This is a genomic window from Ruminococcus sp. AM42-11, assembly GCF_003480145.1.
Taxonomy (GTDB): domain Bacteria; phylum Bacillota; class Clostridia; order Lachnospirales; family Lachnospiraceae; genus Blautia_A; species Blautia_A faecis.
In genome coordinates this window covers 1-57,671 of record NZ_QUIO01000025.1, presented here as the reverse complement: position 1 = coordinate 57,671, position 57,671 = coordinate 1, and the positions used below count along the sequence as shown (strand labels likewise).

Below are 57,671 nucleotides of genomic sequence, written 5' to 3'. Positions count from 1 at the left end.
GGAGACCGTGGCTTTTCTGGAAATCCGAATTCAGCAGGCAGCGACAGAACCTATTCTCTGGATGCATTGCCACAGGAATATCCATCACTTGGCACAGGAGATTTCCGAAATTATGCGTTAAATATAGAGAATGCAGATGGTTCCCAGTGCTGCAATCCAGTTTACATAACACATGAAATTGCGGCTGGAAAATACACTCTGAAAGGTCTTCCATTCGTTCGTGCAGAAGAAAATGAAGCGGAAACTTTGAAGATTATACTGGAAGATCCTGTTACAAAAGTAGAGCTTCATCTGCTCTACGGAGTACTGGAAAAAGAAGATATTATCACCAGAAGTGTGATAATTAAGAATGCTGGAAAAGCCCCTGTAACAGTAAAAAAAGCCCAGTCTGCATGCCTGGATTTCCTTCACGGAGACTATGATCTAATCAAATTTTATGGCAGACATGCTATGGAAAGAAACATGGAAAGAATGCCGGTTTCCCATGAAAGCACCCGAATTGGCAGCCGCCGTGGAACCTCCAGCCACCAGTATAATCCAGGGGTAATCCTTGCAGGAAAAAACACAAATGAAGACAGCGGAAGCTGCTACGGAATGCTGTTTGTATACAGTGGAAACTTCCTTGTAGAAGCAGAAAAGGACCAGTATGATCAGACCAGAATCCAGATGGGTCTGACTGATGAACTGTTTGCATATCCCCTGGAAGCCGGAGCTGAATTTACCGCGCCAGAGCTTATTTTATCCTACACAAACAAAGGTCTTTCCAGGCTTTCCCAGCAGTACCATCACTGCATTATGAATCATATCTGCCAGGGAAAATACGTCCATGCAAATCGTCCTGTCCTGATCAACAGCTGGGAAGCCGCATATTTTGATTTCACCGGAGACACCATCGTAGAGCTTGCAAAGGAGGCAAAAGCGCTTGGAATCGATATGGTGGTTATGGATGATGGATGGTTCGGAAAGCGAAATGACGACAATTCTTCTCTCGGCGACTGGTATGTGAACGAGGAAAAATTAGGCGGAACTCTGACGAAATTAATCGAAAGAGTAAACGCAGAAGGCGTGAAATTCGGTATCTGGATTGAGCCTGAAATGGTCAGTGAGGACAGTGATCTTTACAGGGAACATCCGGACTGGGCAATCACAATTCCAGGCCGCAAGCCTGTCCGTTCCAGAAACCAGCTGGTCCTTGATTTTTCCAGAAAAGAAGTACGTGATGAGATATTTAAACGCATCTGCGCAGTTCTGGATCAGGGGAATGTGGAGTACATTAAATGGGATATGAACCGCAGCCTGGCAGATATTTATGCACCAAACGTGACCTATGATTATGTTCTTGGGGTGTACGATTTCCTGGAAAAACTTACGAACCGTTATCCGGATATTCTTATTGAAGGCTGCAGCGGAGGCGGCGGAAGATTTGATGCCGGAATGTTGTATTATACGCCTCAGATCTGGTGCAGTGACAACACAGATGCTATTAATCGTACACGGATTCAATATGGAACCTCCTTCTTTTATCCGGTAGCAGCAATGGGTTCACATGTGTCAGCAGTGCCAAACCATCAGACCGGAAGAGTGACCAGTATGCATACAAGAGGCGTTGCAGCTATGTCTGGAACCTTTGGCTATGAACTGAATCCCGCACTTTTAAATGCAAAGGAAAAAGCAGAAATCCGTGCCCAGCTTGCCCAATACAGGGAGTATCAGGAATTGATCCGTGAAGGAGATTATTACCGTCTTTCCAATCCTTTCCAGGATAATTTTGCGGCCTGGATGGTGGTATCAGATGACAGATCCAAGGCACTGGTAAGTGTGATAAGACTTACAGCAGAAGCCAATCCGCCGGCAGCATACGTTACCTTAAAAGGAATGGAAGAGGATGCTTTTTATCGGGAAAAAACTACCGGAAAAGTATATCCGGGAGCTGCACTTATGGAGGCTGGAATACTGCTTCCTGCTGCGGTGAGCGAATATGAAGCATACCAGATAGAACTAGAGCGTGTTTGAAAAATCATTCCCGCAATCTGCACCCCCCACTTTGCGGTATATTTTACCCGAACCTTTTCATAGTCGTTAAGTTAATTTTACCATTCTTTTGTGAAGAAAAAAGGAGAAAAGGTTTATAAACTGGAAAGATTGTTTTTTTATATATTCTGAGATATACTTGCAGTATTCGTAGACGGAACAGGGTGTGATTGCAATGGTTTCAATGATTCCTTTCGGGCTTCTTGCCGGGGTTGTGGGGGGACGGGAGGTTCGGATTACAGAGATTGATGAGAGTGGATTTTGTTTTCGGACAATAGAAGAAAATATCTCTGATTCAGAAGCTTTGAAGGTGTGCTTTTATGACATAAAGAATGGGCGTTATCGTGAATTGGAAATTCCAGAATACGATATACAAAGGTTTGATATGGTGGACGCAGAACTCTCCGGATTTTATGTGAAATATAAGGTGACGGTGAAGCAGAAAGCGTATGCGGAGGCGGTTCAGAGGCTTCTTTATCAGTATAATCACTACATTCATCTGAAGCTGGAAGAGGACGACAGCGCGTTGGCGAAAAGCCTGACAGGGTATCCGGGGGAACTGGATGAGGTCAAGCGTGGCAGTCTGGAAGAGCAGGTGGGAATATGGCGGAGAGAGCTTACGCCAGATGGATTGGAGTCCGCTTATAATGGGAAACGTATAGATTTAACTGATAATTGTTCTCAGTACGGAACTGGCTTTAAGCCTGGGTATAAGTGCCAGGTACCGCTTGAATCAGGTGTTACGGAGCTAGCGCTGGAGATAGATCGCCCGGAATTGTATCAGGAATATTTGAATAGTTCCCTGACAGAATTTTCCAAAAAGTATGCCGGAAAATGTATCGGTATCTGCGGCAGCATTATTCTGGAACATAGAGTACCGGATCACCTTTATATTGGAAATCAGTTCTGTCATCTTCTGTTTCCGGAACGTAAATTGTTGTTTGAAATAATAGAAAAAGCAGCGGCAGAACAGGTGGAAATCACACTTGTTTTTTCTTATATCCGGGAATATATGCTGGATTATATAACAGAATTGCTTGATGAAATTAACCGGTGGTGTGAAGAAAAAAGGCAGTCTGTAGAGATTGTTGTAAATGACTGGGGAATGGCTTCTTTAGTAAAAAAAAGCAGAAGGAATCTGATTCCCAGCCTTGGAATTTTGTTAAATAAACGCAGAAAAGACCCTCGGATTCCGTTCAAAAAAGGAGAACAGAAATGGTTTGAGAGGAACAGCCTGAATGCTGGATTTTACCGTGATTTTCTGGAAAGAGAATATGGAATCCAACGCTTTGAATGGGAATCCTGCGGTTACGAACAGCAGATTCCACCTGGAAAAAACAGCCTGCATATTCCGTTCTATCAGACCAATACATCACAGTATTGTCCTCTTGGTGCAGTATGTGAAACAGGCGAGAGAGGACGACAAAAGCTTGCAAAAAAATGCCCGGGATATTGTACGGAATATGCACTTTTGTATCCGGAACATTTGCATATGATAGGGCGGTATAATTCGTTGTTTGGGATTGATATGAGGATATTGAAAGAGGAAGAAATACTGAAGAATTATATCCAAAACGGTGTGGACCGGGTTGTAATAAGAGCATGGTAATGCCGCCGGCAGGTGACATACCCGTGTTGAGGCAGAAGCGATAGTTTATTCAGGATGAAGTACATGGCTGCTCAAGGCTGGAATTTATGGAGATAAGTGATGAAAATAGTAGCAGGATTAGGCTCAATAGATGAATATATAAAGTTCGCGGAGGCTGGTGCAGATGAATTATTCTGTGGTTATGTTCCTTATTCCTGGTCCCAAAAATACGGAACGGTACTGCCCTTAAACCGCAGGGAAGTACTTTGTTATAACGTACAGCTTGGTGCATTCAGTGAGCTGGAAATCCTGTCTGGGATGATGAAAAAGTACGAAAAACCAGTCCATCTTACCTTCAATTCCCTGTATTATATCCCGGAACAATATCCAGAAATTGCCGGGATTATAAGCCAGTGTATGAAAATCGGTTTTCACAGTTATATTATTGCAGACCCGGCGTTGATGGTATATTTACGTGAAAATGGCATAAACTGCGAAATCCATCTCAGTGGAGAATGTGGAGAAATTAATAGCCAGATGGTGGCTTCATTAGCAAAAATGAGATTGAAACGTGTGATTTTTCACAGGAAAAATACATTCGAAGATATGAAAGCGGTTGTTGATAAATGTGGAAAAAAGGATGGGACAGAAGGAATTCCGGAATTTGAGGCTTTTGTATTGAATGAAATGTGCCAGTTTACAGGTGCATTTTGTAATTCTTTGCATTGCGATGAGATGGGGTATCTTTGTAAAGTGCCCTATCAGATCGGAACCTTAAAAACAGGGAATGCCGGTTCTGAAATCTTCAATCAGGAAATAAACGGAGGGCATTTGCTGCCAGACGGCTTTGTTCCTGATGATTTTCACAGTTTACATGATTTTTCCTATGATTCTGCAGGTTATCTTTGCGGTGAAACTGGCTGTGGTCTATGTGCACTTTATCAGTTAAAGCAAGCCGGAATTACGCACTTGAAGCTGGTTGGCCGTGGAAATTATACGGATTACATGGAAAAAGATATTCGAAATCTTCGAATGGCGTTGAATATATTGAAAGAATCCGCTGACGAAATGGAGTTTCGGCGAAAATTGAAATTGCAGATTTTTCCCAGCGGGTGCAGCAGGAATTGCTATTACCGGTGATTAGGCAGCACGGGCTCCGGAGTGTGTCTGAAAAATCATTCCCACAAATTGTGGCGCACATCTTGCAGAAAGCCTTTTTCAGACACGCTCTGGATCCTGCGCTGCCTTGAGAAATTTACCTGGTTGTTTTTTATCCGATGGGCTCGAAATCTGCAGCTCCATGTTTGCACAGCGGGCAGATGAAGTCATCCGGGAGCTCGTCACCTTCGTAGATGTAGCCGCATACTTTGCAGACGAAGCCTTTTTTGCCATCGGTTTCTGGCTTCGGTTTTACATTTTTCTGATAGTAGGTGTAAGTCATGGTGTCAAGATCGTTCATGACGCGGGCTTCGGTGACGCTGCAGATGAACATTCCATGGGTACCAAGGTCTACATATTGTTCAACCTTCAGAGACATAAATGCATTAATATATTTGTCCAGGAATACCAGTCCATTATCGGAACGGTAGACCTTCTGACCTGCAAATTTATCTACGCTGCGTCCGGTCTGGAAACCAAACTGCTGGAATACAGAGAACGGTGCATCTACAGACAGGCAGTTTACGTTGAGAACTCCAGTCTGTTTGATCACATGGTGGGAGTAATTTGCCTTATTGATATTTACCGCAATACGGTTTGGAGTATCAGTGAGCTGGGTCACAGTGTTGACGATCAGTCCGTTGTCTTTTTTGCCGTCATTGGAGGTAACTACATAAAGACCGTATCCGATTCTGAAAAGGGCTGTCATGTCATTTTTGTTTGCCAGCTCATCATTCTGGGCAATGTATTCTTTGCAGAGCTCGCTTGCCATAGCTTCCAGCTGATCCTTGTTTTCCTGGTTTACTGCGGAAAGCACTTTTACAGTAGTGTCCAGCCAGTTGATCTTCTTGCAGCCAGAAAGCATTTCTTTCATAATTTTTGCTGCCAGAGGTGCCCAGGAACCATTTTCGATGATGCCCACGGTGCGGTTCTGGAAGTTGTGCTCGGTCAGACGGGTGATATAGTCGTGCATGAACGGATAAATGCTTGCATTATAGGTTGTGGTAGCAAGAACCAGCTTACTGTAGCGGAATGCGTCGGACAGAGCCTGTGACATGTCATCTCTTGCAAGATCATATACAACAACTTTGGGACATCCCTTGCTGCGAAGTTTGTCAGCCAGCAGCTCTACAGCCGCTTTTGTATGACCGTATACAGATGTGTAGGCGATGACAATTCCTTCTGTCTCTGGTGTGTAAGAGGACCATGTATCGTAAAGACCAATGTAATGTCCAAGGTTTTCTGTAAGAACAGGTCCGTGGAGAGGGCAAATGATCTGGATATCCAGGCCTGCGGCAACTTTCAGTAATTTCTGAACCTGTGGTCCGTATTTTCCAACGATGCCAATAAAGTATCTGCGAGCTTCATCGTCCCAATCTTCTTCTACATCCAGTGCGCCGAATTTTCCGAAGCCATCTGCAGAGAAAAGTACTTTATCGGTGCTGTCATAGGTTACCATAACTTCCGGCCAGTGCACCATGGGAGCGAAAACAAAGGTCAGGTTGTGGTTTCCAAGGTTGAGGGTGCTGCCATTTGTAACCTCCAGCTTCTGTCCTTCCAGGTCGAGACCGAAGAAGTTCTGGATCATAGTGAAGGTTTTCGCGTTGGCTACGATGGTGGTTTCCGGATAAACTTTCAGGAAGTTTGCCACATTTGCTGCGTGGTCCGGCTCCATGTGCTGTACGATCAGGTAGTCCGGCTTGCGGCCTTCCAGGATGCGGTCCAGATTATCCAGCCATTCGTGAGTGAAATTTGCATCTACAGTATCCATGACTGCGATTTTTTCATCCAGGATCACATAGGAATTATATGCCATACCGTTCGGTACTTTGTACTGACCTTCGAAAAGGTCTATCTGATGGTCGTTTACGCCTGCGTAGCGGATGGTGTCTGTAATTTTCATAGAGGTTCGTCTCCTTTTTATGAGATATTGTTATTGATGTAATTGTTTGTGATTTTTGAGGGAACTATGTATTTTTTACTGCCTTGTTATTTCTTTAACATGGCTTTAGTATAACCAAATTTTGAAATAAAGTCTGTTGCAAATACAACAAAATGGTGTAAGATATAAGAAATTATTTTTTGAACATGTTCTGGATAAATTGATAGAAAGGGATTGTAGAAATGACACCAGTGACACTTTTTTCATACATAACTCCTGAAGAACAGGAACGTATGCGCATCTGTTTCGATATGCATGAAGCAGTCTATCGGAATAATGAGACTGTGATGGAATATTCCAGTTCCATGAAAAAAATAGGTTTGATCCTGGAAGGTCAGGCAGTTCTTTATTGCATTGATGAAGATGGAAATCAATATATGATAGATAACCTGAAAAAGGATAGTGTTTTCGGTGAACCATTCCTTTTACCTGAAGAATCCCAGCACTATTATGTCTGTGCAAAATCCGAAACAAGAGTGCTGTTTATCGCCTATGAGCATGTGATTAAACGCTGCGAAAATGCCTGTAAATTCCATAGTCAGCTGGTAAGCAACCTGCTTCAGATGATTGCCCTGCGTGCCAGCCAGCAGGCCAGTCGGATTTATGTGCTGTCAAGAAACAGCATCCGAAAGAAGATCATGACCTATTTAAATTCCATTGCCGCAGAAAAACAGACGAAAACTGTTATTTTGCCCATGTCCTACACCACTCTTGCCGAATACCTTAGTGTAGACCGCAGTGCCATGATGCGGGAGATGAAGAACCTGGCAGATGAGGGGATTATAGAACGGGATGGGAAGAAATTGCGGATTTTGGATTGAAAATAGAGTGGGATATATAATTTTTACCAGTAAACGGTAACATTCTGATGGAAAATGTAGTTGACGAGAAGAAGTTTGTACAACATAATAATAGAAGTATAGATGCTGTCATCTGAAAAGGTTTGTGGGTGGCGGCATGAGGGAGAACAAACAAATTGGAGGTTTTTACATGAAAGTACTAAATTACGGTTCATTAAACGTAGACTACGTGTATTCCGTAGATCACATCATTGTAGGCGGTGAAACCCAGCATTCTTCCAAGCTGGAAGTTTTCAGCGGGGGAAAAGGCTTGAACCAGTCTATTGCACTGGCGAAGGCTGGGGTGCCGGTTTATCATGCGGGAATCGTGGGAACAGATGGAGATATTCTGTTGGATGCTTGTAAGGAAGCTGGTGTAAACACCAAATATATCCGCAGACTTCCGGTAAAGGGTGGTCATACCATGATCCAGGTGGACAAAAATGCCCAGAACTGCATCATTTTATACGGTGGAACCAACCAGATGCAGACAAAGGAATTTGTAGATGAGGTTCTTGCTGATTTTGGAGAGGGAGACTATCTGATCCTGCAGAATGAGATCAATATGCTGGACTACATTATTGACCAGGCTTATGAGAAAAAGATGAAGATTGTTATGAATCCGTCACCTTTTGATGACAAGCTGAGCACCTGTGATCTCAGTAAGGTTTATCTGTTTCTCGTAAACGAAATTGAAGGTGAACAGATCACTGGCTGCAAGGATAAAGATCAGATCCTGGATGCCATGGCTGCGAAATTTCCTAATGCACGTTTCGTGCTTACACTTGGAAGTGACGGCGCTGTTTATTACGATGGAAAAGAAAAAGTTTTCCAGGACATTTTCAAGGTAAAAGCCGTGGATACCACAGCGGCGGGTGATACATTTACAGGATATTTCATTGCTGCAGTCATCGAGGGCAGATCCATCCAGGAGGCGCTGAGAATGGCTGCAAAGGCCTCCTCCATTGCTGTTTCAAGACCAGGCGCTACACCGTCCATTCCGAGAGCGGATGAAGTGAAGAAAGAGCTGGGAATGTTGTAGATTTCAAATTACATAAGCGTGTATCTGTGTGTGGCAGTCACCAAAGTCCATGTTTGCATGAGACCTTGGTGACTGCCTTATTTTTGCAGAGAACAGGTCTTATTCACCAGAGCTGTTGCCTGGCTCTGGATAGTCTTGGCAACCGTCTCCATAACGCGCAAAATTTATATTATGTTTTACATACTGCTTATAAATGTTTATATAAACGTTTACATAAACGCACTAATGGATGGTTGGGAATACATAGATTTTATAGTAAAAACTTACTAAAATCACAACAAAAACCTTGTGCATTCATACAAAATAACACATAAAACTAAAAAGATTATTGAAATATTTATGCAAACGTTTATAATCAAATTATCAACAGTTCGGAGAGAAAACCGAACAAAAACAGATCTTAATTATATTTCAAGGAGGACGTATTTATGAAAGCAAGAAAAGCAATGGCATTGGCTATGACAGCAGCGATGGTTGGAGGTTTAATGACAGTTCCGGTAATGGCTGAAGAGAATGCAGAATTACTTCCAGGCGGCGGAAGCAAGATCATTTACTGTATCACACCTTCCACATCTAACCCATTCTTCAACACAGAGCAGGTAATTGCGAAAGAAAAAGCTGAAGAACTTGGATACGAAGTAAAATGTGCTTCCCACGATGACGACGCTGCTACACAGCTTGAGCTTTTCGAAGCAGCTATCAACGATGGCGCAGCAGCAATCATTTGCGATAACGCTGGTGCAGATGCTTCCATCGAAGCAGTTCAGAAAGCATATGACGCTGGAATCCCGACTTTCCTTATCGACCGTGAGATCAACCAGTCCGGACTTGCAGTAGCACAGATCGTTGCAGATAACGCACAGGGTGCAGCAGCAATCGCAGAAGTATGGGTTGAGGCTATGAACTACGAAGGCAAATACGCAGAGCTCCTTGGACTTGAATCCGATACAAACTGCCAGGTTCGTTCTGATAACTACCATTCTGTAATTGATGAGTATGAGGATCTTGAGATGGTAGCTCAGCAGTCCGCTAACTGGGATCAGACAGAAGCTTATGAGAAGACAGAAGCAATCCTTCAGTCCAATCCAGAGATCACCGGTATTATCTGCGGTAATGACACAATGGCATGTGGTGCTGTTCAGGCTTGCCTGGATGCAGGACGTAACGACATTAAGATCATCGGTCTTGACGGATCTGACGAAGCAAACGCTTACATCAAATCTGGTGACATGGTTGGTACCGCTCTTCAGCAGATCGCTCTGATCACTGAGATGGCAGTTGAGCAGGCAGACGCTTACCTTAACGGTACAGCTCCGGAAGAAGAGAAACAGCTTGTTCCTTGTGTAGCAATCACAGCTGACAACACAGATTGCCTGAACGCATTTGTTTACACAGAACCAGAAGCTAAATAATCTGGCTGCCAGGAAACAGATTTTATAAAAATGAACGAGTGTTTGAAAAATTATTCGCACAATCTGCATGCCCCGCTTTGTGGTATATTTTGCAGAAAGTCTTTTTAAACACGCTTTGGAAGGCGGTGCGCCAGCGCCGCCTTTTATAATAGAAAGCAGGGAGAGATGATTATGAAAAGCAGAAGAATTTTGGCAGTTCTGGCCGCATGTACAGCAGTAACCTTTACCGGCTGTGGTGTTGTAACTGTAGTACCCATTGGCGAAGAAGCTTCTTATACAGGAAAACAGGAATTTGATTCCGCAGCAGAGTCCCAGGGTGACTGGGGAGCCGTTGTAGCGGACATTTCCGACAAGGCACAGGATCTTTCTGAATTATTAAATGGTGATGGCATTACAGAAACAATTGCAGTAAAAGGCACAGGAAAAATCAAAGAATACAATACAGACACCCCGAAACATTATCTGATAGTAGAACTGGATGGATATACCGGAACTACAGAGGTTCAGGTCCGGACAGATGGACCGAACTCCAGTACCGCCATCCGTGACCTTCAGTCTCTGAAGAATTTTGAAAGCTTTACCAACCAGACGGAATGGTCAAGCTATGGAAAAGAACTGAACAAGCAGGCGCTTGCACAGGTAATTGACCCACTTGGAATCGACGAAAATGTAGTTGGCAAGACTGTTACATTTACAGGCGGCGCAGAAGCCGGTACAGATGCAGTATCTGTTACAGCAGTTGAGCTGACGATTGAATAAAAGGAGGAAGCATTATGTTTGATGATCCGAATGTTGTTCTCCATTGTGAAAAAATTGATAAAATTTATCCCGGAACCAAAGCTCTGGATCAGGTTTCCTTCGATCTTCTGAAAGGAAAGGTAAACGTTCTGATCGGTGAGAACGGTGCCGGAAAATCCACCCTGATGAAGATGATTGCCGGAATCGAGCAGCCTTCAGCAGGTAAGATGTACATGGACGGCCAGGAGGTTTACTTCAAGGATACCAATGCAGCCCGTGCAAAAGGTATCGGAATCATCCACCAGGAACTTTCTCTTTTCCCGAATATGACAGTTTACCAGAATATTTTTATGGGACATGAGAAAAAGAAAGGCTTTTTCCTGGATGACAAGGCCCATTCAGAGGGTGCGAAAAAAATCCTGCAGCGTCTGGAACATGAAATTCCACCGGAAACCATGGTCGGAGATCTTCGTGTAGGACAGCAGCAGATGGTGGAAATTGCACGAAACCTGAACCAGGATGACTTACGTGTCCTGATCATGGATGAGCCTACGTCTTCTCTTTCTGCCGCAGAGGTTAAGGTACTTTTCAAGATTATGAGAGAGCTTCTGGAAGCCGGAATTTCCATTGTATATATTTCCCATCGTCTGGAAGAAATCATGGAGATTGGCGATCACGTTACCATTCTTCGTGATGGAAAATACGTTGCAGATGCTGATGTAAAGGACATTGAGCTCAGCTGGATCGTAGAGAATATGGTTGGAAAGAACACCCAGTATCACCGGTTTGAGAGAAGCATTGACCTTTCCAAACAGCCGAAGGTGCTGGAAATTAGGGATATGTGCCTTCCGAAAAAAGGCGGCGGCTGGACTCTTGACCATGTAAGCCTGGATCTGAAAAAAGGCGAGGTCCTTGGTGTTTACGGACTTCTGGGAGCTGGACGAAGCGAGCTGTTTGAGTGCCTGATGGGACTTCATCCGGAGCACACCGGTGATGTACTCTATGAGGGCAAAAAGCTAAATATCAAAGATGTTGCCGCCCAGATCAAAAACGGTTTTGCTCTTGTACCTGAGGATCGTCAGAGCCAGGGTCTGATCCAGACTCTTGACATCGGCAAGAATACCGCTATTTCTTCTATGAAAGATTATGTAAAAGGTCTGTTCCTTGACGAGAAAGCAGAGAATGCGGCAGTTGACGAGCAGATCAAGGATATCCATATTAAAGTGGCGGACAAGAGACTTCCAATCCTGTCACTGTCCGGTGGAAACCAGCAGAAGGTTGTAATCGGCAAAGGACTTTTGACCAAGCCGAAGATCTTACTTCTGGATGAGCCTTCCCGTGGTATTGATATCGGTGCGAAGACTGAGGTCTTTGAGATCATTCACGACCTTGCGGAAAAAGGACTTTCCATTATCGTTATCTCATCTGAGCTGAAAGAGATCATGGCAATCGCAGACAGGATCGTTGTATTGTCAAATGGCAAAAAGACCGGCGAGCTGACCGGAGATGAGATCACAGAAGACACACTTGTACGTACATCTTATGCCGGACTTGGAACCGGAAGAAATGCGTAAGCCGGGGAGGAGCAGAACAATGAATAACAAAAAATCAAATAATAATCAGTTGTTAATGACACTGTTAAAAGGACGTACCTTTATTGTACTGGTACTCCTGGTCATCTTTTTTACCATTGTAAAAGGAACCACATTCCTGTCAGCATCTACACTGACCATGGTTGCCAAGCACGTAGCCCTGTATGGAATCCTTGCACTTGGTATGACCTTCGTAATCATTACCGGCGGTATTGACCTTTCCGTTGGTTCTGTAGTCGGACTTGTTGGTATGCTTGCCGGTGGTATGATCCAGGAAGGTATTACACTGAAATTTGCAGGTGTAACCCTTTACTTCAGCGTTCCGGTAATCATTATTACCATGCTGGTTGTTGGATGCATCATCGGTGCAGTCAACGGCCTTATTGTAACAAAATTAGGTGTAGCACCATTTATCGCTACCCTTGGTACCATGTATATCTGCCGTGGTTTTGCAAACCTTCGTTCCAACGGTGCAACATTCTCTGATATCAAGGGCTATGACGGACTTGGCAACACAGGCTTCAAGATCCTTGGAAGCAATATTGCCGGCATTCCTACCGGTGTTTATATTTTCGCAGTGCTTGCAATTATTTCCGTTATCATCCTGAAGAAGCTTCCATTTGGATGGTATGTACTTGCAGTCGGCGGCAACGAGAAATCTGCCCGTCTTTCTGGTATCAAAGCAGACAAGATCAAAATTATCGTTTACATGATCTCCGGCTTCTGTGCAGCTTGGGTTGGTATGATCAACACCGCACAGCTTTCCGCAGCACATCCTGCATCTGGTGATGGCTGGGAAATGAACGCCATCGCAGCTACCGTACTTGGTGGTACTTCCATGAGCGGTGGTTCCGGAACCATTATCGGAACTGTAGTCGGTGCATTTGTTATCGGTGTTATCAATGATGGTATGACAATGTGTGGTGTATCCGAGTTCTGGCAGAAGGTTATCCGTGGTCTGGTTATCATCCTTGCAGTCGTAATCGACCAGACACAGAGAAATCTTCAGGCGAAGATGGCACTTCAGGCAAGAAACGAGAACAAATAATTAGGTAACCAACAAAATCTTTCTTAATGTTAAAATAATTTGAAAAGTTGAAAAAAATCCGAAAAAGATTTATAGTAATAATCAGAGATGCAGGAGGAATAGCATGAAAAAATCAGGGATTTTAAATGCCCAGCTGATCCGTTGTATCGCAGAGCTGGGACATAAAGATCTGTTTATGATCGGTGATGCAGGAATGCCCATTCCAAAGGGCGTGGAGATTGTAGACCTGGTTGTATGCGGAGGGGTTCCCATCTTTAAACAGGTGATGGATGCAGTGCTGGCGGAGACAGAAGTGGAAGCCTACACCATTGCAAATGAGATTGAGGAAAAAAATCCGGAGCTTCTTGCATATATTCAGCAGAGCCTTCCTGAGGCAGAGGAGAGCAGAATTGATCATGTAGATCTGAAAAAGATGTCTGCACAGTGCAAATTTGCAATCCGTACAGGTGAGTTTACACCTTATCCGAACATAATTTTAAGAGCGGGAGTTGCGTTCCCGGCATAAAATGATCAGAGAAGACGCTGCGAATAACAGGTGATAGCTTGTTTTTGCAGCGTCTTTTTTTCGCAGATGTATGGCATTATTTTACCGACAGAGGAGGAACTAAAATGAAAGTGAGTGTGAGAAAAATCAGTGAGATCACAGGATTTTCTCCGGCAACTGTTTCAAATGCACTAAACTACAAAAAAGGCGTGAATGCTGAGACATCTGCGAAGATTTTTAAAGTGGCGCAGGATCTTGGGTATTTTGAGGAAAATCATATCCGTAAAATAAAATTTGTCATGTTTAAGCGGGATGGTGCTGTGGTTGAGGATTCTCCCTTTTTTATCCAGCTGATTTCCGGGGTGGAACAGGAATGCCGCGCCTGTGGAATGGAAATGCAGATGTGTAATCTGGACAAAAGAGATCCTGGATATCAGGAACAGGCGAAGTGGATCATGAATGACAAGGCGTCGGCCGTGATCCTTCTGGGAACAGAGATGGTGGATGCGGACATTGACCTGATCCGCGGAATGACCTGTCCGTTTATTGTGATTGATTACTGGAAAGAGGATATGAGCTTTGATGCCATGCTGATCAATAATGCAGATTCTGCGCGTATGGCTACAGAGTATCTCATTGCCAATGGGCATAAAGAGATTGGTTATCTGCGGGGAGATTTCAGGATCAAACCTTTCCGGTCTCGTTTTGCAGGATATCAGACAGCACTGCAAAAGGCGGGACTTCCCCTGAATAAGGACTATATTTTTACAATGGCAACTACCATCGACGGTGCTTACGAAAATATGAAGCGGTACTTGTCTGAGAAGGTGAAGCTGCCTACAGCTTTCTTCGCAGACAACGATATGATCGCGCTGGGGGCTATGAAGGCTATGGCAGAGTTTGGAATCCGGATTCCGGAGGACATATCTATTGTGGGATTTGACGACCTTACTTTTTCCTCAATTTCTTATCCGCCTCTGACCACACTCCGGGTGCCGAAGCAGGAGATGGGAAGAGCTGTTGTAAGGCGGTTGCGGGATATTCTGAAAGATAATGACGGGATTAAGATCAAGATGCAGATGTGTACGCAGTTTATTGAGCGGGAAAGCGTGAAGAAGATATAAGAGGTACACAGTTGGGCAACTTATATTCCACACAGGTCGGTGCCGCGCTCCGGTGAACTAACGGTCAACTCTGGCTAAGACGTTCGGGAAAGCCCTCACGCCTAAGTCTATGCAGGTTGTGGATTTTACCTTCGCTAAGAGCGCACCTGAAATGACATGCTTAGGAATAGCAGTTGCCCAACTGCTATGTATTGGCGGAAACTGGATGGAATCCAAGTTTTACTTTACATTAATTTTTAATTGCCTTCATAATTGCGTCATACAGCTCGTCATATGTTTCATAAGCCGGAATCTCCGGATATTCAGCCTTGATCGCATCCGTGCTCTTGAACAGGAATCCTGCTTTACTTGCCTGGATCATGCCAAGGTCGTTGTGGCTGTCACCGCTGGCAATGGTGTCGTAGCCGATGGACTGCAGGGCTTTCACAGTGGTATATTTGGACTTTTCGCAGCGCATTTTGAAATCAGTAATTTCGCCATTTTCGCCCACTACCAGTGTGTTGCAGAAGATGGTAGGATAGCCCAGCTTTTTCATAAGAGGACCTGCGAACTGGGAAAAGGTGTCACTGAGTATGATAACCTGAGTCTGTGCTCTTAATTTGTCCAGAAATTCCCTGGCGCCTGGAAGCGGGGCGATCTTGGCGATGGTCTCCTGGATTTCTTTCAGACCAAGACCATGCTCTTTCAGAATGTTCAGGCGGTATTTCATTAATTTATCGTAATCAGGCTCGTCTCTTGTGGTTCGTTTCAGCTCCGGAATGCCGGTTTCTTCGGCAAATGCGATCCAGATCTCCGGGACAAGCACACCTTCTAAGTCTAAGCAGACAATTTCCATAATCTCCTCCGTTCCGCAGCTGTAAAGATTGCTGCAATTGAATTTTATAGTGTTTTTCAAATCTCAATGACAGATAAAGGGAAAGCAGTTAGGATGGTTGCTTTCACACACTATCTTATTATAGCGTAAAAAAGCCGAGAACGCTATACCTAAATTGACAATGTGAGAATGGAATGTTCCCTGTGGTTACTGTTCACTCCGTGACCAGTAACTCGCTTCGCGATGCACAGAAAAACGAACCTTCTTGTGACAAGCACAAGAAGTAGCGTTTGCTGCGCAAACTTAATTCTCGGGTTTTCTGTGAACTTTGTTCACAAAAAACACCTCGCGGAATGTTACCAGTGAACAGTAACTCCCTGTGAACTGCGGCTGAAATGTATAATTGTCGGAAATTAGTGGAAAACAGAGAAAAAATGTCTGGTAGAAATTTGTTGCTTATATTGCCGTTTCGTGAAAAATGTGGTATATTATTAATATCTGTAGTAATATTCGACAAAATAAATAGAATAATAATGGCAGGAGTGGTTAAAATGTATAACGAAGAGTACAAGCGCTGGATGGCAGCGGATCTCGAGGATGCAGATCTGAAACCAGAATTATCTAAGATTGAAGGAAACGACGAAGAAATTAAAGATCGTTTTGCAGTAGCTCTGAAATTTGGTACAGCAGGACTCCGTGGAGTTCTTGGAGCAGGTACCAACCGTATGAATATCTATGTAGTGCGTCAGGCTACACAGGGGCTTGCTAACTGGGTGAAGACTCAGGGCGGCACTCAGACCGTTGCAATCAGCTACGACAGCCGTCTGAAGAGTGATATATTTGCGAAAACAGCAGCAGGAGTTCTGGCTGCCAATGACATTAAGGTCAGAATTTATGATGCATTAATGCCTGTACCGGCCCTTTCCTTTGCGACACGCTACTATGAGTGCAACGCGGGTATTATGGTTACCGCATCTCATAACCCTGCTAAATATAATGGATACAAGGCTTACGGCCCGGATGGCTGCCAGATGACAGATGATGCTGCAGCTATCGTTTATGATGAGATCCAGAAGACAGACATTCTGACAGGCGCGAAATACATGTCCTTTGCAGAGGGCGTTGAGGAAGGTCTGATCCGCTTTGTTGGTGATGACTGCAAACGTGCTCTTTACGATGCAATCGAGTCCCGCCAGGTTCGTCCAGGCCTTTGTAAGACAGCAGGACTGAAGCTGGTTTACAGCCCGCTGAATGGTTCCGGACTTGTGCCGGTAACCCAGATCCTGAAGGATATCGGAATCACAGATGTAACGATTGTTCCGGAACAGGAATACCCGAACGGCTATTTTACCACATGCAGCTACCCGAACCCGGAGATTTTCGCAGCGCTGGAGCAGGGACTGAAGCTTGCCAAGGAGACAGGAGCAGATCTTATGCTTGCTACTGACCCGGATGCAGACCGTGTTGGTATTGCCATGAAATGCCCGGACGGTTCCTATGAGCTGGTAAGTGGTAATGAAGTGGGAGTTCTTCTTCTTGACTATATTGCAGCTGGCCGTATCGAGAAAGGCACAATGCCGAAGAACCCGGTTGCAGTGAAATCTATCGTTTCCACACCTCTTGCAGATGCAGTTGCAGAGCACTATGGTGTAGAGCTTAGAAGCGTACTTACCGGATTTAAGTGGATCGGTGACCAGATCGCACAGCTTGAGGCTGCTGGTGAAGTGGACCGTTTCATTTTCGGATTTGAAGAGAGCTATGGATACCTTGCAGGACCGTATGTACGTGATAAGGATGCCATTATCGGATCCATGCTGATCTGCGAGATGGCTGCATACTACAGAAGCATTGGAAGCTCCCTGAAGCAGAGACTTGAGGAGATTTACGCACAGTATGGCCGCTACCTGAACAAGGTTGACAGCTTTGAATTCCCGGGACTCAGCGGAATGGACACTATGGCAGGAATCATGCAGAAATTCCGTGACAACCCGCCGGCAGATATTGCAGGCTACAAGGTAGTGAAGGTTACCGATTATAAGAAGCCTGAGGAGACCGGTCTTCCGGCAGCAAATGTTCTCATTTACAAACTGGAGAATAACGAGACAGTAGTTGTTCGTCCATCCGGAACAGAGCCGAAGATTAAGATTTATTATACTACACTGGGTAAAGATCTTGCAGAGGCAGAAGCTGAAAAAGAGAAGCTGGCTAAGGCATTGGAGCCGATGATGGCTTAAGCGAAGTATATAATCGTATAGTGAATAATCGCCCCTTGCGGAATGATTCCGCAGGGGGCTTTTTACGCTGTTTGTAAATTTTTTCTTTATTTGAAGTGAAAATCCCCATTAAGTTGTTGATTACAGTAAAGGGCAGACCATATTGTATAATGCCTGAAAAGAAAACGAGGTGACAATTTATGCTGACGCTGTTATTTATCATTTTAATGTTTGGTATATTTGGCAAAATGATCGGACTTGCCTTCCGCGCAACCTGGGGAATTACGAAAATCTTTTTTCGTCTGATATTCCTTCCCCTTGTCCTGATCGGATTAGTTCTGGGAGGTCTGATCTACATAGCACTTCCCCTTCTTGTGATAGTTGGGATTATCATGCTGGTATTGATGTAATATATTGATAGAATAAAAAATAGATGAAAATACAATCGAAAATATGTTCACTTTGCCAGATGACAAAAAGCGACAGATATGGTAGTATAGATACATCAACGAAAGAGAAATACGAAAAACACTTAAGAAATCTGAAATACGAAAGAAAGCAATAAAGCACAAAAGAATCTGAAAATACAAAAGAACTTAGAAGTACGAAAGTTCTGTGTTTCACCAAAGATTTGTAAATTACTAAAGATTCATAAGCCGCTAAAGATCAACCAAAATACCTAAGATCAATAAGAAAACGAAAGATTTTCGAAACACATCCGATAAAATTATAACAAGACACATCAGAAAAAATGGCTGGGAACTAGTTTCCCAGCCATAAATCATAACAATATCTAACCGATTCCCATTTATAATGACATCTACTCAGAGTAAGTTAAATTGGAAATTTATAGCCCTTTTACTTGAAATAATGTATACTGAAAGAATATGAAGACAAAAACGAAATAAAAATATCGGGAATATATAATGAATACACAAGATGCAATAGAACTTCTGGGGATTGTCCCAGAAGATGATGAAAGAGAAATTAAGCGAAAATATCATAAGATGATCAGCCGTTTTCATCCGGACTCATTGAATGAAGTAAGGGAAGCTCATATTCAGCGTGCACAGGAGATAAATGAAGCGTATCGGATACTGAGCCAGAGCGATAGTCGGGAAATGCAGAACGCATATGGAACGGAAGCTTATGGAACAGAGGCTCATGGCACAGACAATCATAAATCTGGGAAGAGGGAACAGCATCAGGAATGGTCTGGTGAATGGAACGAGGCTGCTTTTATACCAAGGAATATTTATCTGCACTATAGTATGAATCTTTCTGAAGAAGAACGAAAGGAAGCCCAGGGGAAACTGTATTATCAGGCTGCCTGTGGAAAATATATGTGGGATCCGGAGGAAGAGGATTTCGCGCTTTTTCTTACCAGTATTCGTCATGCAGCCGCAGCCCTCCTTGAGAGAACGGAGAATGCCGTAAACGCAGAAGACTTATCTTCTGTACCAGATTTGAAGGAATACCGTTTTCGCATCCAGGCGAAGCTGTTTGAATATCTTTCTATGCAATATGTGAACCCATTACTGGTTCTGGATTCCCTGATGAAACCAGAGAGCACAGATAGGAAAGGTCAGAGAATTTATCGGGTTAAAGCATTTCTGGCGGCAGAAGCCGCATCCCCGGAAGGCAGGCTTATAGCAAGCTTGCAGTCTGGCGAATATCTGTTTCCAAAAGCTTTCCATGGGAATCAGATTCAGCTTATGAATAAAGACAAACAGGTATTGGGGTATCTTCATATGGAAGAGGACCGGCTGTATTTTTGCATTATTCCTCTTCTGAAGAGGCATGCAGCGCAGGTGAAATTTCTGGTGCAGGAAGAAGGCGGTGGAACAAATGAAAAAAATGAAGGAATTAATAATACGACGAATAGTAGTAACTTTAGAAATAGCGGCAGAGGAATAAAGCGTGGAAACAATAAGCTGAAAGTTAATATAGATTTCTATTTTCGTTTAGAGGATGAGAACTATACGTATAATAGTTCAGAGCTTAATTTGAAAATTGCAGAAATATTGAATGGATATGAGAAGTATTTGCGAAAATATGATCCGGAACAGGACCAGTTTTGTGATCTGTTTGCCCGCCTGTCCCGCTCGAATTTTCGCAGTCGTTTTCATCTGAAGGACAAGGATATACAGTATATCCGGGAGAAAGGAATGGATACCATCCGCAGTCATGCCTCAGATTTTGTGCGAACACGTCTGGCTCCGGCTCAGATTCCCAATGATGGCAAACAGACTCCAATGCGCGGGCACCCTGTATTCCTGGCTCAGCATGCTACTGGCTGCTGCTGTCGGGGATGCTTGTATAAGTGGCATAGAATTCCAGCAGGAGTGCAGCTCACAGAAGAGCAGCAGGAATACATAGTAGATGTGTTGATGGCGTGGATTGAGAGAGAATATAACAGAAATGCATAGGGCTATGAAGTTGGTTTTATATATACAATCGGTAACATTAAGGTATATGAAATATATAGTTTAACAGGAATTTTGAGAAGATAAGAATGGGGAACGGTTTATGAGAATATTTCACTTATCAGATTTACACATTGGCTTGAAATTAATCAATCGTGATCTCAGAGAAGATCAGGAATATATACTGGATCAAATAATTCAGAAGGCCGCAGAGAAAGTGCCTGATGCGATCGTGATCGCAGGGGACATCTATGACAAAGCAGTTCCGTCTGCAGAAGCAGTGGAGGTGTTTGATCATTTTATCGGAAAGCTGCGAAATGCAGTTCCGGATTCTGTAATTATGATGATCAGTGGAAATCACGACAGTGCACCTCGTGTGAACTGTTTTCGGAGTGTGCTTGACCGTCAGAAAATTTATATGATCGGAATACCGCCTCAGACAGAAGAAGATCATATTGAGAAAGTGGTACTCCAGGATGAATATGGTCCGGTGAATTTTTATTTGCTTCCCTTTGTGAAGCCTTCCATGGTGAAGCTGATCACTGGCACAGACGAGAATGGAAATAATCTTTCTTACAATGATACGATTCACAGACTGATAGAACGTGAACAGGTCAACATAGACCAGAGAAACGTTCTGGTCAGCCATCAATCTATCTGCATGGGGGAGAATGCAGAAGAAATTGAACGAATGGACTCTGAGATCCGGACAGTAGGAAATATTGACCAGGTGTCAGCCGATATTCTGCAGAAATTTGACTATGCGGCACTGGGACATATTCATAAGCCAATGAAAGCAGGCGGCGAGTTTTATCGCTATTGTGGAACGCCGCTGGCATGCTCTGTAAGTGAAGCAGGTCAGAATAAAGGAATTATAATGGTTGACATAAAACAAAAGGGCGAAATCACTACAGAAGTAATTCCACTGGAACCGCTGCGCCAGATAAAGGTGATTAAGGGAGATTTAGAGAGTGTTCTGGCACAGCGCTGTAAAGATTATGTGACAGTAATTCTTACGGATAAGGTGGATCTGGACGTAATTGATATGCAGGATCGTCTGCGCCTGGCTTTTCCAGGGCTTTTAGAGATACGCCGTGAGACTGTGCGGCAGGCTGATTATACCAGACATGCAGACAGTGAGCGTGAATTGAATCCATTTGAACTTTGCTGCCAGTTCCTCGGAAATGCAGATGCGGAAGAGCAGGAAATTCTTCAGGAGGTTATCAATACAGTACAGGAGGTGGCGAAATGAGACCTGTGAAACTTACCATGCAGGCGTTTGGTTCCTACGGAAAACTGACACAGATCGATTTTCAGGAGCCGAATCAGAATCTGTTTCTTGTGACCGGAGACACCGGAGCAGGAAAAACAACTATATTTGATGCCCTTGTATTTGCTCTTTACGGTGAAGCCAGCTCCAGTACAAACAAGAAAGATGGTGTTGTACTGCAAAGCCAGTATGCAGAGTTGAACGTTGAACCATTTGTAGAGCTTGTTTTTTCCGAAGGGACAGGAGAAAATAGCCTGCTGTATACTGTCCGCCGTGTTCCCAGACATCTGAAGCTTCTGACCAGAGGGGCGGGGAAAAATACAGGAAGCCGTGAAGTACCGGGGGCTGTCAGCCTGATCATGCCAGATGGTACCGAATATCCACAGAAGGAAGCTGACAGCAAGCTGGGGGAGATCCTCGGTCTTACCAAAAGCCAGTTTATGCAGGTTGCCATGATCGCTCAGGGAGAATTTATGGAGCTTCTTCGTGCAAAATCTGATGATAAGAAAGTCATCTTCCGGAAGCTGTTTAACACTGAATTATACCAGAATATTGTGGACGAGCTGATGAATCGCAAGCGTTCCCTGGAAAAAGAGATTGCTCAGATCAAAACTGCATGTCAGACTGAAGCTGCCCATGTGGTAATTCCCCAGGAATATGACCAGTGGCAGGAAATAGAAGGGCTAAAAAAGCAGGTTTTGAATGGGGAAATTGTAGTGATGGATTGCTTTCTGAATCATCTGGGCGAGTTATGCAGAACACTGGAGAAAAGTGTGAATTTTACCTCGAAAGAATTACAATCCGCATCAAAACTCCGCGACGAAAAAAGGGATATCTACAACAGTTCCATTCAGCTGACGAATTTATATGCGCAGTTGGAAAGCGCTGAGGTTCAGCTTTCTGAATGTGGGAAAGTGGAAGCACAAATAGGGGAAAAGACCATTCTGTCAGAGAGAATTAAGAAAGCATACGAAATAAAAGGCGAATACGCACGCTGTCAGGATGCCTTGCGTAATATGCAGACCTGTGAGAGTGCCTTAAAGGAGCAGCAGGAACGAGCTCCTTTATTAAAAGAACAGTCACAATCTGCCATTCAGACAGCGAAGGCGGTGAAAGAAACGGCAGAGAAGGAGCTTAAGGCGTACACCACTATTTATGAGCGCGTGAATAAAGAAGTGAAGCTCCTTAAGCAGATCAAGGAAGCAGAAAAAAGTGTAAAAACCAGCCAGCAAAATCTGACCGCAGCGCAGACCGCAGACCGCAAAGCCAGAGAAGATCTGGAGAAAATGGAGAAGCAGGAAGCAGACTGGAGGGCTCAGTCAGAGAAGCTGACCGACACTAATGAGAAAATTGCTGTCTGGAAAGGGAAAAATCAGGAACTGGAAGTACTTGGTATTGAAGTACAAGAAACGGAAGATCTTCTTAAAGGTGTAGAAACACAGAAAAAACTGGCGAAGAAAGCACGAGAGACATACCAGAAGAATAGAATCAGATATGACGCAAAGAGCCAGGAATATGAGTCTATGCGGAGAATTTTTCTGGATGAGCAGGCTGGTTTTCTGGCGCGCGAGCTTCAGCCAGGGAAACCATGTCCTGTATGCGGTGCAATAGAACATCCGAATCCATGCATAGCTTCTACCCTTCATAGAGATCTCACCCGCGAGCAATTGGAATTGGCAGAAAAAGAAGTTTCTGAGCTTCGAAACAGGCAGGAACAGTCTGCCGGTGAAGCAAGGTCAGCCGTGGATATAGTTGCAGAAAAAGAACGACTTTTGGAAGAGACAGGAAGGAAGCTGTGCACGCGTATTTTAAATGATCATGAGCAGTTTCCGGAAGCAGGAATGCTGGAAGTATTTGATTCTTTAGGAGACAATATAAAAAATTTCCAGGAGAGCAGAAATTCAGAAGTCACTGGTGCAGCCCAGGATCAGATGGCGGATAACGAGTGTAATTGGAATGTATTGCTGAAGCAGATACAGACACTTCTTGGAACCTGGAAAACTTTATTACAGGAAGAGGGTACAAGACTTAATACAGCCCAGAAAACATTGCGTAATCTTCAGGATGCTCTGGGACAGGTAGAAGAGCGGAAGAAATCAGGAAAAACTGCCGTAGAGGAATGCGGACAAAAGCTAACTGAGGCAGCAGCGTCAGCCAAGAGCGCGGAAGCTCTTCTGAAGCAGTTGAATGATTCCCGGGAATATCCATCAGAAGAGGCGGCTATGACAGAGTTTAACCAGGCAAAAGGAAAATGGAAAGCTGCAGAAGCTGCTTCCAAGGAAGCTGAAAAGAAAGAAAAAGCGTCTTCTGAAGAGCTGGTTAACTGTACCAGCTTGATTAAACGATTTGAAGGGGAACTTCCAGATCACCAGAAGCTTTACCAGGAGCGGCAGGCCTTTTATCAGACTCTGATGAATGAGAAAAATATGACAGAGGCAGAATGGGCGGACATAGCAGAGAACTATACCCGTGAAACAGCGGAGCTTTTGCAAAAAGAAGCAGACAGCTGGCAGCGAAAAAAACTAGCCGCACAGACCACTGCAGAAACAGCTGGAAAAGCCATAGATGGCAGGAGCAAGCCGGATATGGAAGCTGCCAAGTCCCAGATGGAGGAAGCTGAGAAAGTACGGCTTCAGACTCAGACGAAACTGGAACTTTATAAAGAACAGTATAAAGCTGATAAAGAGGCATATGATATTCTTAGCCCTCAGATGGAGAAGCGAGGTAAGATTATTGAAAAGCATACCAAGCTGGAAACTCTTTATAAGCTGTTGTCTGGAAATATGTCCGGAAACCGTATGGATCTTGAAACCTATGTGCAGAGATATTACCTGGAGAAGATTCTTTATGCGGCCAATCGCCGCTTTGCGAATATGTCTGCCGGACAGTTTGAGCTTCGTATGGTAGACGAGGAGAATGCGGGGAAAGGCAAGAATCGTGGTCTGGATCTTATGGTATATTCTAATGTTACCGGCAAAGAGCGTGAAGTCCGTACCCTTTCCGGAGGAGAATCCTTTATGGCAGCCCTGGCATTGGCACTTGGAATGGCAGATCAGATCCAGGAGAGCTCTGCAGCGATACATCTTGATGTAATGTTTGTGGATGAAGGCTTCGGTTCCCTTGATGAGCATTCCAGAGAACAGGCGGTAAAGGTTCTTCAGGAACTGGCGGGAGGAAGCAAGCTGATTGGAATTATTTCTCATGTGACCGAGCTGAAGCAGGAGATTGAAGATCAGCTGATCGTCAGCAAAGACGAGAAGGGAAGTCATGTGAAGTGGCAGATAAGCTAGTACATCGAATATTAAGTAACTGCCATATTGACTTGTCTGATTTTTCATCTGCTGCGTCAATATAGCAGAAACTTAATTTTCGATGTACTAGAATCTGTTTGAAAAATCATTCCCGCAATCTGTACGCTCCACTTTGCGGTATATTTTGCCCGAATTCAGTTGCCGTAGCTCGCTACGGCTCCTTCCTCCATCTTGCATATGAAGAAATCATCCTGCGTCAATGTAGTAGATACTTGGTTGAATAAAGAATATCGGGAAGCAATTAAGCTTCCCGACAAATAAAAAGTTCTATAGATTTTTTGTAAAATTAATAAACTCTTCCGACTCACCGTAATCATGAATCCGACAGTTTGCCAGACGCTGTATTTCCTCTTGATTTTCTTCATGAGAGTCGTACACAGCAGTGGTATAGAAGCCATCTTTCTTAGCTGTAGTAAGGGCATGAAGAGAATCTTCAAAGACCATGGTATTGGTTCGGTCAGTGCCAAGAAAGTTCAAGGCTTCCCGATAAATGGTTGGTTCGTCCTTTCCGGCACCCACAGAGGAGCAGGTAAAGATTTCGCTGAAATAGTCAAGCACTCTGCAACGTGCCAGGGCAGCTTCCACGAGGGAGCGCTCTGTAGCAGTGGCGATACACATTTTGACTCCGGTCTCATGAAGCTGAGCCAGAAATTCTTTCAGATGAGGCTTCAGCTGAGCTTCATAGCGGTAGAAATCATCTACAATTGCTACAGCACTCTTGATCAATTCATCTCGGGTCTGTTTTACACCATAGTGCTCAATAAAATAGTCAGCTGCCTGGTGGAGACTCATAGTGGCGATTGCTTCATCCAGATCCGGTTCAGGTTCAATTCCCTGGCTTCGCAGGTAATTTTCGCCTACATGATCCCAGGCTGACATAGAATCCAGAATCGTACCATCCAGATCCCAGATGGCACCCCTTAACATGAAATTCCTTTCCTAGAAGATGCATTGTCTTTGGAAATACAAGTAGAATCTTTCATTTTGAGAGTAAGCTCTTTAAGCTCTCTGGTTGCTTTTGTAATATCTTCAGCTGCAAAGATGGCACTTACAACTGCAATTCCGCAGATACCGCTTCCAGCCAGCTCCATTACATTGTCATGTGTAATTCCACCGATAGCAATAACGGGAATATTTACAGCCTCACATATTTGTTTTATAGTTTCATGGCTGATATTGCCGGCATCTTTTTTGGTTCCGGTTTGGAATGCGGCACCTACTCCCAGATAATCTGCGCCATTTTTTTCAGCAAGAACAGCCTCTTCAACTGTATGCGCAGAAACGCCGATGATTTTGTCAGAACCGAGGATGGCTCTGGCATTACCAGCAGCCATATCCTCCTGCCCTACATGAACGCCATCGGCATTGATTTCTTTTGCAATTTCTACATTGTCATTGATTACGAATGGTACATGATAGCGCGCACATAACTCTTTGATTTCCGCAGCTTCTTTGCGAAAACTATCTGTATCCAGAGTTTTTTCGCGTAGCTGAATGAAGGTAGCCCCACCTTTTAAGGCTTCTTCGACCTGGTCATATAAAGTTCTGCCATTTAACCAGCTGCGGTCAGTAACGGCATAAAGTAAAAGCTCTTTTTTATTGCAGTTCATTGGTAAAACCTGCCTTTCACATGTAACTTGTGCGTCAAACACACTCTAATACATTATATAAAGCTGAATCTGGAAAGTAAAGGTAATTATTAAGCTAGAGCCTGTTTGAAAAATCATTCCCGCAATCTGCACGCCCCACTTTGCGGGAGATTTTGCCCGAATTCGGTTGCCGTAGCCCGCTACGGCGCCCTCATCCGGACAAAATCTCCCACAAACTGTGACGCACATCTTGCAGAAAGCCTTTTTCAAACACGCTCTAGAGCGTGTTTCTGCGAAGATCGAGAATCGTAACCCATAATGTTTGTTACATGAACAGGAACCTGTACATTGAAAAACGAAAAGTGATATGTTAGACTAATATTAAAATTGTGTTTTTGTCGGTTCGCAAAAAAGAGAGGCAGGTTTGATTATGGATCAATTTGAGCAGATGAAGGTGACACGGCAGGCGATGAATGGCAAGATGTGTCTGATGTTTGGTGGTATTTTCCTGATGTTTTCAGCCATTACCTCCACGATCATGTATGGAATCAATTTCTTTATGACAGCTCTGGAAGCAGATAAAGGAACTGCAGAGTATGTAGAACTTCTTGAGAATGCCGGAGTGGGAAGTGGACTTCTGAAAGGGATTGGTATTTGTTTTATTGCAGTAGGAATCTGGGAAGCTGTAGTTGGATTTCTATCTGTAAGAAATTCCAACAGAGTAGATAAGAGCAGATTTTCTGTGAAACTGGCCATATCGCTTCTTATAACAGAGATTGTCATGCAGGTAATTCTGTTTTTTACCGGATTGATGAATCTGGGGCTTCTTTTTACAGCTATTGTGCTTCCGCTGTTTTTACTTTGGGGTGCCACCCGTTTAGGCAAAGTTGCCAAGGCTGATCCGGAACGCAAATTTGCAGTAGACCCAGCCAGGAAGAAATCCTCTCAGCAATCTCAACCGGCCGCCCCGAAGAAGAGCATTCGTGAGAGAGCCGCTATGCAGGTGCGAGAAGATGCAGTGGTACCAGAGAAACAAGATACTGTAGATGAGGAAAATATTGCAGATTCAGAAGAGTCAAATTAGAAACTCAAAGTATGAATATAAGCATTATTGGAAAATGCAGTGGGTATAAGCGTCATAGGAAAATTGTTAAAGATATATAACCTGTGAAATTGTATGAGCTGTAGTTAGTCGTTGTTGCCGATAATATGATTTGCATGTAGCTATTAAGGTATAAGAATTAGAGACTGTTTATGATTCAACACCGGATAAAGGAAAGAGAACCACAGTATATGGACATGAAAGAAATCATCACAGAAGCAGCCCGTAAGCTGGTTCTGGAGAAAAAAGTAAAGAAGCTTACAGTAAAGGATATTGTGGAAGAGTGCCAGATCACCAGGCAGGCATTTTACTACCATTTCGAAGGAATACCGGATATGATTCAGTGGAGCATAAAGCGGGGAACCAGGCGGCTGCTGGAGGCGTGCAAAGAGCAGGGTGGCGCAGAAGCAGCGCTGAAGTATCTGTTTGTTTTTGCCATCAATGCTATACCCGAAGTGCGAAAAGGAATAGAAAGTAATTATGGAAAAGAACTGGAACAAACCCTTATGCAAGGAACCTGCGAGTTGTTTGAGAGCATTGTGGAGGAAGAAAATTTGTACCGGAACTACAGCCGCCAGGAACTGAAGTTGATCCTCCGTTACCATAGCCATGCTATCTTTGGTATTTTCCAGGACTGGACACCGGAGGATACGAAGAATCTGGATATGATCGTACACGAAGTCTATTTGATTATGATGGGAAAGAATGCTCCAGAAGAACTATAAAATATCGTTTGACTGTATTTACAGGAAATGGAGGCGGCAAAGTATGGGCTATGATCTTCCAGAAAGGGTTGTAATCTATGAAAAAACTTGATAATTTTTCTAACTGTCTTTCTGTGCTGAAAAATGCTGATTTTAAACTTGCTGAGAATAATGAAATATACAGAACAGGTGTAATTGGACAATTTAATCTTACTTTTGAACTTGCATGGAAAGCATTACAGGAAGTATTGAAGCTTCATGGCGCAGCTGGCGCGGAGACGGGTTCTCCCAGAGAAATCTTACAGCTGGGATACAGATTGGGATTTGTAAATGACTCTGCTGTATGGCTGCTTATGCTGAAAAAAAGAAATACATCTGTTTATATATAACGAAGATGCGATTGATGAAATGCTCCTGTTTATTCGTGACAGTTTTATTCCTGCGTTTATTGACCTTGAAGCAGTTTTGAAAGTGAAATTGACGGAGGCGGAGACTGACTGGGAATAGAATCCAGAGGCCGGATGCAAATACATGGAGGGAACTAAATAAGAGATCAAACGGGCAAGGTGTATCTTTACACTTTGCCCGTTTTGTCTATACACGGTGAAATTTTTGGCTATCGACACTTTCTTCTGCTTGTACTAGAATAAAATCATCAGGATTACGGAGTGCGATTGTGACGCACGTTTTGCAGAAAGCCTTTTTCAAACATGCGCTAGAGCCTGTTTGAGAAAGAACGGAAATGATAACGTAATCCGCAAGGAGAGGAGGGAACCATATATGGCACATGAAATTTTATCCGTAAAAATGTACGAGCTGGATAAAAAACTGGAACAGACCCACAGTCGGATTCAGCTGGCGGAGAGTATGGATACGGAAAGACTCCACCAACAGATCCAGAATCTTCGACAGGAATGTCAGGAAAGCCGTATCACTTTGGAAAACAGACTTCGCCATTCCAAGACAGACTGTGTAATGAAGCTGGCAGGCGTCTACGACCAGGTGGAGGCAGCAGTTGGAAAAGTGCTGGAGGCAGAAAACATAAATTTGAAAAATAAGGAGCCAATATTTGGAAATGTGCTCTCGGGAACGGAGGAGAAAATCCTCACCGCAGAATACGCCCTTGATTTTGCAATGCAGGCAGTAAACCGGGCACTTCTGGTATCGCTGGAGGCTATTGAAGCCCAGCGCCTGGAAGAGAAGAAAGAGGCAGAAGAGTAGACACTACTAGTACATCGAATATTAAGTAACTGCCATATTGACTTGTCTGATTTTTCATCTGCTGCGTTGTCGTCGGTCGCCGTAGCCACCGCTACGCCTCCTTCCTCCGCCTTGCATATGAAGAAATCATCCTGCGCCAATATAGCAGAAACTTAATTTTCAATGTACTAGTTTACATAAGAAAGGACTACAACCATGAAAGAAGTAAAAACCCCAAAAAAGCCGTTGATCTACTATTACGGCATTGTGCTTCTGGTGCTGATCGTCTTTAATCTGGTGGTTTCCCCAATCTTGATGGAGCATCAGGTAGAAGAAACCGATTACGGTACCTTCATGAGCATGATCAATGACAAAAACATCGGTAAAGTAGAAGTGGAAGATAACCAGATCGTCTTTACCGACAAGAACAATGAAAAAATTTACCAAACCGGTCTTATGAATGACCCGGATCTCACTGATCGCCTGTATGAGTGCGGTGCCACCTTTACTAAGGACATCGACCAGCAGACCTCCCCGATTCTCAGCTTCCTGGTAACCGGACTACTGCCGCTGATCATTTTCATAGTTCTTGGAAATTATATGGCGAAGAAGCTGATGGAACAGGCTGGAGGCAAAAACTCCATGGCATTTGGCATGGGAAAAAGCAATGCCAAGGTTTACGTTCAGTCCAGTGAAGGAATCCGTTTCTCAGATGTAGCCGGAGAGGATGAAGCCAAGGAAAACCTTGCAGAGATTGTAGATTACCTTCATAACCCAAAGAAATACACAGACGTGGGAGCCTCCATGCCGAAAGGCGTTCTCCTTGTAGGCCCTCCAGGTACCGGTAAAACAATGCTTGCCAAAGCCGTTGCCGGAGAAGCGAATGTCCCATTCTTTTCCATGTCCGGCTCTGAATTCGTAGAAATGTTTGTAGGTATGGGTGCCTCCAAAGTTCGTGATCTTTTTAAGCAGGCGAAAGAGAAAGCCCCATGTATCGTATTCATTGATGAGATCGATGCCATCGGTAAAAAACGTGATGGCCAGGTTGGTGGCAACGATGAGCGTGAGCAGACACTGAACCAGCTGCTTACAGAGATGGATGGTTTCGAAGGCAACAATGGGGTTATCATTCTGGCAGCTACCAACCGCCCGGAATCCCTTGACCCGGCACTTACCCGTCCAGGACGTTTCGACCGCCGCGTACCAGTTGAGCTTCCCGATCTTGCAGGTCGTGAAGCAATTCTGAAGGTTCATGCAAGAAAAATCAAAGCATCCGATGACGTGGATTTCCACACTATCGCACGTATGGCATCTGGTGCATCCGGAGCCGAGCTGGCAAATATTGTAAACGAAGCAGCACTTCGTGCAGTCCGTGACGGACGTACAATCGTTACAGAAGCAGACCTGGAAGAGAGCATTGAAGTGGTAATTGCTGGCTACCAGAAGAAAAACGCAGTTCTCTCTGACCAGGAGAAAAAAGTGGTTTCCTATCACGAAATCGGACATGCCCTGGTGGCAGCCCTTCAGAACCATTCCGCTCCTGTTCAGAAGATTACTATTATTCCGCGTACTTCCGGTGCACTCGGCTATACCATGCAGGTAGAAACTGGTGACAAGTATCTGATGACAAAGAAAGAACTGGAAAATAAGATTGCAACCTTCACCGGCGGACGTGCTGCAGAAGAAATCGTGTTTGGCGAGATCACCACAGGCGCTTCCAACGATATCGAGCAGGCAACCAAGATTGCCAGAGCTATGATCACTCGCTACGGAATGACCGACGAGTTCGACATGGTGGCTATGGAAACCGTTACCAACCAGTACCTTGGCGGCGATGCATCCCTTTCCTGCTCCGCAGATACCCAGAAGGAAATCGATGAGAAGGTTGTAGAATTAGTAAAACGAGAACATGAAAAAGCCAAAAAGATCCTGACAGACAACCGTAAAAAACTGGATGAACTGGCTATGTTCCTTTATGAAAAAGAAACGATAACTGGCGAAGAGTTTATGAAAATTTTAAATAACAAAGAGGAGAGTGAGGAAAAATGAGAAGACGTTCATGTTATGGCTGGCTGGAACTCATTGAGGGAATCCTGCTGATCCTTCTTGGGATTTATACGTTGTGTAATCCGGGCGGCATGCTCCGCGGAATTACCTTTGCGTATGGTTTTCTTGCTGTCATCACCGGAATTTCAGATATTGTATTTTATGCAAAAACAGAGCGCTATATCGGCTTCGGACCTACCATTGCTCTGGTGACTGGAATTTTAAGTCTCCTTGCCGGACTAATGCTCCTGATGTACCCAAATGCCGGAGAGCTGATTATGACCCTGCTTCTCCCAATCTGGTTCATCGCTCATTCTGTTTCCAGATTGACCCACATCCCTCTGGTCCGTCTAGCAGGAAAATTTTACTATTACTTTACCTTGATTGTAAATATTCTTGGAATCATCCTTGGCTGTCTGATGATCATCTGGCCGTGGGTAGCGTTGTTTTCAACGGGCTTTATTATTGGCGGTTATCTGATCCTTCTTGGAATCGATTGCGTGGTGATGGCCTGCAGTGACATGGATGCCGGGTGGATGTAGAAACAGGATGTATTTACCGGTTGACACAAGAAACTACGAGGTGATAAAATCAAGATGAAATAAAAAAACTGCAGCTCGCAATAAAGGAGATTTACATATATGGCAACACTTAAGGATGTGGCGAAGGCCTCAGGCCTAACGGTAGGAACAGTTTCCAGAGTCCTGAATAACAGAGGATATATCAGTGATAAGACCCGTGAGAAAGTATATCAGGTGATGAAAGAGCTGAATTATCAGCCTAATGAGACAGCTCGCGCACTGTCAAAGCAGAAGAGTAATACGATAGGAGTTATTTTGCCGAATATTGAACATCCTTATTTTGCCAAGGTACTAAGCCGTTTGGAGCGAGAGGCTGCGAAGCAGGGATATCGTATCATGCTTTTTGTTTCCAGGTATAAAGAAGAACGTGAGGAACAGTGTATTGAGATGTGCAAGAGCGAAAGAGTGACCGGCGTTGTTCTTTGCAGTGGAAGTTTTGAAACTGAGAAATTTGAAGATCTTGATTTCCCGTTGATCACATTGGAACGTTCTATGGATGAAGGGACATCCGGGATTGAATGTGATAACTATCAGGGCGGTGTGCTGGCAACGGAGCTTCTGATTGAGAAAGGCTGCAGGAAGCTGATGTTTATCGGCGGAGTAAGTGCAGGGGTTGACATTCATATGCCAGGAGATCTCCGCGAGGTTGCATTTCGTGATATCTGTAAGAATCGAAATGAAGAAAATGTGGTTATGGTAACGGATAACCGTCTTTTTGATTCTCTGGAATATTATGAATATGTAAGACAGGCACTGGTGGATAATCCTGATGTGGACGGTGTATTTGCCAGTTCAGATGTTATTGGTGCCTATGTACTGCAGGCATGCGCAGATCTGGGAATCAAGGTTCCGGAGCAACTGAAGATCGTAGGTTTTGATGATGTGAATATTGCCCAGTTTACAAGTCCGGGACTTACGACAATTCATCAGCCTGTGGAACAGATGGCAGAATTGGCAGTAGCAGCTATTGCGCAGATTGATGAGGGGAAAGTTGTACCTACTAAGACAGTATTTCCGGTTACACTGGTTGAGCGAGGGACGACTTGAACGCAGATAAGCATTTCCCCGCTTCAAGTGCGCGGAGCACTAAGCGGCGAGTGAGGGGGGATGCTTCTGTCAGTGGGAGCCTTCAGCTCCCACTGACAGATCGCGAAGCGACTGCGTTCATGAGCAAGCAGCGAAGCGGATTGCGAATGTCCGCTTTACTGAATTGTTAATATTTTTTTATCTTCGAAAAATTTTCTAGTCAGTTGTCATATTGTGTATTCTGGGGTGTTTTTGAAACATTTCAGAATACAATATGACAGCTGATTTTTTGTATAGCAGGAAATTACTCTGTAATATTTCTGCTATACAAAAAAACGCTTCGCGCGGAATTGATCAGATGCATAAGGAATATGACATGCGGTTGTGATAAAAAATGAAGCAATTTTCGTAAAAAAACAAGAAAAATAAAATAAATGAACTACAGACACGAAAAAAGCATGTAAAAGTGCACAAAACATAAAGAGCTAAATAGTATAAATGTAACAAAGTGATGTGAAATGGACAAAAATATATGACAACCGCTTGACATATTTGAGACGCAATGCTATCATACAATCATCAAGAAAACGTCTCAACAAGAACGTAAAAAACAGGAGGAAGCAAAAATGAAAAAACGTATTTCAATGGCAATTGCAGTTGCAACTGCAGCAGCAACAATGGCAAGTGTATCTGTACCGGTTATGGCAGACGATGTGAACATCACAATTTTTAACTCCAAGATGGAGGTTCAGAGCCAGTTCGAAGAATTAGCTGCTCAGTATGCAGAAGAGACCGGCGTTGGCGTAGAGGTTTATTACAATAGTGATACAGTATCTGCTCATCTGGCTACCAGATATTCTGCGAATGATCCATATACAATCTCTATGGTAGACCCGAAAGATATCTATTCACTTGCAGCAGACCATGCAATTGATTTAAGCGATCAGAGCTGGGTTAATGAGACTGATTACGCAATCGGAGTTGACGGACAGATCAATGGTTTCCCGACCTGCCTTGAAGCACGCGGTGTTATTTACAATGCAGATGCAATCGAAGCAATCACAGGCGAGACATTCAATCCGGATGATTACAAGACACTTGATTCTTTTAAAGAGCTTCTTGAGAAACTGAAAGAAGGCGGAATGGAAACACCTACCGGTATCATGAAAGAGGACTGGTCCCTTGCAGCTCACTTCCTTGCTGAGGTTTACGAGCAGCAGCCAGATGTAGAAGCATTTGTTTCCTCTCTTTATGAAGGAACAGCAGACCTTGCAAACAATGAGAAATTCAATTCTCTTATGGACTTCTTCGATGTAATGATGGAGAATAACTACGCAAAAGATTCTGCAATCGCTGCAGAGCGTGAGACAACCGAGATGATGCTTGCTGAAGGACAGATCGCATTCATGTTCGGAGGAAACTGGGACTGGTCCGTAATCAATGCATATGATTATACAGAGAATATGGGAATGATGCCAGTACCGCAGAACACAGATGACGGATCCAATGAGAAGCTTGTTGGTGGAGGTTCCAAATTCATGATGATCGATTCCTCTGATGCAACAAGTGATGAGCAGCGTCAGGCAGCTAAGGACTTCCTTACATGGCTTGCTGATTCCGATGAAGGACAGAGCTTCATTGCTGAGACATGTGCACTTGTACCTGCATTCTCTAACAATGAAAAAGAAGTATCCGATCCACTTGGAAAATCTGTTAAGAAATATGCAGATGAAGGCTCTCTGATTGATAACTACAATTACCTTCCGGATGATCATCTTTCCATTTGTGGTGCAACCTTCCAGAAATATCTCGCAGGACAGATTGACAGAGCTGAGTTTGCAGCAGAGATTGAAGACTACTGGAAGAACACAACTCCTGTAGAGCACTAAGAATTATCCTTTGGTAACAACTTATTAATTTAACAAACATACTGTAGTTTTATAGAAATTTGCCACCCCTCAAGAGGCTGCACGCCTGTGCCATGCGGCGTGCGGCCTCTTTCCCTCACAAAAAGAAAAGTACTGGATTATAGATTTTCGGAGGCAGCGGGAAAAGGGTGGAGACAAAAAAGAAAAGGGAAAGGGGATCGTGATTATGGAACAAAACACCATGAAATATAAAGTAAAACAGTACTTGATGTTCGCTGGCGTTTCCACTGTCCTGTTTAGTGCAGTTGTAATCCTTCCATTTATCTACGGATTATATCTTACATTTACAAGCTGGGACGGTGTTTCAAAAGACAAACCATTTGTTGGACTGGCAAACTACATTGCTACATTCCAGGATGCAGCTTACTGGCAGGCACTTGGACGTACCTTGATTTATTCTGTTATCGCTGTAATTTTGGTAAACGTGGTAGCATTTTTCCTTGCATACCTTCTTACCAGCGGAATTAAAGGTCAGAACTTCTTCCGTGCAGGCTTCTTTGTTCCGAACCTGATCGGTGGTATCGTACTTGGTTATGTATGGAAATTCGTATTTAACCGTGCATTTGTATCACTTGGAAAATCTCTTTCTGTAGGTGCTCTTTCCACCTCCTGGCTGGCAACCACCAACGGTGCAATGGCATGTCTGATCATCGTATCTGTGTGGCAGTACGCAGGATATATGATGCTGATCTATGTAGCCGGATTTATGAGCGTATCCAAGAGCCTTATGGAAGCAGCCCAGATCGACGGCTGCACCAAGACACAGGCAACCATTAACGTAACGATCCCACTTATGAGATCTTCTTTTGTACAGTGTCTTTTCTTAACGATCACAAGATGCTTTATGGTATATGATGTAAACCTTTCCCTGACAAAAGGTGAGCCATTTAACTCTTCTGTAATGGCAGCTATGCACGTATACAATCAGGCATTTACTTACAAAAATTACGGTACCGGCCAGGCAGAGGCATTAATTCTGTTTGTTGTCTGCGCAATCGTAGGAGTTACTCAGGTTTACATTGGTAAGAAAGGGGAGGTGGCAGCATGATGGATGAAAACAAAAAAGCAGCTCAGAAGAAAAAAGTCAGCCATTTTATTACAATAGCAGTGCTGGTTATCCTGTTTCTGGCATTTATCTTCCCGTTTATCATGGTAATTTTCAATGCGTTTAAGACAAAAGGTGATATCACGGCAGATCCGCTGGCACTGGTTGGCTCTCACGGCTTTATTCTGACTAACTTTACAGATGCCATGAAAAAGATGAACTTTGCAACATCTTTTACAAACTCTCTTTTGATTACTACAGTTTCTACGATCCTTACAATTATGCTTTCTGCAATGACAGCGTTTGTAATTGTTCGTAATAAATGGAAAGCATGCGGTATTCTGTTTTCCCTGATGATTGCATCTATGGTTATTCCGTTCCAGGTACTTATGATCCCGCTGGTTTCTCTTTACGGTGGTATCTTTGGAGTACTGAACAGCCGTATTACTCTGATCCTTATGCATGTGGGATTTTCCCTTTCCATGGCAACATTCATGTTCCACGGTGCAATTCACACCAGCGTTCCGATGGAGCTGGAAGAAGCAGCATTTATTGATGGATGTACCAGATGGCAGACATACTGGAAAATTGTATTTCCGCTTCTGAAACCAACCATCGCAACAGTTGCGATTATTGATGCAATGGCATTCTGGAATGATTACCTTCTTCCAAGCCTTGTTCTCGGACGTAAAGAACTGTATACTCTTCCGATTGCAACACAGGCATTCTATGGTACTTATTCAACAGACCTCGGACTGGTAATGGCCGCCCTCCTTCTGGCTATGCTTCCGATCCTGGTTCTGTATCTGTTCCTGCAGCGTTACATCGTTGAGGGTGTTACCTCCGGAGCAGTAAAAGGTTAAAACCAAAATGGGGTCCAATGATAGTAATATTTTTGGACCCCATAATTACTATCTTGAAATGTGTTTTGATTAATAAATAACAACAGGAGATATGATTATGATAAGTCAGACTTTAAGAGATGCCAGAAGATACGAAGATGCAATGGCTCAGAATATTACACCTTTGGAGAGACCGGAATTTCATTTATCTCCAAAAGTTGGATGGATGAATGACCCCAATGGTTTTTCTTATTACAAAGACAAATTTCATTTATTTTACCAGTATTATCCATATGATTCCCAGTGGGGACCAATGCACTGGGGACATGCGGTAAGTGATGACCTTCTTCACTGGGAATACCTTCCGGCAGCCATTGCCCCGGACATGCCATATGATTATGTGGGATGTTTTTCAGGAAGTGCCATTACGCTTCCAGATGGAAAACAGCTTTTTATGTACACCAGTGTGCGAAAAGAAGCACAGCCGGATGGAGGTGTCCGCGATATACAGACACAAAGCCTTGCAGTCGGTGATGGGATGGATTATGAAAAGGATGTACGAAATCCGATTCTTACAGCAGAAGACATGCCGGAAAACAGCAGCCCCTTTGATTTCCGTGATCCGAAAATGTGGAAATGCGAGGATGGCACTTACCGCTGCGTGATCGTAAATGACAGGGCGGACGGAACAGGCGGCCGTATTCTTCTGTATAGAAGTGAAGATGGGTTTAACTGGGAGTTTGAATCCGTAATGCTTTCTAATGATGGCAGATTCGGAAAAATGTGGGAGTGCCCGGATTTCTTTACCCTGGATGGAAAAGATGTAGTACTTGTAAGCCCTCAGGATATGCTTCCAAAAGGCTTTGAGTACCACAATGGTGATGGAACTCTTTGCCTGATTGGTAAATTTGATGAGGAGACCAAAACCTTTATTCCGGAAAAAGACCAGGCAGTGGACTATGGTATCGACTATTATGCAATGCAGACAGTGGAAGCACCAGACGGAAGAAGAATTATGATCGGCTGGATGCAGAACTGGGATACATGTGCGAATAACAGAATTCCGAAGGGAAAATGGTTTGGACAGATGAGCCTTCCAAGAGAGCTTTCCATTAAAGACGGCCGCCTGATCCAGAAACCGGTTCGGGAAATTGAGAAGCTTCGCACAAATAAGACAGAATATAAGAATGTTGCTTTTGAGGATGTAATTCGTCTGGATGGCATAGAGGGAAGATGCGTGGATATGGAAATCACTCTTCGCCCGGCAGATGCGCAGAATATTTATAAGAAATTTGCAGTGCGTTTTGCCCAGAATGATACGTACCATACAGCAGTAAGCTTCCGCCCTTATGAATCCGTATTGAAAATTGACCGTAAGTTCTCCGGTTCCAGACGCGCAATTATCCATCAGAGAAGAAGCCTTGTGAATAGTGAAAATGGAGAAATTAAGCTTCGGCTGATCCTGGATCGCTTTAGTGCTGAGATTTTTGTAAATGATGGAGAACATGTGATGACTGCAACGATTTATACAGATCTGGAGGCAGATGGAATTTCCTTCTTTGCAGATGGCAAAGTGGAGATGGATGTTACAAAGTACGAGCTGAAGTTTTGAGAATTGCCAGTAGATACGAGGAGGATATAAAGTGAAGCAAAGAGAGAAAACAGATAAGATCTTTCAGGATCGTATGGCAAAGAAAACAGATGAATTACGCTGGCTGTACATGGAGCTTTATGGAAATGATTCCATGTTTTTCGAGTTATGCGATCAGCTGCACCGCTTCTATGAAGAACGAAGCAGCACATTGAAGGCACTGGATCAAAAGCGTGAAGCAGATCCGGGCTGGTATAAGAAAAATGACATGCTTGGCATGATGTTTTACATAGACAATTTTGCAGGAAACATGAAAGGTGTGGAAAGCAAGCTTGACTATCTGGAAAAAAACAATGTAAATTACATTCATCTGATGCCGTTTCTGGATACACCGAAAGGCCGTTCTGATGGCGGTTATGCAGTGGCTGATTTCCGTAAAGTACAGGAAAATCTGGGGACGATGGATGATCTGGAGGCACTTGCCGGTGCCTGCCACAAAAAAGGCATCAGCCTGTGTATGGACTTTGTTATGAACCACACTTCGGAAGACCATGAATGGGCAAAAAAAGCCCGCCAGGGCGACGGGGAATATATGAGCCGTTACTTCTTCTACGACAATCCGTATATTCCGTCCCTCTATGAGAAAACAGTGCCTCAGGTATTTCCGACCACAGCTCCGGGCAACTTTACCTGGCTGCCGGAAATCGGGCATTATGTAATGACCACCTTTTACCCATATCAGTGGGACCTGAACTATGGAAATCCGCGGGTTTTCAATGAAATGATGTATAATTTCCTTTTCCTTGCAAACAAGGGAATTGATGTAATCCGAATTGATGCAGTTCCCTATATCTGGAAAGAACTGAACACACCATGCCGGAATCTTCCGCAGGTACACACCATTGTGCGTATGATGCGCCTGATCAGCGAGATTGTATGCCCGGGAGTGATCCTTCTTGGAGAAGTAGTTATGGAGCCTGAAAAGGTTGTGCCATACTTTGGAACTGTAGAAAAACCGGAATGCCATATGCTTTACAATGTAACTACAATGGCAACTACATGGCATACCGTTGCCACCAGGGACGTGCGTCTTCTGAAAAAACAGCTTGATATTGTAAATGGTCTGCCGAAGGATTACGTATTCCTGAATTATCTGCGCTGCCACGATGATATTGGCTGGGGACTGGACTATGCCACACTTCAGCAGGAAGGCATTGAAGAACGTTCTCATAAGAAATATCTCAATGACTATTTCCAGGGCTTTGCAGGGGAGAGCAACAGCCGCGGAGTGCTTTACAATGAGGATCCGGTAACTGGAGATGCAAGATTCTGCGGAACCACCGCTTCCATGTGCGGTATTGAGAAGGCGGGATTTGAGAAAAACAAAGCGGCGATGGAAAAAGCAATCCAGCTGGATGTTATGCTTCATGCCTATATGTTTATGCAGTCCGGAATTCCCGTAATCTATAGCGGAGACGAAATCGGACAGGTAAATGATTATTCATACAAAAATGATCCGGACAAAGCACCGGATTCCCGATACATTCACAGAGGGGCTATGAATTGGGATCGCGCAGCCATGAGCGGCAACGCCAGAACTGTGGAGGGTAAATTGAACAAACGTCTGCTCCAGCTGGAAAAAATCCGCAAAACAGAGAAGGCATTTATGACAAATGCGGATACCTGGACTGTGGATACATGGGATAACAGTATTCTCTGCATTGGCCGTTATTATGAAGGGGAGAAAATTTACGGCCTGTTTAACTTCAGTGAATATGATAAGACAGCATGGATTAATGAACGTGATGGAATTTACAAGGATCTGATCACCGGACAGGAGATGGAGGCTGCAGGTGTAAATGTGCCTGCATATGGCTTCTTCTGGCTGAAAAAAATTAACTGATGAAGAAACACCCGGGAACAGAGGATTGTCTCTGTACTCCCGGGTGTTTTTTGTGAACAAAGTTCACAGAAAACCTGAGAATTAAGTTTGCGCAGCAAATGCTACTTCTTGTGCTTGTCACAAGAAGGTTTGTCTTTCTGTGCATCGCGAAGCGTGTTACTGGTCGGCGTGAACAGCAACTCATAAACAGTAACAATCTCCACTGGTATATGGTTGACATTGCCTCATAGGACTGTTAAATTATATTTACATATCTTAATACTTTTGAAAGGCTTGCTGACAAGAAAGGATAACCATATGATAAAGCGAGACTTAAAAGACAATTTTCAGATATCCATCAGCGGCCAGAATACCTGGTATGACATGAGTGTGCCCGGCTCCGCCATGGATACTTTTTGCAAAGAAGGAATTCTTCCGGATCCATATTATGGAATGAATGAGTACAAATGGACAGAATTCTGGAAAAATGATTTTGACATCAGAAGCACTTTTTCTGTAAGCGCAGAAGAGATTGCCAGTGAGGAGATTCTTCTTACCTTCTACGGAATTGATACTGTGGCAGATGTCTTTTTAAATGGAAAGAAGCTTGGACATACTGAGAACATGCACCGCATCTGGGTCTACCAGGTGAAAGAGCTGGTAAAAGAAGGCGAGAACCTTCTGGAACTTCATATCGCCTCCCCGGTAAAATTCATTGAGACTTACAAGCCGGAGAAAGGAAGAGAGATTCATTTTACCAACACCGGAACTACCTCTGGAAGCCAGTACATTCGTAAAGCACACTCCATGTTCGGCTGGGACTGGGGCCCAAAGCTTCCGGATGCGGGACTTTTCCGCGGTGTGGAGCTTTGCTGCTTTGATACTGCAAGACTGGGCGAATCCTTGATCCGCCAGGAGCATGTGGATGGAGCGTGACACTTCATATTGGAAGTGAAATTGAGAAAGCAGATGGACAGGTTGTAAAAGCTGGAAATACTGCTATGCAGTCAAATGGAAATTCTGCAGCACAGCCAGAATCTGGCGGCAGCGCACAGCCTGGAGTCAGCGGCTTACAGCTTTTCTACGAACTCCGTGACCCATCCGGTGCTCTCATCTACACTGGCACCGACTCTGATATAAACGTAACAAACCCTGCTTTGTGGTGGCCAAACGGCTACGGCAAACAGCCTTTATACACCCTGACGATCCAGCTGAAAGCCGGCGAGACCGTTCTTGATACCAGGGAATACCCCATCGGTCTCCGCACTGTCACGGTATCCCGTGAGGATGACCAGTGGGGCCAGGAATTTGCCATTATGGTAAATGGCGTAAAGATTTTTGCCCGAGGTGCAGATTATATTCCGGATGACTGCTTCTACCCAAGAATTACTAGGGAAATCCTGGAGCGCGATGTAAATGCCTGCGTATTTGCAAACTTTAACTGTCTTCGCGTATGGGGCGGCGGATATTATCCATCCGACGAATTCTACGCTCTCTGCGATGAATACGGAATTCTCCTTTGGGAAGATCTGATGTACGCCTGCAACATTTACGACGTAACACCGGAGTTTGCAGAGAATATTGCAATTGAAGCAAAAGACAATATCCTCCGTTTCCGCAATCATGCCTGCCTTGGCCTGATCTGTGGAAACAATGAGCTGGAATGCGCATGGACAGACTGGAAGGATGTCCAGGGACATGCACCGTCTCTTAAGAGAGACTACCTGTATCAGTTCGAATTCCTCCTTGCAGATGTGGTAAAAGAAAACGCACCAGATGCATTCTACTGGCCGTCTTCCCCGTCATCAGGAGGAAGCTTTGATAATCCATGTGATGAGAACCGCGGCGATTGCCATTACTGGGATGTATGGCATGGTCAGAAACCATTCAGTGAGTACATGAAACACTATTTCCGTTTCTGCTCCGAGTTCGGCTTCCAGTCTCTTCCATCTATCAAGACAGTAGAGACCTTTACCGGGGAGAAAGACCGCAACCTTTTCTCCAGAATTATGGAGAGCCATCAGAAAAACCCGGCAGCAAACGGCAAGATCCTGTATTATTTATCCGAGACCTTCCGTTACCCGAAAGACCTGGAAAGCCTGATCTTCCTAAGCCAGATCCTTCAGGGATACGCCATGAAGGAAGCGACTGAGCATTGGAGAAGAAACCGCGGCAGATGTATGGGAAGTATTTACTGGCAGTTCAATGACAACTGGCCGGTTGCGTCCTGGTCCAGTATGGACTATTACGGAAGATACAAGGCCCTCCATTATATGGCAAAAGGCTTCTGCGACAATGTGGCAGGAAGCATTGAGAAAAAAGAGACGCACATGGGCTTCTGGATTTCAAACGAGACACTTGACCTGGTAACGGTAAAAGCGAAAATCGCGGTGAAAACACTGGACTTCCAGGTGATCGAGGAGCAGGAAGCATTTAAAGAAGTACCTGCACTCAGTGCAGAATGCCTGTTTGAGAAAGAATACAAGGAATTGATCGCAGGTCGTGATGACAGCGTATTCTTTGTTGCCGAATATGAGTATGAACAAAACGGACAGAAGGTTTCCAAGAAAGAATTCGAGACATTTGTCCCAGTCAAATATTTGGAACTGAAAGATCCTGCGTTTAAGGTAACTGAGAATGCAGACGGAAGCGTTTCCATTCAGACAGATACTTTTGTTCCATATTGCATGCTGGAGGGAATCAGCGCGGATACCATCTGGAACGAGAATGTGGTTGCATTTACAGACAAGGAAGCAGTCACACTTGTGCCGGTAGAAAACCAGAAGATTTCCAGAGACGGCGTCCGGATTTACGATATTTATCATACATATCATTAATAAAATGATATGAGTGTCAAACGGTCTTTTGCCACTCATTTGATACCCGGATTGCTACGCAGCTACGCTGCTCCCGCAATCCTCCAAATATTCGAAATCCGCAACAAAACGTCAGATACGTAATTTTTGCTGGTAGACAGAGGTTTGTAGAATTAAGCAAAAGTAAAAATAGAGCGATCACATAAAATGTTACGAGACATAGATCAATCAATCAGGAGAATCGAAACACGCATTTGAAAAATTCTCCCCTACATAATAGAGAAAGGAATTACACCATGGGATTTAATAAAGATTTTATCTGGGGCGGTGCAACCGCTTCCTATCAGGTAGAAGGCGCAGCTTATGAAGACGGAAAAGGCCTGAATATCTGGGATATTTTCTGCAAAGACGGCGGACACATTTATGAGAACCAGACAGGTGATGCAGCCTGCGACCAGTATCACCGCTACAAAGAAGACGTTCAGATCATGAAAGAAATGGGCATGAAAGCATACCGCTTTTCTCTTTCCTGGGCGCGCATCATGCCGGAAGGCACAGGCACAGTCAATGAAAAAGGTCTGAAATACTACGACAACCTGATCAATGAACTTCTGGACAACGGAATTGAGCCATTTGTTACCTTATATCACTGGGATCTTCCATACGCACTTCATTTACAGGGCGGCTGGATGAATCCAAATTCTCCATCCTGGTTTTACGAGTATGCAAAAGTAGTGGCAGAGCATTTCTCAGACAGAGTAAAGAATTTCTTCACCATCAATGAGCCGCAGTGCATAGTTGGCCTTGGATATCAGACCGGTGAGCATGCACCAGGCCTGAAGGTTGGCCCATCCGATTATTTCCGTATCTGGCACAACGTACTGAAAGCCCATGGACGTGCAGTAGAAGCGCTTCGTGAGTTCAGCAAACAGCCTGTAAAGATCAGTATGGCACCATGTGGAGCCCTTTATGTTCCGGAAACAAACAAGCCGGAAGATATTGAAGCCGCAAGAAAAGCAAACTTCAGTCTCCCGGAGAACTCCATCGGAGCCTGCAGCTGGGACGTTGCTCTTTGCTGTGATCCGGTTTATCTGGGACAGTATCCAGAGGATATTCTGAAAGAATTTGGACAGTTTTTCCCGAAAGTAACAGATGCCGATATGAAGCTGATTTCACAGCCACTTGATTTTTTTGGACAGAACATTTACAATGCCGTAACTGTTCGTGCCGGTGAGGATGGAAAAGCAGTCCGCGCAGCACGTTACGATGGTTTCCCACAGACTGCAATTGGCTGGCCGGTAACTCCGGAGGTTCTGTACTGGGCGCCAAAATTTATGCAGGAGCGTTATAAGAAGCCGTTTATGATCACAGAGAATGGCATGGCTTCCCATGACTGGGTAGGTGTGGACGGAAAGGTTCACGACCAGGCCCGCGTAGATTTTATGGCTCGTTATCTTGGCGCTTACAAGCGTGCAGCTGAGGACGGTGTGGATCTGGCAGGATATTTCGCATGGTCCGTAATGGACAATTTCGAGTGGGCATACGGATATTCCCAGAGATTCGGACTTGTTTATACAGACTACAATACACAGAAGCGGATCTGGAAGGATTCCGCATATTTCTACAAGAATATTATCGAAACAAACGGAGAGAATCTGTAATTCAGGAGGTTGCCCATGACAAATCAGAGGGGCAGAAAGAAAAGTGTAGCAGCAGTTTTTACTGGTTGAAAAAGCAGTAGAAAACGTATATAGAAACAACTAAAAACCTTAAGAGTTTGAGAGGATACATATATGTTTGAGAATAATCTGTGGACGATGGAACCAGTTGGCAGACCAGAGAACACCATCCAGGGTGATAAATACCGCTTCACCCTGCTGACTCCCTGCCTGATCCGAATGGAATACAGGGAAGACGGCAAATTCGAAGACCGTCCTACCCAGGTCGTATGGAACCGTAAATTTGATCCGGTAGACTTCCGTGTGGAAAAGAAGGGCGAGGGCTTCGAGCTTTTCACCGACAGAATGCACGTCACCTACGCTGGCGGACCTTTTACCAAAAACAGTCTGAACTTAAACGCAGTAGGCGGTCAGAACGCCTATGGTGCAGTATGGTATTATGGGGAAAAAGGTGACAATCTTGGCGGAACTGCAAGAACTTTGGATGAGGTAGATGGGGAATGCCCACTCCAGGAGGGAATTATGTCCAGAAGCGGCTGCTCTCAGATTGATGACAGCCATTCTCTGGTGCTGGATGAAAACGGCTGGACTCAGGTGCGCACAGGAGATGGGGTGGACATTTATGTTTTCGCTTATGGAAATGATTACAAAGAAGCTTTGAATGATTTTTACCGTCTCACCGGAAAAACGCCTATGCTCCCAAGATATGCCCTTGGAAACTGGTGGAGCCGTTATTACGCTTACACAGAAGACAGCTACAAGGCGCTTGTAACCCGCTTTGAGAAAGAGAAGATCCCATTTTCTGTTGGCGTTCTGGATATGGACTGGCACCTGGTAGAGGAAGTGGACCCAAAATATGGCAGCGGTTGGACCGGATATACCTGGAACAAAAAGTACTATCCGGATCCGGAGCGTTTTATGAACTGGCTTCATGACCATGGAATGAAAATCTCTGTAAACCTTCATCCGGCTGGTGGAATCCGCGCCTCGAGGAAGCATATCCGGCTATGGCGAAGGAACTGGGAGATGTAGATACCGAACACGAAGCTCCCATCGATTTTGACATCACAAGCCGCAAATTCCTGGAAGCATATTTCAAATGTGTGCTTCATCCAGAGGAAAATAAAGGCGTTGATTTCTGGTGGATCGACTGGCAGCAGGGCAATATCACGAAGGTCCCTGGTCTGGATCCTCTGTGGATGCTGAACCACTATCACTACCTGGACAATGCCCGCGGTGGAAAACGTCCTCTTACTTTTTCCAGATATGCAGGACCTGGTTCACACAGATATCCGGTAGGATTTTCCGGCGACAGTATCGTAACCTGGGAGTCCCTGAATTTCCAGCCTTATTTTACCAGCACAGCTTCTAACATTGGATATGGCTGGTGGAGCCACGATATCGGCGGGCATATGCTTGGCTATCGTGATAATGAGCTGGCACTTCGCTGGGTACAGCTTGGCGTATTTTCTCCAATTAACCGTCTGCACAGCAGCAAAAATGAGTTTATGGGAAAAGAACCGTGGCAGTTCCCTATGGAGATCGGTGAGGTTATGAAGGAGTTTTTAAGACTCCGTCACCAGATGCTTCCGTATCTGTATACCATGAACTACAGAGCATATAAAGAGAACACGCCTTTGATCCTGCCAATGTACTACACATATCCGGCAGAGCAGGTGGCTTACACAGTGAAGAATGAATATGAGTATGGAACCGCATTTATTGTAGCGCCTGTTACGGAGAAATCTGTCCAGGGCGTTGGAAGAGCCAGGACTCATGTATGGCTGCCAGAGGGTACTTACATTGATTTCTTCACAGGTCTGGTATACTCCGGCGACAGAGAGATGGATATGTATCGTGACCTTCATTCCATACCGGTTCTGGCGAAAGCAGGTGCCATTGTGCCGATGACTGAGGAAATCTTTGGACAGGAAGCGGCCAGAAATCCGGAAACTATGACCATCCGTGTATACGGCGGTGCAGACGGCAGCTTCCAGCTTTACGAAGACGACAACGAGTCCAACGCTTACCTGAAAGACGAGTGCGTTCTCACAGACATGGATCTGAAGTGGAGCATTGGCCGCTTCGTCATCCACAAGGCAGCGGGCAGGCTGGAACTGATCCCGCAGAAGAGAACCTGGACTGTAGAGTTCTGGGGTGTGAAGGACACCGAGGTTACCGTAGAAGTGGAAGGTACAGGGGTAGAAGCTTCTAAAAAGTACGATGAAGCACTTGGCTGCCTGGCGGTAAGTGTTCCGGAAACCGCTGCAACCTCTGAAATCATCATTACTCTGGGAACTCCGGAGCTTCGTGAGAATGATGTGAAAACCCAGGTATTCAACCTTCTCAACCAGGCTGAAATCCCATACATGGAGAAAGTAGCCATTATGGAAATTCTGGACAAGAAGATTTCCAACGCCGCCAAACTCACCCAGCTTACCGCAATGCATCCGGAAGAAGGAATTGTGGGAGCAGTGGGAGAGATTTTGACTGCGATAGAGTAAGATATAAACCGAATATGAAAGACAGTAAAAAGCCCGGGAGTATTTGCTCCCGGGTGTTTTAATAAGCTGTTATTTAAGGGGGGAACAGTCCGCATACAGCATTGAAGTATTTTTCAATCTGTTAAGCATTTAAAATCAGCAGTAAATCTCTGGAGGAATCTGTGCAAAGGGAATCACATCGGGCTGTCTGTCAGGGTGATCGGCGATGATCTTCTCCATCCAGACCATATTGTACCAACGCCCGAACTTGTAAGCGCATTTGTGAAATTCTCCTACCATGGAATACCCCAGATGCTGATGAAACTGAATGCTGTTATGGTTTAGATATTCGTCATCCACTACAGGACTGGCGATGCAGGCATTCAGGTTGGTCATATTCTGGGCGGCAAGCGCTTTTTCCAGAGAAGCGTAAAGCGCCTTGCCGATTCCGGATTTTCTTTCGGATTCTCTTACATAGATGGAAGTTTCCACAGACCAGGCATAGGCTGCCCGGGCGTGGAGCGGTCCTGCGTAGGCGTAGCCTGCAATTTCAGTACATGCACTGCAGTTCCCTTCATCCTTGATGCCTGGTGCGGAGCTGTTTATTTCCCGTTCGGCTACAAGATAAGGATAATGCTGTAGTGTGTGTGCAATCCGCTTCCGGAATTCTTCTGCAGAGGGAACTTCATATTCGAAGGTAATTGCAGTGTGCTTTACATAAGGTGCATAAATGGAAAGAAGCGCCTCTGCATCCTCTGGGGATGCCGGGCGGATGATAACTGGTAATGACATGGCAAGATTCCTCCTTTGTAGTTGCAAACGAAAATTTTAGCTGCTAACAGATTTTCAGCATGTTTTCCAGAGCAAACAGCTTATCAGCAGCAAGTAAATCTTCAAACGCATTCAGGTTCAGATCTGAATGCTCCAGCTCTCTGGAGAAACGGTAACAAATATCTATCTGGTCTTCCAGACAGAACACCCGTCCATTTTTCAGGTAAGCGCCCATATCCAGCTCATGAATCAGCAGGGTACAGACCACAGCCATTTTTACCTTGGCGAAAATTTCGCCGTCGTAAACAGCACCGCAGAAATATGTGTAAATCCAATACACAAGTAGCTGCTCTTCCTGAATATTCCAGTCCGGGTAAGCCTTTTCGAAATCAGCCCGGTTCTGAGAGTAAACAGAAGCGGGGGAGATACCGGAAGACTCTGCACTGCTATAAAGCGCCTGTAAATTTTTCTTCAGAAATTTCTGCCAACCCGGTCTTAGAACCTCCATTCGGGGAACAACCGCCTTCCACATGGTCTTCAGAAGTTCATCTGGCGCAGCCTTTTTATTCATATGCTTCTGCACCCTGGAAGTAAAGGCTTCGCCATATCCGGAGGCTTTATGGCGCTCCCGGATCTCTTCCCATTTGAAAAGCTGGTTCCGGTCTACACAGCGCTGGAAATCACTGGCTGCAGCCAGTATTTTCCACATACGAAGCCGCATGGGAATCTGCCGGTTCTGCAGCACCTCAAGAAAGTATTCCCTGGTATCTTCAAGGGCAGTGAAAAGCATATAGTCAAAATCATCATAAGTTTCTTCCGGGGAGGGAACCTCCGCTGTCTGGAAGGTTACCTTTTCCCTTCTGCCAAGCAGAATCCTGGCTGCCTCCGGACAGGAAAGAGACAGGGAATATTCCCGCAGACCTTCAAATTCTTCAATGTGCCGCGGATATTTCCGACAGGTGTCGCAAAGCATTCGTTTTCCAACCTCGCTGTAGATGTCGCAAAGGCTGTCCTCATTTAAAAATGCACACCGCTTCTCATACTGACGGAAAACCTTCTCCTTCCAGTCAATATCATTATGAAGGCGATTCCGGAAAGTACCCTTCACACGCTTATATTTTTTCAGGCTTTTGTCGTCAATGACGATCTGCCAGCCGGCACAGCAGGTGTCGGGACAGGCACCTGCAATACAGGAAAACTCTTTATAATAATCAGGTCTTGTAATCTCCATAAAAAACCTCCTGGTAACAGTGATCAGTATATTTCAAATACAACTATTGTAACGGTATTTCAAAGCTGTGTAAATCCTCTGGACAAAAAAAGTTATAGATGGTTGACATTCATGCGGCGGACTGTTAAACTCATATAGGTAAAGTTAGGATCGGAAAGAACTTAGGCAGCTATTGACCAGTCCGCGAACGATAGCTTTCTGATACCTGCACTGCGATAATTAAATCTTGACAGTTCTGTTGAAATTTCCAAAACAAATTAAGAATTTCAGACCGAAGAAAAATTCACATGAAACGACAGAAATATCAGGACATGATAGCACCCATATTATAAAAGCTGTCAGCTTAACAGTAAAACGGAAACTGGCGTGGGGGGGGTACCTGCACCAGCGAGGGAAATTATAAAATGAGTGAAGTTATAACTAAACAAAAGATTCTTATAGCGGATGATTCAGAAATGAACCGCGAACTTTTAGCTGCAATTCTGGAAGAGGAATATGATATCATACAGGTGAACGACGGTGTGCAGGCAGTTGACTGCCTTCAGAGGCAGGCCGAGGAGATTTCCCTGCTTCTTCTGGATATTGTTATGCCCCACATGGATGGTTTCGAGGTTCTTTCTTATATGAATAAAGAACACTGGATTGATGCTATTCCGGTTGTGATTATTTCGTCAGAAAATTCACCTATTTACATAAAACGTGGGTATGATCTGGGAGCCACTGATTTTATCGGAAAGCCCTTTGATGCAAATATGGTATTACGCCGTTCGGCCAATGCCATACTTCTTGGAGCCAAGCAGCGCCGAATGACCAGTATTGTTTCCAATCAGATTTACGAGAGAGAAAAAAGCAGCAAGCTAATGATCAATATCCTCTCTCATATAGTGGAGTTCCGCAATGGGGAGAGCGGACTTCATGTGCTGCACATTCAGACAATCACAGAAATGCTCCTTCGCCAGCTGGTTCAGAAGGAAAATAACAGATATGCCCTGAGCAAGGAGCAGATCCGGATGATTACCACAGCCTCTGCGCTCCATGACATTGGCAAGATCAGTATTCCGGATGAAATCCTGAATAAGCCAGGCAGACTTACAGCCGAAGAATTTGCAGTAATAAAGGGACATTCCATGGCAGGAGCCAATATGCTGTCAGAACTGCCGCTTGACCAGAAGGAGGAGCCTCTTGTCAAGACTGCATACGAGATTTGCCGCTGGCATCATGAACGCTACGATGGAGGCGGATATCCGGATGGATTAAAAGGGGAAGAAATCCCTGTTTCAGCACAGGTTGTGGCGTTAGCTGACGTATATGACGCATTGACCAGTGAGAGATGCTATAAAGATGCTTATTCCCATGAGAAGGCCATCGAGATGATACTGGCAGGACAGTGCGGTGCATTTAATCCGTTGATGCTGGAGTGCCTTCTGGATATTTCTTCTTCCCTGAAGAAAAAAATGGGCTATAAATCCAAGGAAAGGTATGAACAGACAGACCTTTCTGATATTGCTAGCAGATTTCACGATTTTGAGATGGATTCCTCAGAGAAAATTGTGCAGCAGCTGGAATTTGAGAGAATGCGCTATAATTTCCTGGCGGAGGGCAGCAGAAATATTATTTTTACTTATACCATTTCACCGCCGCTACTCACCTTTAACCAGGCTGGCTGTAAACGAAGCGGGATTACAGAACCTTCATTTTCTCCATTGCAGAGCGGTGTGCTGAAAGATCTTGTGGAGGAGCAATCCCTGAAACGGCTTATCCGGAAGATTACCCAGGCCACCCGGGAAACGCCGGACGTGGTAAGCAATCTTTTTCTCACAGATGGAAAAAATCCCTGCCACTACCGGTGCAAATGCAGGGTAATCTGGACTGATGGTGCTGAAAAAGGCTATACAGGCATTGTTGGAAAGCTGACAGATATTACGGATGACTATATGGTTATGGAAAACGTCCGGGAGGAAGGTTTGAAAGTCCTGGAAAAAGACCGCAGCGCAGAATTTTCCAGTTTTTATGACCGATTTAAGAAATGCGGCTTCTCCACAGATGGAACGGAAGCGTGGCTTCTGCTTCAGTACCTGCAGATCTCCTATGATCTGGTCCGATATGTAGATCCTATAACGAATAAGGTTATCCATATAGAAAAAGACGGAAAAATGTGGGAGAGTGAAACTGCCTGCTCAGACATATGGAATTGCCTGGAAAAATGCAGCAACTGTATTTCCAGACTCAGCATGCAGACCGGGAAGCGCATGACAAAGCTTGAGATTGCAGGGGAGGATCCGTATCAGGTGGTATCCATGTATGTGGAGATTGACGGGAAGCCTTGCTGTCTGGAGATGGCTTCCAGGATAGATGGTGATTTTATGCCCGATGGGTATTCCAGGGATGAGATCTTGTCATCTGTAAGGATTCATAAGGAAAAGGTTTATATAGACCCGGTAACCGGAGTTTATAATAAACGCTATTATGTGGAGAAGCTGAGCAAAATGGACAATGCAGCAGCTCTTATGTTTGCGGATATTAAGAACTTTAAAAGGATCAATGAGAATTTCGGACATCAGGCTGGAGATGATGTGCTGCGCCAGGTTGCAGGTGTGCTTCGGGATGTTGCGGCTGGTAAAGGCGATGTGCTCAGATATTCCGGCGATGATTTTGTGACAGTATTTTTTAAGGCTACGGAAGAGGAGCTTTCCGAAATCCAGAAGGAAATGTGCAGAAGAGTAGAGGCCCTGAGATTTCCGGAGCTGCCTGGAGTGCAGCTGAAGCTTGTTACTGCCGGTACCAGTATACCAGGCAGGGTAGAGGAAATGCTGGAGCAGGTAAGAATATAAGAAGAAAGTCCCGGCGGGCAAAACCGCTCGGGACTTTTGTTTTTCCTAAGTGTGTTTGATTTTCCAAACAGGTTCTGGAATGCAATATTTACAGAATATCTCTTCTCTTAATGTATCCAGGAAGTGCCGGATCTGAGACAACCTCCTTCACATGAAGGATTTTGACCATCTTGTCTACTACCTGATTCTCTACATGTACGCCCTCACCAATTTCAGCACCGGAAAGAACTACACTGTTTTTGATCACGGCATTCTTGTGAATAATGCAGCCACGGCCGAGAATGGAATTCTCAATGGTTCCCTCCACCTGACAGCCGTTGGAAACGACAGAGTTGCGGATCTGGGCGGTTTCATAATAGTGAGTCGGACAGGAATCATTGGTACGGGTATAAATTGGCCATTCCGGATCGAAAAGTGTCTGTGCAGCCTTGATATCGATCAGATCCATATTGGCGTTGTAATAGCTCTGGAAATCTGTGATGGAAGCGAAGAAGCCGCGGTGGGAAACTCCTCTTACATCCAGCTCATTATGCAGCTCATTGATAATGTCTGCAAGAGTAAAGGCTGAAGAAATTGCCTTTGCCTTGCGGATCAGCTCGATAAACAGATCCTTCTTCATAATGTAAGTGTCCATGAAAATATTGCGGTTCTTGGCATTTCCGTGGTTTGGCTCAATGGAGAGCACACCCTTCTGCTTGTTCAGATTCAGGATATTACAGTTCAGATAAGCATCCTTCGCATTGTCTACTGCGTGATAAAGCAAGGTAATGTCAGCCTCAGACTGGATATGCTGCTCGATCAGCTTGGAAAAATCAGCAGTATAAACCATGTAATCTGGTGTGATTACCACATATGGATGATGCATTTCTTCGATGCATTCCATATTTTCGTAATAGGAAGCAATATCGGTGTTATAGATATTGTTTCTCTGGTCGCTGTCAGTGAAAAGAACCTGCAGCCGTCCGCTCTTTGAGTTAATGTTATAATGACGTCCGGTGCCGATATGAGAAACCAGAGTTCTTGGTTTCTCTTTCACGTAGACCTGAATGCGGTCAATGCCGCTGTTGCTCAGGTTGGAAATCGGGAAGTCGACCATACGGTATCTGCCCAGGAATGAGAAAGCTCCGATTGGACGGTAGTCCTCAAGTCCCTCTACACGGATGTTTCTGGATGATGAGTTTACAATTCCAAATGCTTTATACATATTATTCGGCCCCCTTTACTCGTTTCGCGATCAGCTCGATGTGCTCACTGTCAGCACTTCCTGCAAGAGCACCCTTGCCGATGTTTACGCCATTGGCAACAAGGGCACGTATTACGACAGCACCATCCTCCACAATAGCACCTGGCATAAGTACACTGTCAATTACCTTTGCACCTGGTCTCACCCTGGCTCCGGTAAAGACTACGGAATTGGTAACCTCGCCTTCAATTACACAGCCCTGGGTTATGTAAGCGTTCTGGATCCTGGCCTCTGTGCCAATATACTGCGGAAGTGCGGTTACATCTTCGGTGTAAATTTTCCAGGTAAGGTCGCTTAAATCCAGCTCATTATCCGGGCTGAGAAGATCCATATTTGCTTCCCAGAGAGAATCTATGGTTCCAACATCCTTCCAGTAGCCCTTGAAGCGGTAAGCGAAAAGACGCTTCTCATCGCCAAGAAGAGTAGGGATGATATCCTTTCCAAAGTCATGGTTGGAATCCGGGTTCTTCATATCTGCAAGAAGCAGCTTGCGAAGAAGCTTCCAGTTAAAAATATAGATACCCATAGAGGCAAGATTACTCTCAGGTACCGGAGGCTTTTCAACAAACTCGGTGATACGGTCTGTCTCGCCATCTGTGTTCATAATACCGAAACGGCTGGCTTCCTTAAGAGGAACCTCGATAACGGCGATGGTAGCATCGGCCTGTCTCTCTTTATGGAAGGCAAGCATCTTGTCATAATTCATTTTATAAATGTGGTCACCGGAAAGTACCAGAAGGTATTCCGGATCATACTGATCTATAAAATCAATGTTCTGGGAAATCGCGTCGGCTGTTCCGCGATATACGTCGAGTCCGGTGTCTGCTTTCTCACGAGGCGGAAGTACATATACACCGCTGTCCTTGGAATCCAGTCCCCAACGTCCGCCGGCTGCAACATAACTGTTCAGCTCAACTGACTCATACTGTGTCAGTACGCCTACTACATCGATGCCACTGTTGGCACAGTTACTGAGGGGGAAATCAATGATACGGTATTTACCGCCGTAGGAAACTGCCGGTTTAGCCACTTTGTTGGTAAGATCGTGAAGACGGCTGCCACGACCGCCTGCCAGAATCATTGCTAACATACTGTTCTGTTTCATGGTGAACCCTCACTTTCATTTCTTTAAGGCTGCTGTTCGCGGAAATGTATCTGCAAACAGGAATGCGTTAAGCTATATTATACAATATTTTCGATAAAAATACAATTTTTTTGTGCAAAAATATTGTAAAATCCAGATGAAATTTAGCCAAATATTTACTGGTAATTCTGTAGACTTTTCACAGCTTCGATGTCTTCCTGCTGTACTTTCAGGTTGGAAGTGAAAGTTCTGCCATCTGGTGTGGTGATCTGAACTTCGATCACGGTTCCTTCGGAAATGCCGGCCTGCTGTACGGCGGAAATAAATTGTGGGAATTTCGGGTGACGCCTTGTAAAAGCGTTCCACAGGTTCTTAAGTTCAAGTAATTTCATGGGGTTAATTGCCATTTTTTTATCCTTCCTATCAAGCGCCAGAGTGTGTTTGGAAAATCATTCCTGCAAGCTGCCTCTATAACCGATAAAGTCCAATTCTTTACTGCTTTAATTTACAGATGTGCGCTTGATGTCTAAAGTATACCAGAAAAAAATCTGCACTGCAATGAAGGGCTCAAATATTCACATATTTAGCGAAAGTTCACAAAAGCGACTTTACATGCTATAGGAAACATTGTTATAATAGACGAAAGCCAAAAGCTGATTTTGGATAAAAAAGAACGTGAAAAACAGATGAAGTGCGATATGAAGGAGAAAGAAAAAATATCAAATTTTTGCAGCGAGAGGTGTGAAGATGGAAGAAAAAAAGAGGTATAATCTTGGAATTCTCATCGGAGGAGTGCATACCTATTTTCCAAAAGAGCATATCAAGGGGATTTCTGAGGCGGCGTCAGAGCTGGATGTAAATGTCTGTTTTTTCCTGGGAACCCGGACGAAGGACTTTTTTGAAGATGTCCTGGGCAGCAAACAGAAAAATTCCTATGACTATCAATTTAATACCATACATGACTACAGCCTGATCGGCGGACTGGATGGTCTGATCATTAATTATGGAACACTGGGAATCCAGCTGCGGGAGGTTGATCCCAACGAATTTGCCCGGAAATATAATGGGATCACCACGGTTTTTCTTACAGAAGTCGTGGATGTGCCCAATTGTCACTCCCTGATCTGTGACAACAAAGGTGGTATTGCGATGGTCATTTCTCATCTGGTGGAAGAGCATCATCTGTCCAGAATCCTGTTCGTGGCAGGACCGGAGCATAACACAGATGCCATTGAGCGTAAGGAAGCTTATCTGGAAACCATGAAGAAATATGGGCTTCCTGTAACCCCTGGAATGATTGCCCAGGGGGACTATTCCGAGTTTGTGGACAAACAGGTGGAATACCTTCTGGATAGCAACCCGGATGCCCAAGCCATTGTATTTGCCAATGATGAGATGGCTTTTGCCGGCTATCGTGTCTGCGAGAAGCGTGGGCTTGTGGTTGGCAAGGATATTATGATTACCGGATTTGATGACTGCGAGCGTGCATCCGGGATGGAACCGCCCCTTACTACAATTCAGCAGGACGGAGAGCTTATGGGTAAAATGGCAGTCTACGATCTGGTAAACCGCCTGGATGGAAAAGATCCCGGAAAAGAAGCGGTATCCAGACGCGTGCCGGTTTCTTTTGTAAAAAGAGAGTCCTGCGGCTGTGTGTCAGAGGATGTTTCGAAGAAAGAGACACCCATGGGGCTTGGTGCCCAGGTGCACAGGCTGAATAAGACCATTGCCGGAATGAAGCTGGAGCTGATCAGTTTCCAGAGGAAATCCTGGTTTATTCCGGTTCTTGCCCGGGATTTAAACGACTGCATGGATGACGAGCAGGCTTTTCTGAAGGAAATTATGGAGAAAATGCGGGAGCTTCATACAAGATGTACTCATCTTTTTCTTCTGGATGAACCGATTGTCTACGATGGCAAACGGAAGTGGACCTGCCCTTATAACCTTCATCTTGCTGCCAGCTATGAGAATGGCAAGATCATTACCAAGGCGGCTTATGAAAGACCTCTGGTTATGAAGGAAAACGGAATCTGTGATCTGATGGAGAACGAAGAGCGCCACCAGTTTATGGTCTTTCTTCTTTTTTCCGGGGAGAAGCAGTATGGACTTCTGGCCTGTGACATTGACCAGGAGGATTTCCCGTTCTTCTATGTGATTAGCCTGCAGATTGGTCTGTCCCTGCATTATCTGGAGATAAGCAAGGCAGAGGCGGCCAGACGGCTGGAGATGTCCAGGGATATAGAAGAGATTAAGGAGAAAAACCGCGTTCTTGGTATTATTTCCGAGTATGATGAGCTGACCGGACTTCTGAATCTGCGCGGGTTTATGGAGCACACCAGGCGGGTTTGCCAGGCTGGGAATGGCCAGCGGGCATATATGATCTACGGTGATCTGGATCACTTAAAAGAGATTAACGACACCTGGGGGCATCCGGCAGGGAACTTTGCCCTTAGGAGTGTTGCCGAAATATTAAAGGGATGTCTGCGCAGCAATGATATTCTGGGCCGTGTGGGCGGTGATGAATATATTATCATGCTGGAATGCGAGGAAGCCGACTTCGGGGAGAAGTTCCGGGAGCGTGTGAAGATGGCATGTAAGCTGTTTAATGAAAAATCCGGCAAGCCCTTCCTGGTGGAGATTTCCCTTGGAATTGCCGAGTTCCGCCCAAATATTTCAACAGACATCCAGCAGGTGATTTCCCTTGCAGACCAGCAGCTTTATGAGGCGAAGAAGCATAGGAAGAAGTCGGTGAGCAGGGCGAATAATGAAGGCGCGTGAGAATTGGGAGCTTGTGATGCCACCCTTTAGAGCGGTATCACAAGCCCCTTTGTCAAATCAAAGAGAAACCACCAGCTGAACTCAACATCATAAACTTAAGAAAAAAATGGAAAGGAATCTGTTCGCAGGTTCCTTTCATTGTGTTAAAATATAGGCAGGGGTGTATATGATTAAATCTTATAAAACA

At 44.6% G+C, this 57,671-nt stretch carries 46 protein-coding genes and 1 pseudogene (1 of these 47 running past the window's edge); 36 read left to right on the top strand and 11 right to left on the bottom strand.

Going from position 1 to position 57,671, the window contains the following annotated elements:
• The 3 genes from DW904_RS14775 to DW904_RS14765 all read left to right on the top strand — a co-directional run.
• Positions 1–2,013: the 3' portion of an alpha-galactosidase gene (locus DW904_RS14775; protein WP_118582039.1), read on the top strand. It extends 150 nt beyond the left edge of the window; 2,013 of the gene's 2,163 nt are visible here — the last part of the coding sequence; its start codon lies off the left edge, out of view; its stop codon occupies positions 2,011–2,013.
• Between the two features lie 193 nt (positions 2,014–2,206).
• Positions 2,207–3,640 (top strand): hypothetical protein, encoded by a 1,434-nt coding sequence (locus tag DW904_RS14770; RefSeq protein ID WP_118582036.1) that lies wholly within the window; start codon positions 2,207–2,209, stop codon positions 3,638–3,640.
• A 99-nt stretch (positions 3,641–3,739) separates the two neighbouring features.
• Positions 3,740–4,759 carry a U32 family peptidase gene (locus DW904_RS14765; protein ID WP_118582033.1) on the top strand — a complete coding sequence of 340 codons (1,020 nt, stop codon included), beginning with the start codon at positions 3,740–3,742 and terminating at the stop codon, positions 4,757–4,759.
• A 130-nt stretch (positions 4,760–4,889) separates the two neighbouring features.
• On the opposite strand, the gene DW904_RS14760 is transcribed toward DW904_RS14765, so the two are convergent.
• Complete coding sequence (locus DW904_RS14760) at positions 4,890–6,680, bottom strand: flavin reductase (protein WP_118582030.1); 1,791 nt, start codon at positions 6,678–6,680, stop codon at positions 4,890–4,892.
• A gap of 221 nt (positions 6,681–6,901) precedes the next feature.
• On the opposite strand from DW904_RS14760, the gene DW904_RS14755 reads away from it, so the two are divergent.
• From DW904_RS14755 to DW904_RS14720, 8 genes are all read left to right on the top strand, one after another.
• Positions 6,902–7,540: a Crp/Fnr family transcriptional regulator gene (locus tag DW904_RS14755; protein ID WP_118582027.1), complete on the top strand. Its 639-nt coding sequence runs from the start codon at positions 6,902–6,904 to the stop codon at positions 7,538–7,540.
• 169 nt (positions 7,541–7,709) lie between these two features.
• Entirely contained in the window at positions 7,710–8,600 is an 891-nt protein-coding gene (locus tag DW904_RS14750; protein ID WP_118582024.1) for a ribokinase, read from the top strand.
• Between the two features lie 428 nt (positions 8,601–9,028).
• Positions 9,029–10,012, top strand: a complete 984-nt coding sequence (locus DW904_RS14745) for a D-ribose ABC transporter substrate-binding protein (protein WP_118582021.1) — start codon at positions 9,029–9,031, stop codon at positions 10,010–10,012.
• Between the two features lie 171 nt (positions 10,013–10,183).
• Positions 10,184–10,771, top strand: coding sequence for a DUF2291 family protein (locus DW904_RS14740; protein WP_173718359.1), 588 nt, complete (start codon positions 10,184–10,186; stop codon positions 10,769–10,771).
• A 14-nt stretch (positions 10,772–10,785) separates the two neighbouring features.
• Positions 10,786–12,324 (top strand): sugar ABC transporter ATP-binding protein, encoded by a 1,539-nt coding sequence (locus tag DW904_RS14735; protein ID WP_118582015.1) that lies wholly within the window; start codon positions 10,786–10,788, stop codon positions 12,322–12,324.
• Between the two features lie 19 nt (positions 12,325–12,343).
• Positions 12,344–13,390, top strand: a complete 1,047-nt coding sequence (locus tag DW904_RS14730; RefSeq protein ID WP_118582012.1) for an ABC transporter permease — start codon at positions 12,344–12,346, stop codon at positions 13,388–13,390.
• A gap of 103 nt (positions 13,391–13,493) precedes the next feature.
• Positions 13,494–13,895: a D-ribose pyranase gene (gene rbsD / locus DW904_RS14725; protein WP_118582009.1), complete on the top strand. Its 402-nt coding sequence runs from the start codon at positions 13,494–13,496 to the stop codon at positions 13,893–13,895.
• Positions 13,896–13,999: 104 nt separating this feature from the next.
• Positions 14,000–14,998: a LacI family DNA-binding transcriptional regulator gene (locus tag DW904_RS14720; protein WP_118582006.1), complete on the top strand. Its 999-nt coding sequence runs from the start codon at positions 14,000–14,002 to the stop codon at positions 14,996–14,998.
• Between the two features lie 229 nt (positions 14,999–15,227).
• Here the strand turns inward: DW904_RS14720 and thrH are convergent, their stop codons facing one another.
• A complete protein-coding gene (gene thrH / locus DW904_RS14715) occupies positions 15,228–15,833 on the bottom strand; it encodes a bifunctional phosphoserine phosphatase/homoserine phosphotransferase ThrH (protein ID WP_118582003.1) in 606 nt (201 codons plus the stop codon).
• A gap of 530 nt (positions 15,834–16,363) precedes the next feature.
• Between thrH and DW904_RS14710 the strand changes: the two genes are divergently transcribed.
• The 5 genes from DW904_RS14710 (at position 16,364) to DW904_RS14690 (ending at position 25,011) form a co-directional block, all read left to right on the top strand.
• Positions 16,364–18,046, top strand: a complete 1,683-nt coding sequence (locus tag DW904_RS14710) for a phospho-sugar mutase (protein WP_118582000.1) — start codon at positions 16,364–16,366, stop codon at positions 18,044–18,046.
• Positions 18,047–18,225: 179 nt separating this feature from the next.
• A complete protein-coding gene (locus DW904_RS14705; protein ID WP_118581997.1) occupies positions 18,226–18,435 on the top strand; it encodes a hypothetical protein in 210 nt (69 codons plus the stop codon).
• Positions 18,436–18,951: 516 nt separating this feature from the next.
• Positions 18,952–20,454 carry a DUF4186 domain-containing protein gene (locus tag DW904_RS25765; protein ID WP_118581994.1) on the top strand — a complete coding sequence of 501 codons (1,503 nt, stop codon included), beginning with the start codon at positions 18,952–18,954 and terminating at the stop codon, positions 20,452–20,454.
• Between the two features lie 100 nt (positions 20,455–20,554).
• Positions 20,555–21,703 (top strand): exonuclease SbcCD subunit D, encoded by a 1,149-nt coding sequence (locus DW904_RS14695; protein WP_118581991.1) that lies wholly within the window; start codon positions 20,555–20,557, stop codon positions 21,701–21,703.
• The gene (locus DW904_RS14690) at positions 21,700–25,011 is read left to right on the top strand and encodes an AAA family ATPase (protein WP_118581988.1); all 3,312 of its coding nucleotides are present in this window, start codon (positions 21,700–21,702) and stop codon (positions 25,009–25,011) included. Before DW904_RS14695 ends, DW904_RS14690 begins: the two co-directional genes overlap by 4 nt.
• A gap of 56 nt (positions 25,012–25,067) precedes the next feature.
• On the opposite strand, the gene DW904_RS25760 is transcribed toward DW904_RS14690, so the two are convergent.
• The 4 genes and pseudogenes from DW904_RS25760 to DW904_RS25755 all read right to left on the bottom strand — a co-directional run.
• Positions 25,068–25,166 carry a DUF6783 domain-containing protein gene (locus DW904_RS25760; protein ID WP_334285441.1) on the bottom strand — a complete coding sequence of 33 codons (99 nt, stop codon included), beginning with the start codon at positions 25,164–25,166 and terminating at the stop codon, positions 25,068–25,070.
• Between the two features lie 133 nt (positions 25,167–25,299).
• On the bottom strand, positions 25,300–25,959 hold the full coding sequence (locus DW904_RS14685; RefSeq protein ID WP_118581985.1) for an HAD family phosphatase: 660 nt from the start codon (positions 25,957–25,959) through the stop codon (positions 25,300–25,302).
• Positions 25,953–26,642 (bottom strand): thiamine phosphate synthase, encoded by a 690-nt coding sequence (gene thiE, locus DW904_RS14680; protein ID WP_118581982.1) that lies wholly within the window; start codon positions 26,640–26,642, stop codon positions 25,953–25,955. Before thiE ends, DW904_RS14685 begins: the two co-directional genes overlap by 7 nt.
• Positions 26,643–26,687: 45 nt before the next feature.
• Positions 26,688–26,831: pseudogene (locus tag DW904_RS25755) on the bottom strand (DUF6783 domain-containing protein); the annotation flags it as partial.
• Here DW904_RS25755 and DW904_RS25750 point away from each other — a divergent pair.
• The 18 genes from DW904_RS25750 to DW904_RS25740 all read left to right on the top strand — a co-directional run bounded on the left by DW904_RS25750 (position 26,769) and on the right by DW904_RS25740 (position 47,567).
• On the top strand, positions 26,769–26,933 hold the full coding sequence (locus DW904_RS25750; RefSeq protein ID WP_319017146.1) for a DUF6783 domain-containing protein: 165 nt from the start codon (positions 26,769–26,771) through the stop codon (positions 26,931–26,933). The pseudogene DW904_RS25755 and the gene DW904_RS25750 overlap by 63 nt on opposite strands.
• 118 nt (positions 26,934–27,051) lie before the next feature.
• Positions 27,052–27,705, top strand: coding sequence for a hypothetical protein (locus DW904_RS14670; protein WP_118581976.1), 654 nt, complete (start codon positions 27,052–27,054; stop codon positions 27,703–27,705).
• A gap of 209 nt (positions 27,706–27,914) precedes the next feature.
• Positions 27,915–28,448, top strand: a complete 534-nt coding sequence (locus tag DW904_RS14665) for a TetR family transcriptional regulator (protein ID WP_202187734.1) — start codon at positions 27,915–27,917, stop codon at positions 28,446–28,448.
• Positions 28,449–28,525: 77 nt separating this feature from the next.
• Positions 28,526–28,816: an HI0074 family nucleotidyltransferase substrate-binding subunit gene (locus tag DW904_RS14660; protein ID WP_118581970.1), complete on the top strand. Its 291-nt coding sequence runs from the start codon at positions 28,526–28,528 to the stop codon at positions 28,814–28,816.
• Between the two features lie 391 nt (positions 28,817–29,207).
• Entirely contained in the window at positions 29,208–29,648 is a 441-nt protein-coding gene (locus tag DW904_RS14655) for a hypothetical protein (protein ID WP_118581967.1), read from the top strand.
• Positions 29,649–29,843: 195 nt separating this feature from the next.
• Positions 29,844–31,676, top strand: a complete 1,833-nt coding sequence (gene ftsH / locus DW904_RS14650) for an ATP-dependent zinc metalloprotease FtsH (protein ID WP_118581964.1) — start codon at positions 29,844–29,846, stop codon at positions 31,674–31,676.
• On the top strand, positions 31,673–32,215 hold the full coding sequence (locus DW904_RS14645; RefSeq protein WP_118581961.1) for a DUF308 domain-containing protein: 543 nt from the start codon (positions 31,673–31,675) through the stop codon (positions 32,213–32,215). The genes ftsH and DW904_RS14645 overlap by 4 nt, the downstream gene beginning before the upstream one ends.
• Positions 32,216–32,314: 99 nt before the next feature.
• Positions 32,315–33,301: a LacI family DNA-binding transcriptional regulator gene (locus tag DW904_RS14640; RefSeq protein WP_118581958.1), complete on the top strand. Its 987-nt coding sequence runs from the start codon at positions 32,315–32,317 to the stop codon at positions 33,299–33,301.
• Between the two features lie 605 nt (positions 33,302–33,906).
• Positions 33,907–35,169, top strand: coding sequence for an ABC transporter substrate-binding protein (locus DW904_RS14635; protein ID WP_118581955.1), 1,263 nt, complete (start codon positions 33,907–33,909; stop codon positions 35,167–35,169).
• A 205-nt stretch (positions 35,170–35,374) separates the two neighbouring features.
• Positions 35,375–36,256: a sugar ABC transporter permease gene (locus tag DW904_RS14630; protein ID WP_118581952.1), complete on the top strand. Its 882-nt coding sequence runs from the start codon at positions 35,375–35,377 to the stop codon at positions 36,254–36,256.
• Positions 36,253–37,116 carry a carbohydrate ABC transporter permease gene (locus DW904_RS14625; RefSeq protein ID WP_330382723.1) on the top strand — a complete coding sequence of 288 codons (864 nt, stop codon included), beginning with the start codon at positions 36,253–36,255 and terminating at the stop codon, positions 37,114–37,116. The genes DW904_RS14630 and DW904_RS14625 overlap by 4 nt, the downstream gene beginning before the upstream one ends.
• A gap of 97 nt (positions 37,117–37,213) precedes the next feature.
• Positions 37,214–38,707, top strand: coding sequence for a glycoside hydrolase family 32 protein (locus tag DW904_RS14620; protein WP_118581947.1), 1,494 nt, complete (start codon positions 37,214–37,216; stop codon positions 38,705–38,707).
• 73 nt (positions 38,708–38,780) lie between these two features.
• Complete coding sequence (locus DW904_RS14615; protein WP_118582054.1) at positions 38,781–40,589, top strand: amylosucrase; 1,809 nt, start codon at positions 38,781–38,783, stop codon at positions 40,587–40,589.
• 297 nt (positions 40,590–40,886) lie between these two features.
• On the top strand, positions 40,887–41,504 hold the full coding sequence (locus tag DW904_RS14610) for a hypothetical protein (protein WP_118581944.1): 618 nt from the start codon (positions 40,887–40,889) through the stop codon (positions 41,502–41,504).
• Positions 41,501–43,405 (top strand): glycoside hydrolase family 2 protein, encoded by a 1,905-nt coding sequence (locus tag DW904_RS14605; RefSeq protein ID WP_202187733.1) that lies wholly within the window; start codon positions 41,501–41,503, stop codon positions 43,403–43,405. The genes DW904_RS14610 and DW904_RS14605 overlap by 4 nt, the downstream gene beginning before the upstream one ends.
• Before the next feature lie 275 nt (positions 43,406–43,680).
• Entirely contained in the window at positions 43,681–45,045 is a 1,365-nt protein-coding gene (locus DW904_RS14600) for a GH1 family beta-glucosidase (protein WP_118581938.1), read from the top strand.
• A gap of 132 nt (positions 45,046–45,177) precedes the next feature.
• Complete coding sequence (locus tag DW904_RS25745; protein WP_347562161.1) at positions 45,178–46,095, top strand: TIM-barrel domain-containing protein; 918 nt, start codon at positions 45,178–45,180, stop codon at positions 46,093–46,095.
• The gene (locus DW904_RS25740; protein WP_347562160.1) at positions 46,071–47,567 is read left to right on the top strand and encodes a TIM-barrel domain-containing protein; all 1,497 of its coding nucleotides are present in this window, start codon (positions 46,071–46,073) and stop codon (positions 47,565–47,567) included. Before DW904_RS25745 ends, DW904_RS25740 begins: the two co-directional genes overlap by 25 nt.
• 135 nt (positions 47,568–47,702) lie before the next feature.
• Here DW904_RS25740 and DW904_RS14590 read toward each other — a convergent pair whose 3' ends face one another.
• A complete protein-coding gene (locus DW904_RS14590; protein ID WP_118581935.1) occupies positions 47,703–48,338 on the bottom strand; it encodes a GNAT family N-acetyltransferase in 636 nt (211 codons plus the stop codon).
• A gap of 43 nt (positions 48,339–48,381) precedes the next feature.
• Entirely contained in the window at positions 48,382–49,548 is a 1,167-nt protein-coding gene (fliB, locus tag DW904_RS14585; protein WP_118581932.1) for a flagellin lysine-N-methylase, read from the bottom strand.
• A gap of 404 nt (positions 49,549–49,952) precedes the next feature.
• Between fliB and DW904_RS14580 the strand changes: the two genes are divergently transcribed.
• Complete coding sequence (locus DW904_RS14580; protein WP_118581930.1) at positions 49,953–52,379, top strand: diguanylate cyclase; 2,427 nt, start codon at positions 49,953–49,955, stop codon at positions 52,377–52,379.
• Positions 52,380–52,467: 88 nt separating this feature from the next.
• Here the strand turns inward: DW904_RS14580 and glgD are convergent, their stop codons facing one another.
• From glgD to DW904_RS14565, 3 genes are all read right to left on the bottom strand, one after another.
• Positions 52,468–53,583 carry a glucose-1-phosphate adenylyltransferase subunit GlgD gene (glgD, locus tag DW904_RS14575; protein ID WP_118581927.1) on the bottom strand — a complete coding sequence of 372 codons (1,116 nt, stop codon included), beginning with the start codon at positions 53,581–53,583 and terminating at the stop codon, positions 52,468–52,470.
• Between the two features lies 1 nt (position 53,584).
• A complete protein-coding gene (locus DW904_RS14570) occupies positions 53,585–54,727 on the bottom strand; it encodes a glucose-1-phosphate adenylyltransferase (protein WP_118581924.1) in 1,143 nt (380 codons plus the stop codon).
• Between the two features lie 155 nt (positions 54,728–54,882).
• Positions 54,883–55,113, bottom strand: coding sequence for a hypothetical protein (locus DW904_RS14565; RefSeq protein WP_179988292.1), 231 nt, complete (start codon positions 55,111–55,113; stop codon positions 54,883–54,885).
• 340 nt (positions 55,114–55,453) lie between these two features.
• On the opposite strand from DW904_RS14565, the gene DW904_RS14560 reads away from it, so the two are divergent.
• Entirely contained in the window at positions 55,454–57,484 is a 2,031-nt protein-coding gene (locus DW904_RS14560) for a GGDEF domain-containing protein (RefSeq protein WP_118581921.1), read from the top strand.
• Positions 57,485–57,671: the final 187 nt, after the last annotated feature.

Excerpts from the sequence above, each read along its gene's own strand:
- DW904_RS14770 (WP_118582036.1), top strand. The coding sequence starts at position 2,207 with ATGGTTTCAATGATTCCTTTCGGGCTTCTTGCCGGGGTTGTGGGGGGA.
- DW904_RS14765 (WP_118582033.1), top strand. The coding sequence starts at position 3,740 with ATGAAAATAGTAGCAGGATTAGGCTCAATAGATGAATATATAAAGTTC.
- DW904_RS14760 (WP_118582030.1), bottom strand. The coding sequence starts at position 6,680 with ATGAAAATTACAGACACCATCCGCTACGCAGGCGTAAACGACCATCAG.
- DW904_RS14755 (WP_118582027.1), top strand. The coding sequence starts at position 6,902 with ATGACACCAGTGACACTTTTTTCATACATAACTCCTGAAGAACAGGAA.
- DW904_RS14750 (WP_118582024.1), top strand. The coding sequence starts at position 7,710 with ATGAAAGTACTAAATTACGGTTCATTAAACGTAGACTACGTGTATTCC.
- DW904_RS14745 (WP_118582021.1), top strand. The coding sequence starts at position 9,029 with ATGAAAGCAAGAAAAGCAATGGCATTGGCTATGACAGCAGCGATGGTT.
- DW904_RS14740 (WP_173718359.1), top strand. The coding sequence starts at position 10,184 with ATGAAAAGCAGAAGAATTTTGGCAGTTCTGGCCGCATGTACAGCAGTA.
- DW904_RS14735 (WP_118582015.1), top strand. The coding sequence starts at position 10,786 with ATGTTTGATGATCCGAATGTTGTTCTCCATTGTGAAAAAATTGATAAA.
- DW904_RS14730 (WP_118582012.1), top strand. The coding sequence starts at position 12,344 with ATGAATAACAAAAAATCAAATAATAATCAGTTGTTAATGACACTGTTA.
- rbsD (WP_118582009.1), top strand. The coding sequence starts at position 13,494 with ATGAAAAAATCAGGGATTTTAAATGCCCAGCTGATCCGTTGTATCGCA.
- DW904_RS14720 (WP_118582006.1), top strand. The coding sequence starts at position 14,000 with ATGAAAGTGAGTGTGAGAAAAATCAGTGAGATCACAGGATTTTCTCCG.
- thrH (WP_118582003.1), bottom strand. The coding sequence starts at position 15,833 with ATGGAAATTGTCTGCTTAGACTTAGAAGGTGTGCTTGTCCCGGAGATC.
- DW904_RS14710 (WP_118582000.1), top strand. The coding sequence starts at position 16,364 with ATGTATAACGAAGAGTACAAGCGCTGGATGGCAGCGGATCTCGAGGAT.
- DW904_RS14705 (WP_118581997.1), top strand. The coding sequence starts at position 18,226 with ATGCTGACGCTGTTATTTATCATTTTAATGTTTGGTATATTTGGCAAA.
- DW904_RS25765 (WP_118581994.1), top strand. The coding sequence starts at position 18,952 with ATGAATACACAAGATGCAATAGAACTTCTGGGGATTGTCCCAGAAGAT.
- DW904_RS14695 (WP_118581991.1), top strand. The coding sequence starts at position 20,555 with ATGAGAATATTTCACTTATCAGATTTACACATTGGCTTGAAATTAATC.
- DW904_RS14690 (WP_118581988.1), top strand. The coding sequence starts at position 21,700 with ATGAGACCTGTGAAACTTACCATGCAGGCGTTTGGTTCCTACGGAAAA.
- DW904_RS14685 (WP_118581985.1), bottom strand. The coding sequence starts at position 25,959 with ATGTTAAGGGGTGCCATCTGGGATCTGGATGGTACGATTCTGGATTCT.
- thiE (WP_118581982.1), bottom strand. The coding sequence starts at position 26,642 with ATGAACTGCAATAAAAAAGAGCTTTTACTTTATGCCGTTACTGACCGC.
- DW904_RS14670 (WP_118581976.1), top strand. The coding sequence starts at position 27,052 with ATGGATCAATTTGAGCAGATGAAGGTGACACGGCAGGCGATGAATGGC.
- DW904_RS14665 (WP_202187734.1), top strand. The coding sequence starts at position 27,915 with ATGGACATGAAAGAAATCATCACAGAAGCAGCCCGTAAGCTGGTTCTG.
- DW904_RS14660 (WP_118581970.1), top strand. The coding sequence starts at position 28,526 with ATGAAAAAACTTGATAATTTTTCTAACTGTCTTTCTGTGCTGAAAAAT.
- DW904_RS14655 (WP_118581967.1), top strand. The coding sequence starts at position 29,208 with ATGGCACATGAAATTTTATCCGTAAAAATGTACGAGCTGGATAAAAAA.
- ftsH (WP_118581964.1), top strand. The coding sequence starts at position 29,844 with ATGAAAGAAGTAAAAACCCCAAAAAAGCCGTTGATCTACTATTACGGC.
- DW904_RS14645 (WP_118581961.1), top strand. The coding sequence starts at position 31,673 with ATGAGAAGACGTTCATGTTATGGCTGGCTGGAACTCATTGAGGGAATC.
- DW904_RS14640 (WP_118581958.1), top strand. The coding sequence starts at position 32,315 with ATGGCAACACTTAAGGATGTGGCGAAGGCCTCAGGCCTAACGGTAGGA.
- DW904_RS14635 (WP_118581955.1), top strand. The coding sequence starts at position 33,907 with ATGAAAAAACGTATTTCAATGGCAATTGCAGTTGCAACTGCAGCAGCA.
- DW904_RS14630 (WP_118581952.1), top strand. The coding sequence starts at position 35,375 with ATGGAACAAAACACCATGAAATATAAAGTAAAACAGTACTTGATGTTC.
- DW904_RS14625 (WP_330382723.1), top strand. The coding sequence starts at position 36,253 with ATGATGGATGAAAACAAAAAAGCAGCTCAGAAGAAAAAAGTCAGCCAT.
- DW904_RS14620 (WP_118581947.1), top strand. The coding sequence starts at position 37,214 with ATGATAAGTCAGACTTTAAGAGATGCCAGAAGATACGAAGATGCAATG.
- DW904_RS14615 (WP_118582054.1), top strand. The coding sequence starts at position 38,781 with ATGGCAAAGAAAACAGATGAATTACGCTGGCTGTACATGGAGCTTTAT.
- DW904_RS14610 (WP_118581944.1), top strand. The coding sequence starts at position 40,887 with ATGATAAAGCGAGACTTAAAAGACAATTTTCAGATATCCATCAGCGGC.
- DW904_RS14600 (WP_118581938.1), top strand. The coding sequence starts at position 43,681 with ATGGGATTTAATAAAGATTTTATCTGGGGCGGTGCAACCGCTTCCTAT.
- DW904_RS25745 (WP_347562161.1), top strand. The coding sequence starts at position 45,178 with ATGTTTGAGAATAATCTGTGGACGATGGAACCAGTTGGCAGACCAGAG.
- DW904_RS25740 (WP_347562160.1), top strand. The coding sequence starts at position 46,071 with ATGGCGAAGGAACTGGGAGATGTAGATACCGAACACGAAGCTCCCATC.
- DW904_RS14590 (WP_118581935.1), bottom strand. The coding sequence starts at position 48,338 with ATGTCATTACCAGTTATCATCCGCCCGGCATCCCCAGAGGATGCAGAG.
- fliB (WP_118581932.1), bottom strand. The coding sequence starts at position 49,548 with ATGGAGATTACAAGACCTGATTATTATAAAGAGTTTTCCTGTATTGCA.
- DW904_RS14580 (WP_118581930.1), top strand. The coding sequence starts at position 49,953 with ATGAGTGAAGTTATAACTAAACAAAAGATTCTTATAGCGGATGATTCA.
- glgD (WP_118581927.1), bottom strand. The coding sequence starts at position 53,583 with ATGTATAAAGCATTTGGAATTGTAAACTCATCATCCAGAAACATCCGT.
- DW904_RS14570 (WP_118581924.1), bottom strand. The coding sequence starts at position 54,727 with ATGAAACAGAACAGTATGTTAGCAATGATTCTGGCAGGCGGTCGTGGC.
- DW904_RS14565 (WP_179988292.1), bottom strand. The coding sequence starts at position 55,113 with ATGGCAATTAACCCCATGAAATTACTTGAACTTAAGAACCTGTGGAAC.
- DW904_RS14560 (WP_118581921.1), top strand. The coding sequence starts at position 55,454 with ATGGAAGAAAAAAAGAGGTATAATCTTGGAATTCTCATCGGAGGAGTG.